Below are 44,880 nucleotides of genomic sequence, written 5' to 3' on the forward strand. Positions count from 1 at the left end.
CACCGAACGAAAGGGGCAAGAGCCCTTGGTTACTTGGGGCTCTTCCAAGTGACTCGCCGTAAGGGCGAAACCAATAGCCGCCGTCACCGCAGAAATGGATATGCACCCCCGATCCAATCCCGCCCAGCTACCACATTCACAACATCCGCTTCTTCTTGCGCCGAGCCCACTGCCGACTCACCCACCACCGCCAATACATCATCACCAAACAATACGCGAGGGCCCCCAACACCAGCCCCACCACAACCGACCCCAGCAAAAACGGCTGCCACAGCGTAGACAGCTCGCCGCTGATCCACTCCCAGGTCAACTCATCCGGCAGATGACGAGCCGGGACATCCATCAACCACGCCCCAGTCTGATACGTACAAAAAAACACCGCAGGCATGGTGATCGGATTGGTCAGCCAGACCAGGCTGACCGCAATCGGCATATTGCCGCGTACGACAATGGCCAGAACCGCCGCCACCAGCATCTGCAACGGAATCGGCAGGAACGCCGCAAACAAACCCACCGCCATAGCCCGTGCGACCGAGTGACGGTTGAGGTGCCAGAGGTTCGGGTCATGCAACAGCGTGCCGAGAAAGCGTAAGGATTTGTGTTCCCTGATGCTGATCGGGTCTGGCATGTAACGTTTGAATAAGCGCCGGGGCATAGGGCTTCTCGGTCGGTTAAGGCGGCAAGTATGTCTGGATTCTATGAGCCGCCTATTCAGACTTTGTGACAATTAATAACGATGCACGTGCCGCGAGCCGGCTATGCCTAGGAGGGGACCCTCAAGGACGGGCGTATGCGCACAGGGATGATGGCGCTGGCGTTGGGTCTGCTGGCCCTGCGTTTTTTGCCGGTATTACCGCCGGTCTGGTTATGGCTGGTGCTGCCCATAACGGGTTTGATGGCGCTGCCGTTTCGCACGTACCCATTGGCGTTTTTTCTGTTTGGCTTCAGCTGGGCCGGCGCAAATGCGCAGTGGGCGCTGGATGATCGTTTGCCTGCGAATCTCGATGGCGAAACCCGTTGGGTCGAAGGGCGGGTGACCGGTTTGCCGCAGAACAATGACGGGGTTGTGCGTTTCGAACTGACAGACGTCCGGTCGCGACAGGCCAAGGTGCCGCAACGGATGCGCCTGGCCTGGTATGACGGACCGCCGGTCAACAGTGGTGAACGCTGGCGGCTCGCGGTGAAGTTGAAGCGTCCTGCCGGGCTGCTCAATCCTCATTCCTTCGATTACGACGCCTGGCTGCTGGCACAACGCATCGGCGCTACCGGAACGATCAAGGACGGTGAGCGACTCAGGGAGGCCCGATGGGCCTGGCGCGACAGCATCCGCCAGCGTTTGCAAACCGTGGATGCCCAGGGGCGAACCGGGGCGTTGATTGCGCTGGTGCTGGGGGATGGTGCCGGGCTGAGTCGTGAGGATTGGCAGGTGTTGCAAGACACCGGCACCGTGCATTTGCTGGTGATTTCCGGACAGCACATCGGTTTGCTGGCGGGGGTGGTTTACCTGCTGATTGCCGGACTCGCTCGTTATGGGGTGTGGCCGAACCGCTTGCCGTGGCTGCCATGGGCCTGCGCACTGGCATTCGCCGCCGCCCTTGGTTACGGACTGCTGGCGGGGTTCGAAGTGCCAGTGCGGCGGGCCTGCGTGATGATCGGTCTGGTGCTGTTGTGGCGCCTGCGATTTCGTCACCTCGGCGCCTGGTGGCCGCTGTTGCTGGCGCTCAACGCTGTTTTGTTACTGGATCCGCTGGCGAGTCTGCAACCGGGTTTTTGGCTGTCTTTCGCCGCAGTGGCGGTGTTGATCTTCACCTTCGGCGGTCGCTTGGGGCCGTGGCGATGGTGGCAAACCTGGACCCGCGCTCAATGGCTGATCGCAATTGGCCTGGGCCCGTTGCTCTTGGTGTTGGGATTGCCGATCAGTCTCAGCGGGCCGGTCGCCAATCTGCTGGCGGTGCCCTGGATCAGTTTGCTGGTATTGCCACCGGCCTTGCTGGGAGCTCTGTTGTTGCCGCTGCCGTATGTGGGCGAGGGCTTGTTGTGGCTGGCAGGTGGGCTGATCGACTGGCTGTTCAAGGGCCTTGGGTTGATGGCCGGTCAATTGCCCGCGTGGGTGCCCGTGGCGATTCCATTGTGGATATGGGCACTGGGCATGCTCGGCGCGTTTCTGCTGTTAATGCCTCGCGGTGTACCGTTGCGCCTGTTGGGTTGGCCGTTGTTGCTGTTGCTGGTTTTTCCACCACGGCCACTTTTGCCCGAGGGCATCGCCGAAGTCTGGCAACTGGATGTCGGCCAGGGGTTGGCGATTCTGGTGCGAACTCGCCATCACACGCTGTTGTATGACACCGGACCACGCTTCGGCGACTTCGATCTAGGCGAGCGAGTGGTCCTGCCAGCGTTGCGCAAACTCGGCGTGAACGAACTCGACCTGATGTTGATCAGCCATGCCGACGCCGATCACGCTGGTGGTGCGCGAGCGGTTGCCAATGGTTTGCCGATAAAGCTGGTGCTCAGCGGTGATCCCTTGGCGCTGCCCGCCGAATTGCACGCCGATGCCTGCGAGAGTGGCCGGCAATGGTCCTGGGACGGCGTGAGGTTTCAGCTCTGGCAATGGCCTTCGGCCACGGACCGCAATCAAAAATCCTGCGTGCTGCAAATCGAAGCCAATGGCGAGCGATTATTGCTGACCGGAGACATCGACAGCGCCGCCGAGCGCGCCCTGCTCGACAGCCCGCTCGCAGTGCCCACCGATTGGTTGCAGGCGCCGCACCACGGTAGCCGCAGCTCGTCATCGATGGCATTGCTCACTGCGTTGCAACCCAAAGCCGTGTTGATCTCTCGCGGCAACGGCAATTCGTTCGGTCACCCGCACCCCACGGTCATGGCCCGTTATAAAAAACGCGGTATGGAAATCCATGACAGCGCCGAACAGGGCGCCATCCGTCTGCACCTCGGACGCTTCCATCCGCCGTGGACGATGCGTCAAGAACGGCGTTTCTGGCGTTCCACACAATAACCGCGAGTTATGAAAGCCCGACCGGATGCGACATCACGGTCTTCGGTGCATCGACCCCCTATGTTAGAGTGGCGCACTTTTTCGAGGGGACTGTCACTGTGTGGGAATTGGTCAAATCCGGCGGCTGGATGATGCTGCCGATCATTCTGAGTTCCATCGCGGCCATGGCGATCGTCGCCGAGCGTCTCTGGACCCTGCGCGCCAGTCGTGTGACCCCGGAGCACTTGCTCGGGCAGGTCTGGGTGTGGATCAAGGACAAGCAACTCAATAAAGAAAAACTCAAGGAATTGCGCGCCAATTCGCCATTGGGCGAGATTCTGGCGGCGGGCCTGGCCAACTCCAGACATGGTCGCGAGATCATGAAAGAGTGCATCGAAGAAGCCGCCGCGCGGGTGATTCACGAACTCGAACGCTACATCAATGCGCTGGGCACCATCGCTGCCATGGCGCCGTTGCTGGGTTTGCTCGGCACCGTGCTGGGCATGATCGATATTTTCAGTGCGTTCATGGGGACGGGCATGGGCACCAATGCCGCCGTGTTGGCCGGTGGTATTTCGAAGGCCTTGATCACCACGGCTGCTGGTCTGATGGTCGGTATCCCGGCGGTATTTTTCCACCGTTTCCTGCAACGCCGCATCGATGAGCTGGTGGTGGGTATGGAGCAGGAAGCGATCAAGCTGGTCGAGGTGGTGCAGGGTGATCGTGACGTGGACCTGACCGAGGGCAAAAAAGCGTGAAATTCCGCCGCAAACCGCGGGAAACGGTCGACATCAACCTCGCGTCGCTGATCGACGTGGTGTTTATCCTGCTGCTGTTTTTCGTCGTGACCACTACCTTCACCCGTGAAACCCAGTTGCGCGTCGATCTGCCCGAAGCGGTCAGCGGTTCGCCTGCCGAAGACCAGCAGGTCAAACACCTGGACGTGGCCATCAGCGCCGAAGGCGTGTTCTCGGTGAACAATCAGGTCTTGCAGAAGAACGATCTGACCGCGCTCATGGACGCGTTGCAAAAAGAATCCAACGGTGACACCAACCTGCCGCTGTCGATCAGTGCGGATGGCAAGACCCAGCATCAGTCGGTCATCACCGCCATGGACGCCGCCGGCAAACTCGGCTTCAGTCACCTGCGCATGACCACTGTCGAGGCGGCGCAGCCCGCGCCCTGATGGCCATGTCCGATCGCTTGCTCGCCGCGTGGTACCAAGGTCATCCGGCCCTGAAGCTGTTGCAGCCGCTGGAGTGGCTGTACCGACGCGTGGTCATGAACAAGCGCAAACGCTTTCTGGCGGGTGAGGGCGAGATTTATCAGCCACCGGTGCCGCTGATCGTCGTCGGCAACATCACGGTGGGCGGCACCGGCAAGACGCCGCTGATTCTGTGGATGATCCAGCATTGTCAGCGCAGCGGCTTGCGGGTCGGCGTGGTCAGCCGTGGTTATGGCGCCAAACCGCCGCAACTGCCATGGCGCGTCGAGGCCGATCAAAGCGCCGACATCGCTGGCGATGAACCGCTACTGATCGTCCAGCGTACCGGCGTTCCGTTGATGATCGATCCGGATCGCAGCAGTGCGGTCAAAGCGCTGCTGGCGAGCGAACCTCTGGACCTGATCCTCTCCGATGATGGCATGCAACATTACCGTTTGGCCCGCGACCTTGAACTGGTGCTGATTGACGCCGCCCGAGGCCTGGGCAACCAGCGCTGCCTGCCGGCGGGACCGTTGCGCGAACCGGTCGAACGACTGCAAAGCGTTGATGCGGTGCTGTACAACGGCGCCACCGATGATCGCGACAACGGTTTTGCCTTCCAGCTGCAACCCACGGAACTGGTCAACTTGCACAGCGGCGAACGCCGTCCCCTCGACCACTTTCCCGCAGGCCAGGCGCTGCACGCCGTGGCCGGGATCGGCAATCCGCAGCGTTTCTTCACGACCCTCGAAACGCTACACTGGCAGCCAGTCCCGCATGCATTTGCCGACCACGCCGAGTACAGCGTGCAGGCCTTGAATTTCACACCGTCATTGCCTTTGGTGATGACCGAAAAGGACGCGGTGAAGTGCCGTGCCTTCGCCGCCGCCGATTGGTGGTACCTGGCGGTCGATGCTGCGCCATCGCCGGCCTTCGTGGCCTGGTTCGATACGCAGTTGATGCGCCTGTTGCCGGCTCGACTTTTGCCTTAAACCGTTTATATCCAGGGAATGCTCATGGACACCAAATTGCTCGACATCCTCGCTTGCCCGGTCTGCAAAGGCCCGCTCAAGCTCAGCGCCGACAAAACCGAGCTGATCAGCAAGGGCGCCGGCCTGGCGTACCCGATTCGCGACGGCATCCCGGTGATGCTCGAAACCGAAGCTCGCACGCTGACCACCGACGAGCGTCTGGATAAATGACCACAGCCTTTACCGTTGTCATTCCATCGCGTTACGCCTCGACCCGCCTGCCGGGCAAACCGCTGCTGCTGATCGCCGGCAAGCCGATGATCCAGCACGTCTGGGAACAAGCGTGCAAAAGCAGCGCCGAGCGTGTGGTGGTTGCCACTGACGATGCGCGCATTGTCGAGGCGTGCATCGCGTTTGGTGCCGACGTGGTGCTGACCCGCGAAGACCACAATTCAGGCACGGACCGTTTGGCCGAAGTCGCCGCAAAACTCGGTCTGGCGTCCGACGCGATTGTGGTCAACGTGCAGGGTGACGAACCGCTGATCCCGCCAAGCGTGATCGATCAGGTCGCGGCCAACCTCGCAGCCCACACCGAAGCGCGCATGGCCACGCTGGCCGAGCCGATCGAAGATGTCGAAACCCTGTTCAACCCCAACGTGGTCAAGGTGGTCAGCGACCTCAATGGCCTGGCGCTGACGTTCAGTCGTGCGACGTTGCCTTGGGCCCGGGACGCGTTCGCGAAAACTCGCGACGTGTTGCCGGAAGGCGTGCCGTATCGCCGCCACATTGGCATCTATGCCTACCGCGCCGGTTTCCTGCATGACTTCGTCAGCTGGGGTCCGTGCTGGCTGGAAAACACCGAATCCCTGGAACAGCTGCGTGCGCTGTGGCACGGCGTGCGGATTCACGTCGCCGACGCGCTGATCGCACCGCCCACCGGCGTCGATACGGTTGAAGACCTCGAGCGCGTTCGTCGCCTGCTGGAGGCCTGATGCGGGTTTTGTTCGTTTGCCTGGGCAACATCTGCCGTTCACCCACGGCTGAAGGTGTGCTGCGGCACAAATTGCGCGAAGCGGGGCTGGCCGATCAAGTCGAAGTCGCCTCCGCCGGCACCGGCGACTGGCACGTCGGCAGGGCTCCGGACAAACGCAGCCAGGCCGCGGCCAAGCTGCGCGGTTACGACCTGTCGATGCAGCGCGCCCAGCAAGTGAGCCGCGCCGATTTCGCGACTTACGACCTGATCCTCGCGATGGACAACAGCAACCTGCGCAACCTCCAGGACCTGCAACCTGCCAGGTGCAAGGCCGAACTGGACCTGTTCCTGCGCCGCTACCAGTCGCCACTCGATGAAGTGCCGGACCCTTACTACGATGGCAATCAAGGCTTTGAGCAGGTGCTCGACTTGATCGAAAGTGCCTGTGATCGACTGGTGATCGAATTGAAGGGCCGGTTATGAGTTTGCAGGTTCAGCCTCAGGTTTCGCTCAAGCCTTACAACAGCTTTGGCGTGGACGTTCAGGCCCGATTGTTTGCCGAGGCTCACAGCGATGCCGACGTGCGCGAGGCGCTGGCCTATGCGGTGGAGCATGACGTGCCGCTGCTGGTGATCGGTGGTGGCAGCAACCTGCTGCTGACCGCCGACATCCAGTCGCTGGTGCTGCGCATGGCCACCCGCGGGATTCGCATTTTGAGCGACGACGGCAGCAAGGTCGTCATCGAAGCCGAGGCCGGCGAGCCTTGGCATCCGTTCGTGCAACACACCCTGGCGCAGGGGTTGTCGGGTCTGGAAAACCTCAGCCTGATCCCCGGCACCGTCGGCGCGGCACCGATGCAGAACATTGGCGCCTATGGCGTGGAGATCAAGGACGTGTTCGCCGGCCTGACCGCGCTGGACCGCCAGACTGGCGAGCTACGCGACTTCACGCTGGCCGAATGCAACTTCGCCTACCGCGACAGCCTGTTCAAACAGGAACCGGGGCGCTGGTTGATCCTGAGGGTTCGTTTCGCCCTGGACCGTGCCGAGCACTTGCATCTGGAGTACGGCCCGGTGCGTCAGCGTCTGACCGAGCAAGGCATCGATCACCCGACCGCCACCGACGTCAGCCAGGCGATTTGCAGCATCCGCAACGAAAAGCTTCCGGACCCGGCGGTGCTCGGTAACGCCGGCAGCTTCTTCAAAAATCCCTTGGTCCCGGCTGCACTGGTCGCTCGGCTCAAAGGCGAATACCCGGACCTGGTGGCTTACGCGCAACCCGACGGGCAGATGAAACTGGCCGCGGGCTGGCTGATCGAGCGGGCAGGGTGGAAAGGTTTTCGCGAGGCCGACGCGGGCGTGCATAAATTGCAGGCGCTGGTGCTGGTCAACTACGGGGCCGCGACCGGTCTGCAGTTGCTGAACCTGGCACAGCGCATCCAAAAAGACATTTCAGAACGCTTCCATGTCGATCTGGAAATGGAGCCCAATCAGTATTGAGGCTACGCTTTCAAGGCTGATCTCAAAGCCCTGCACATCTTCGATTGTGCAGGGCTTTTTTGTTAATGCTGGGTTAACTTAGCCCCCTAACGATGCAAGCATTTGCTCCACCAAGGGCCCGATGCAGACATCTCCGTCCGCATAAGAGAGCCTCATTAGCCTGAGTCGATCTGCGTGATGCCAACCGCTAATCCCCCAGCGGCAGATTGCTCGACCCCATAACCCATACCACTATGCGGGCGTGCCCATGATTACCCTGAAACTAAATGGTCAAGACCATCAACTCGATGTCACCGAGGACATGCCGCTGCTCTGGGCCATCCGCGACGTGGCCGGTTACAACGGCACCAAGTTCGGCTGCGGCATGGGCCTGTGCGGCGCCTGCACCATTCACATCGAAGGCGCCCCGGCGCGCAGTTGCATCACGCCGATCGGCTCGGTAGTCGGCCAGAACGTCAGCACCATCGACAACCTGCACGCCGACCCGGTCGGGCAAATCGTCCAGCAAGCCTGGCTCGACACCGCCGTCGCCCAGTGCGGTTACTGCCAGGGCGGGCAGATCATGTCCGCCACGGCATTGCTCAAGACCAACCCGAACCCGAGCGACGAACAGATCGAAGAGGCGATGGTCGGCAATATTTGCCGTTGCGGCACCTACAACCGCATCAAGACTGCCATCCGCCAGGCATCCACTCACCTGAAGGAAGCCAAGGCATGAGCCAGTTCCCGAATGATTTCGCCCTGAGTAACATCAGCCGTCGCGGCTTCCTCAAAGGCGTCGGTGCCACCAGTGCGCTGGTGGTCGCCGCGAGTTGGGGCTGGCAGGACGCGTTCGCAGCCGAGAAGGAAAAGAAATTCGGCGCCGACGGCATGCCCAACGGCTGGATCGATGATCCGAAGGTGTACGTCAGCATCGCTGCGGATGGCACCGTGACCGTGGTTTGCAACCGTTCGGAAATGGGGCAGGGCGTACGCACCAGCCTGACCATGGTCGTGGCCGATGAACTTGAAGCCGACTGGGCGCTGGTGAAAGTGCAACAGGCGCCGGGCGATGAAGTGCGCTTCGGCAACCAGGACACCGACGGTTCGCGCAGCATGCGCCACTGGTACGAGCCGATGCGCCGCTGCGGTGCCGCCGCACGGACCATGCTCGAACAGGCAGCCGCCGAACAGTGGAAAGTCCCGGTCGGCGAGTGCCACGCGCAATTGCACAAAGTCATCCATAAACCGAGCGGTCGTGAACTGGGTTACGGCGCGCTCGCCGTCGCTGCCGGTGCGCTGGCGGTGCCGGCACGTGACAGCCTGCGGCTCAAGGATCCGTCAGAATTCCGCTACATCGGCAAGGAAGGCACCAAGGCCATCGACGGTGCTGACATCGTCAACGGCCGCGCGATCTACGGTGCCGACGTGCATATCGACGGCATGCTTTACGCTGCAATTGCACGTCCGGCGGTGTACGGCGGCAAGGCCAAATCCGTGGATGACAGCGCTGCGCTGAAAGTCCCCGGGGTGGTCAAAGTCATCCAGATCGAAGGCCGTCCGCTGCCCTCGGAGTTTCAGCCGTTGGGCGGCGTGGCGGTGGTGGCCAGCAATACCTGGGCGGCGATCAAGGGCCGCGACGCGCTGAAAATCGAATGGGACGACGGCCCCAACGCCAGTTACGACTCGATCGCCTACCGCAAGGAAATTGAAGCGGCGTCGCTCAAACCCGGCAAAGTGGTGCGCAATACCGGCAACATCGACCAGGCCATGAGCGGCGCCGACAGCACCCTCGAAGCCTCTTACTATCTGCCGCACCTGACGCAAGCGCCGATGGAACCAATGGTCGCCATCGCCCGTTTCAAGGATGGCGTGTGCGAAGCCTGGGCGCCAAGCCAGGCGCCGCAGGTCACCCGTGAACGAATCGGCGAACGCCTGGGCATTCCGTTCGATAACGTTACCTTCCACGTCACCCTGCTCGGCGGCGGTTTCGGCCGCAAGTCCAAGCCGGACTTCATCATCGAAGCGGCGATCCTCGCCAAGGAATTCCCCGGTAAGGCGGTGCGGGTGCAATGGACTCGTGAAGACGACATCCACTGTTCGTATTTCCACACCGTCTCGGCTGAATACCTGAAGGCCAGCCTGAACAAGGACGGCCTGCCGTCGGGTTGGTTGCACCGCACGGTAGCGCCGAGTATCACCGCGCTGTTCGCGCCGGGCATGAACCATGAGGCCGCTTTCGAGCTGGGCATGGGCTTCACCAACATGGCTTACGCGATCCCCAACGTGCGCCTGGAGAACCCGGAAGCGGCGATTCATACGCGGGTCGGCTGGTATCGCTCGGTGTCGAACATTCCTCACGGCTTCGCGATCCAGTGCTTTGTCGATGAGTTGGCGCACAAGGCCAAACAGGATCCGCTCAAGTACCAGATCAAATTGCTCGGCCCGGACCGTCAGATCGATCCGCGTACGTTGAGTGAAGAGTGGAACTACGGCGAGTCGCCCGAACGCTATCCGATCGACACCGGGCGCATGCGCACCGTCCTTGAAACCGCCGCGAAAGCCGCGGGTTGGGGGCGAGAGTTGCCGAAGGGCCGAGGCCTGGGACTGGCGGTGCATTACAGCTTCGTCACTTACGTGGCGGCGGTGATCGAGGTCGAAGTCAAAGATGACGGCACGTTGATCGTGCACAAGGCCGATATTGCGGTGGATTGCGGTCCGCAGATCAACCCGGAGCGAATTCGTTCGCAGTTCGAAGGCGCTTGCGTGATGGGGCTGGGCAACGCGGTGTTGGGCGAGATCAGTTTCAAGGACGGCAAGGTCCAGCAAGACAACTTCCACATGTACGAAGTGGCGCGCATGTCCCTGGCGCCGAAGGAAGTCGCCGTGCATCTGGTCACGCCGCCGGGCGTGGTGCCGTTGGGTGGTGTCGGTGAACCTGGCGTGCCGCCGATTGCGCCGGCACTGTGCAATGCGATTTTCGCCGCCACCGGCAAACGCATCCGCAACTTGCCGGTTCGTTATCAATTGCAAGGTTGGCAGAAGGCCGAGGCTTGATGGACAGCGTCGATCTGAATGTCCTGCGCAGCGTGCTGGAATGGCGCCGCGCCGGTCAGCGAGTGGTGTTGTACAGCGTGGTCCAGACCTGGGGCACCGCGCCCCGGGCGCCGGGCGCGATGTTGGCCTTGCGCGAAGACGGGGTGGTGATCGGTTCGGTGTCCGGTGGTTGTGTCGAGGATGACTTGATCGCCCGGCTGCACGATGGCCGGATTCCGGCTGACGGGCCGCCGGTGCAGTTGATCACTTACGGCGTTACTCGCGAGGAGGCCGCACGGTTTGGTTTGCCGTGTGGCGGCACGTTGCGTCTGACCGAGGAGCGAGTCGGCGACCCGGCTTGGGTTGCCGGGTTGCTGGCGAGTTGCGAGGCCCATGAAATCACGGCGCGCTCGCTGGATATCGCGAGCGGTGAAGTGACGTTGCAGCCGGCGACCAAGAACGATGCGCTGAGTTTTGACGGCACCACGTTGCGCGCCATTTACGGTCCGCGTTGGCGGTTGTTGCTGATCGGCGCGGGGCAATTGTCCCGTTATGTTGCCGAGATGGCGCGGCTGCTGGATTTCGAAGTGCTGATCTGCGATCCACGCACCGAGTTCGTCTACGGCTGGGAAGAACAGCACGGGCGCTTCGTATCCGGTATGCCGGACGAAGCGGTGCTGAACATCCAGACCGACGAACGCACGGCCATCGTCGCGCTGACCCACGATCCGCGCCTGGATGACATGGCGTTGCTGACGGCGCTCGATTCCAGGGCGTTTTACGTCGGCGCGCTGGGTTCGCGGGTCAACAGCCTGAAGCGCCGGGAAAACCTCGCTCAGCTAGGCTTGTCCCAAGAGGCCATCGAGCGCTTGCACGGCCCGATCGGTCTGCACATCGGCAGTCATTCCCCGGCGGAAATCGCCTTGTCGCTGCTGGCGGAAATTGTCGCGATCAAGAACGGCGTCGAGCTGAAACAGAAGAAGCCGTTGCAGGAGGAGGCATGAGCGGGCCAATCGGCGTCATCGTGTTGGCGGCGGGGCAGGGCACTCGGTTTCGACAGGTGGCGGGGGCCGACAGGGACAAGTTGTTGGCTGACTGTACGGGGCGCGATGGCGCCGTTCGTTCGGTGATCGAGCAGGTGCTGGTGAGTTTGCCGGCCAGTCTTGAGAAGCGCGTTCTGGTGACGACTGCAGATCGCCCGCAAGTGGCTCGTATGGCTCAGGCGTATGGTTTCGAGATTGTGTTGGTGGAATCCTCCGGTATGGGCGACAGCATTGCGGCTGGGGTGGCTGCGTGTCCGCAACTCGGTGGCTGGTTGATTGTGTTGGGGGATATGCCGTTCATTCTGCCGTCGACGGTTGAGCAGGTGTTGGCGGGGATTTCTGATGATGGGATTAGCGTACCGGTGATGAATGGCGAGTACGGGCATCCGGTTGGTTTCGGGCGTATGTTTGGACCGGGTTTGATGGCGTTGTCGGGTGATCGTGGGGCCAAGCCGTTGTTTGCGTCGGCGCGGGTGGTTGAGGTGGGGGTGGAGGATGCCGGGGTGTTGTGGGATGTGGATGTGCCTGAATCACTGATCTTCAAACCTGCATAAATCCCCTGTAGGAGCGAGCCTGCTCGCGATGGCGGTGGATCAGCTTGCGCCATCGCGAGCAGGCTCGCTCCTACAGGGGACGGTGTATTCGGAGACATAAAAAAAGCCCCGCCTGGGTTACCAGGCGGGGCTTTTTAGTGGCCGATGGAATCAGACGAGAGGTTTAGGCTCGTGCTCTTTTTCCTGGGCTTGCTCGTGTTGCTCTACCGCTTCCTGAACGGAGCGTGGAGCTTCGTCGATCACGGAGTCAGCTGGCTCGGCAGCCACTTCAGCAGCCGGGGCAGGAGCAGCCTCGACGACCTCAGCAACAACCGGTGCCACTTCGACAGCGGCCGGAGCAGCAGCGGCAGCCAGTTCGGCTTCCTTCTGCAGGCGCTCTTCTTCACGCTTGCGACGACGCACTTCACGCGGGTCGTTAGGTGCGCGGCCACTTGGTGTCAGGGCACTGGCCGGGGCAGCTTCAACCACTGGTGCAGCCACTTCGGCGACAACAGGGGCTTCAACAACCGGAGCCACTTCTGGTTCGGCAGCCACAACAACAGGCTCGACAACCGCAACTTCAGCAACTGGCGCTGGCGTTTCGACCGCTACCGGCTCGGCAACCCAGTTGAAAGCGGTTTGCTCTTCGCGAACTTCACGAACGGTTTCGGTTACGGTTTCAGCGACGGTTTCAACAACCGGCTCTGCAACCACGGCAGGCGTTTCAGCAACGACGGCAGGCTCGGCGGCAGCTTCGACTTCAGGCTGTGCTTCACGAACCGGAGCCACTTCGACTTCCGGAGCAGCAGTTACTTCTACAGGCGTGGTCGCTTCAACGACTGGCGCTTCGACTGGAGCAGTTTCCAGTGTGGCGGCAGTGGCGCGTTCGGCTTGCTCGTTGGCCTGTGCTTCGGCCGGAGCGCTGATCACGGTGCTGGCAACGGCTGCGGTAACAGCCAGGCCTGCGGCCAGATCGGCAGCGCTTGGTGCTTCGGCGCCTTCGTTACCTTCGGCGGATTCGGATTCTTCCGAACCTTCGATCACGTTGCCGTTGGCATCGCGTTGACGCTCGCGACGGTTGCTGCGACGACGCTGGCCACGGGAGCGGCGGCGTGGACGATCGCCTTCGGCGCCTTCCTGACCGTCTTCCTGCAGTTGCTCTTCGTTGCCGGTCAGCTCTTCTTCAGCAACGGCGGCAGCGGCTTGCTCGGCGCGTGGTTGACGCTCTTCACGCGGTGGACGTGGCGCACGCTCTTCACGTGGCTGACGAGCTGGACGCTCTTCAGCAGCAGCGGTAGTAGCGGCAGCAGCCGGAGCGGCGGCGTCCAGCGGTTCACGCAGTTCACGAACGCGTTCTTCACGCTCGCCACGTGGCTTGCGATCTTCACGAGGCGCGCGCGGTGCACGTTCTTCGCGAGGGGCGCGTGGTGCGCGCTCTTCACGTGGAGCACGTTCTTCGCGAGCAACTGCCGGGGTTTCTTCACGGGCTTCACGTGGCTCACGTGGTGCGCGTTCTTCACGCGGTGCACGTTCCTCGCGAGGCTTACGCTCTTCATCGCGGCGACCGTTACGGTTGCGGCTCTGCTGACGACCGTTGCGACGCTCTTCGTTACGGGCCGGGCGCTCGGTGGTCGCTGGTTTTTCAACCACAACCGGAGCAGCAGGCTCTTCTTTGGTGGCGAACAGGCTGACCAGCGACTTCACCAGGCCTTTGAACAGGCTTGGCTCTGGCGCGGCGGCCGGTGCAGCAACCGGTGCGGCGACGACTTCGGTTGGTACCGGAGCGTTGGCGCGGGCCGGCGCAGTCTTGACCGCGGCTTCCTGGCGAACCAGGGTGCGGGTCGCAGCGGCTGGCTGGACTTCTTCGACTTCGGCAGCGGCAGCAGCGATTTCGTAGCTGGACTGGTTGATGCTGGCTTCCGGGCTGTCATCACGCAGGCGCTGAACTTCGAAGTGCGGCGTTTCGAGGTGATCGTTCGGCAGAATGACGATGCGGGCACGGGTGCGCAGTTCGATCTTGGTGATCGAGTTGCGTTTTTCGTTAAGCAGGAAGGCTGCGACCGGAATCGGCACTTGTGCGCGAACTTCGGCGGTGCGGTCTTTCAGGGCTTCTTCTTCGATCAGACGCAGGATTGCCAGCGACAGCGATTCAACATCACGGATGATGCCGGTGCCGTTGCAACGCGGGCAAACGATGCCGCTGCTTTCGCCGAGCGATGGACGCAGGCGCTGACGGGACATTTCCAGCAGGCCGAAGCGCGAGATACGGCCAACTTGCACGCGAGCGCGGTCGGCTTCCAGGCATTCGCGGACTTTCTCTTCCACGGCGCGCTGGTTCTTGGCAGGGGTCATGTCGATGAAGTCGATGACGATCAGGCCGCCGATGTCGCGCAAGCGCAACTGACGGGCGATTTCTTCGGCAGCTTCAAGGTTGGTCTGCAGGGCGGTTTCTTCGATGTCGCTGCCTTTGGTGGCGCGCGCCGAGTTGATGTCGATGGACACCAGGGCTTCGGTCGGATCGATAACGATGGAACCACCGGAAGGCAGCTCGACGACGCGCTGGAAAGCGGTCTCGATCTGGCTTTCGATCTGGAAACGGTTGAACAGCGGAACGCTGTCTTCGTACAGCTTGATCTTGCTGGCGTACTGCGGCATCACCTGGCGGATGAAGGTCAGGGCTTCGTCCTGGGCTTCAACGCTGTCGATCAGCACTTCGCCGATGTCCTGGCGCAGGTAATCGCGGATGGCGCGGATGATCACGTTGCTTTCCTGGTAGATCAGGAACGGCGCGGAGCGATCCAGCGAGGCTTCTTTGATGGCGGTCCAGAGTTGCAGCAGGTAATCGAGGTCCCACTGCATTTCTTCGCTGCTGCGGCCCAAGCCGGCAGTGCGCACGATCAGACCCATGTCGGCCGGTGCAACCAGACCGTTCAGGGCTTCACGCAGTTCGTTGCGCTCTTCACCTTCGATGCGACGGGAGATACCGCCGGCACGCGGGTTGTTCGGCATCAGAACCAGGTAACGACCGGCCAGGCTGATGAAGGTGGTCAGGGCTGCGCCCTTGTTGCCACGTTCTTCTTTTTCGACCTGAACGATGACTTCCTGGCCTTCGCTCAGGACGTCTTTGATGTTGACGCGGCCTTCAGGGGCTTTCTTGAAGTATTCGCGGGAGATTTCTTTGAGGGGCAGGAAGCCGTGGCGCTCGGAGCCGAAATCGACAAAGGCAGCCTCAAGGCTTGGTTCGATGCGAGTAATCCGGCCTTTATAGATGTTGGCCTTCTTCTGCTCGCGTGCACCGGATTCGATGTCCAGGTCGTAGAGGCGTTGGCCATCTACCAGTGCAACACGCAACTCTTCGGGTTGAGTTGCGTTAATCAGCATTCTTTTCATGTAGTACCGTCGGTTTCCGGGCTGCCGGAAACGGCGTTCGGCACACACGACTTCTCATGGTCGGTGTCAGGTGCGTCGGGAGTGGTTGGCCATTCCCGTGTCTAGCGAAGTCCGGCCAATGTGGGCCTTCGTCGCGACGTACGCGTCCTGCTTGCTGTGGCTACTTAAGCACTCAGTCAGGAGGAGGAATCAACCGGCGGCTGTGGACGAGATGAAGCGTCTTGATAAAGCCTATTGCTACACAGTCCAGCGGTTGTGCATCTCCACCCTACACGTATCCCTGATAATTCGGGTGCTGCCGCGCGCAGAATCCGCAGCGGGTTGGCATTTACCGTGAGCTCCGAAAGGGGAGGTCACGCATCATGGCTAATTTAGGCGTTGTTTCCGAAGCGTTCGCTCGGGGTCATTCGCAGCTGACTGCACTTTGTGAACTGGCCGTGAATATGGGCTCGCGTAGCGAGTGAAAACTCTGCTTTGCGGCGTGATTCAGGCCTCATGTCACCTGCGCTCGTTACACCTGCAAACTCCACCGTTACGTAGCGAAAGCGCCGTAGGACGGCCTCGCGTCCTGGTGAATTGCATTGGTCAGGGCCGGTTTTTGACCGTTTGTCCGCTGTCCAGGCCGCTTTTGGCGGCGTTCGCGACTATAGCAGTAATGATTAAGTGCTTCAATTCCATAAAAAATTGATATCATCCGCGCCATGACGACTACTGCCCCCTCGACCCCAGGCGTACAACTGCTTGAGGTCTCGCCGGAATATGCCGGCCAACGTATTGATAACTTCCTTCTCGCTCGGCTCAAAGGCGTGCCCAAGACCTTGATTTACCGCATTTTGCGTAAAGGCGAAGTGCGAGTGAACAAAGGCCGGATCAAGCCCGAATACAAGCTGCAGGCGGGCGATATCGTGCGCGTGCCGCCGGTTCGCGTGCCTGAACGCGACGAACCTGTGCCGCTGGCCCAGGGCTTGCTGCAGCGACTTGAAGCCTCGATTGTCTATGAAGACAAAGCGCTGATCGTGATCAACAAGCCTTGCGGCATTGCGGTTCACGGCGGCAGCGGCCTGACTTACGGCGTGATCGAAGCCTTTCGTCAGTTGCGTCCGGATTGCAAGGAGCTCGAGCTGGTTCACCGCCTTGACCGTGACACCTCCGGCCTGCTGATGATCGCCAAGAAACGCAGCATGCTGCGTCACTTGCACACGGCCTTGCGCGGTGATGGCGTGGACAAGCGCTACATGGCGCTGGTTCGCGGCAACTGGGCGGCATCGATCAAGCAGGTCCGTGCGTCGCTGGGCAAGAGCAATCTGCGTTCCGGCGAGCGGATGGTCGAGGTCGACGAGGAGGAGGGCAAGGAGTCGGTGACCGTGTTCAAGGTACTGCGTCGATTCGGCGACTTTGCCACTCTGATCGAGGCCAAGCCGATCACTGGCCGAACTCACCAGATTCGCGTTCACACTTTGCACGCCGGGCATTGCATTGCTGGCGACACCAAGTACGGCGATGACGATTTCAGCAAGGAAATTCGCGATCTGGGCGGCAAACGCCTGTTCCTGCATGCGTACATGCTGACCGTGCCGCTGCCGGATGGCGGCGAACTGAAGTTGCAGGCGCCTGTCGACGAGATGTGGGCCAAGACTGTGGAGCGCCTGAGTGCACCCCTCTGATTACAAACTGCTGATTTTCGATTGGGACGGCACGCTGGCTGATTCCATTGGTCGGATTGTCGAAGCAATGCACGTTGCGTCCGAGCGTTCCGGTTTTCAGTTGCGCGATGACTTTGCTGTCAAAGGCATCATCGGCCTGGGCCTGCCGGAAGCGATTCGCACGCTGTACCCCGAGATCAGCGATACCAAACTGGTGGCGTTTCGCGAGCATTATGCGGACCACTACATCGCGTCGGAAGCGGTGCCTTCGCCGTTGTTCGAAGGGGTCGTCGAGTCGATGGAGGCGTTCCGCGCCGAGGGCTATCATTTAGCGGTTGCCACCGGCAAGGCGCGTCGCGGACTGGATCGGGTGCTGAAGTCGCACGGCTGGGAAGATTATTTCGACATCACCCGTGCCGCCGACGAAACCGCCAGCAAACCCCATCCTCTGATGCTTGAGCAGATCCTCGCCCATTGCGAAGTTCGTCCGGAGCAAGCGTTGATGGTCGGTGATTCGTCATTCGACCTGCAGATGGCGCGCAACGCCGGCATGGATTCGGTGGCGGTCAGCTACGGCGCGCAATCGATTGAAGCGCTGAAATTGTTCGAGCCGGCGCTGGCTATTGATCGTTTTTCAGAATTGCATGCCTGGCTGAGTCAGCGGGCTTAATACGTTTTTGCCGGGGTAGATGGCCATGACCGACGAATGGAAAGCGCCCGCCAAGCCGAGCGCAGAGAGCGGTGACGAAAAAAGCTGGAAGCTGCTGGAAAAGACCCTGCTCGCCAGCGTGCAGGAGCAGCGCCGGTCGCGTCGCTGGGGGATTTTCTTCAAGTTGCTGACCTTTGTGTACCTGTTTGGCGCGTTGGTTCTGTTCACGCCGCTGATGGACATGGAGAAAGCCGCCACTCGCAGCGCCAATTACACCGCGCTGATCGAAGTGACGGGCATGATCGCCGACAAGGAGCCCGCCAGCGCTGACAACATCGTCGGCAGCCTGCGTGCCGCCTTCGAAGATAAGAAGGTCAAGGGTGTCATCCTGCGCATCAACAGTCCGGGCGGCAGTCCGGTGCAGTCCGGCTACGTGTATGACGAGATTCGCCGGTTGCGCGGCTTGAACCCGGACACCAAGGTTTACGCGGTAATCTCCGATCTGGGGGCTTCCGGTGCTTATTACATCGCCAGTGCGGCGGATCAGATTTACGCCGACAAGGCGAGCCTGGTGGGTTCCATTGGTGTGACGGCAGCGGGTTACGGGTTTGTCGGCACTATGGAGAAGCTGGGTGTCGAGCGTCGGACTTATACGTCGGGCGAGCACAAGTCGTTCCTCGATCCGTTCCAGCCGCAGAAGCCTGAGGAAACCCGGTTCTGGCAGGGCGTGCTCGATACGACGCACCAGCAGTTCATCAACAGCGTCAAGACGGGTCGTGGCGACCGACTCAAGGATAAAGAGCATCCGGAGTTGTTCTCCGGGTTGGTCTGGTCCGGTGAGCAGGCGCTGCCGCTGGGGCTGATCGATGGTCTGGGGAATGCCAGTTCGGTGGCGCGTGATGTGATTGGCGAGAAAGAGCTGGTGGACTTCACCGTTCAGGAATCGCCGTTCGATCGCTTCTCGAAGAAACTGGGTGCCAGCGTGGCTGAGCAGTTGGCGATGTGGATGGGCTTCCAGGGTCCGTCGCTGCGCTGATTCTTCCGGCTACATAAAAAAACCGGCCCAAGTGGCCGGTTTTTTGTTGGCGCCCACATCCTGTAGGAGCCGGCTTGCTGGCGATGGCAGCGTTCCTGATACACCGCGCCGTTCACATCGCCAGCAAGCTGGCTCCTACAGGATTTTGTTGCGGCGCAGATTGGGGCGTTCCCTTGTAGGAGCCGGCTTGCCGGCGATGGCGTCCTCAAGATCGGTGAAAGACTCGACAGCCGTCAGGGTATTTGCACGCCTTCAGCGAGCAACATGTCGATCAGGCGAATCAGCGGCAGGCCGATCAGGCTGGTGGCGTCAGGGCCTTCGGTGCGCTGAAACAGGCTCACCCCCAAACCTTCTGCCTTGAAGCTGCCAGCGCAATCGTAGGGCTGTTCGGCGCGCAGGTAGCGTTCGATGCGTGCGGTGTCGAGTGTGCGCATGTGCACGGTGAACGGCACGCAGTCGACCTGGCAGTGTCCCGTCTGGCTATTGAGCAGGGCCAGGCCGGTCAGAAAGGTTACGCTGGCGCCGCTTGAGGCCAGCAACTGCTCGCGAGCCTTTTCGAAGGTGTGGGGTTTGCCGATAATGCGCTCGCCGAGCGCCGCGACCTGATCGGAGCCGATAATCAGATGGGCGGGGTGGCTGCCGGCAAGAGCCCGGGCTTTTTCTTCGGCGAGGCGCTTTACCAGTTCGACGGCGGCCTCATTCGGCCGATGACTTTCGTCGATGTCCGGCGAGCTGCAGGTGAACGGCAGCTGCAAGCGGGCCAGCAATTCCCGGCGATACACTGAGCTTGAAGCGAGTAATAAAGGCAGCATGTGCATCTCCAGAAGACAGGCGCGAATTCTAGCGAGGCTTCCAGGTGACGGACAGGGCTGAATTTCCTTTGACATGGCTGGGTGCATCCCTATAATGCTGCGCCTATGTTGAATGACCCGATTCCACCTCACGTTGACCCGCGCAAATTGGCTGACCGTGGCACCACCCTTCAAGGTGAACTGCTGCTGGCCGATTTGGAGAGACTCTGCGACCCGCTTTCCGACAATGTCGGTACGGTGCAGGCTAAATTCGTTTTTGAACGAGATGAACGTAAGTCTGTGGTAATCCACAGCTTTATCGACACCGAAGTCAAAATGGTTTGCCAGCGTTGTCTTGAGCTGGTCACCCTGCCGATCCACAGCGAATGCAGTTATGCTGTGGTGAAGGAGGGTGCGAATACCCAGTCGTTGCCGAAAGGTTATGACGTGCTGGAACTGGGCGAAGATCCTTTGGATCTGCAGTCACTGATCGAGGAGGAGCTTCTGCTCGCCTTGCCCATTGTGCCTGCTCATCATCCGGAAGAATGCCAGCAGCCGGCGGGTCTCGATGAGCCCGAACCGAGCGAGGACGAGGTAACGCGGTCCAACCCGTTCAGTGTATTGGCGCAGTTAAAGCGTGACCCAAACGTTTAGGAGTTAATCAATTATGGCTGTTCAGCAGAACAAAAAATCCCGCTCCGCCCGTGACATGCGTCGTTCGCACGACGCTCTCGAGGCTAGCACCCTGTCTGTAGAAAAAACCACCGGTGAAGTTCACCTGCGTCACCACGTATCGCCAGAAGGCGTATACCGTGGCCGTAAAGTGATCGACAAGGGCGCTGACGAGTAATCACTTGTCCGCTCAAGTCATCGCGATTGACGCAATGGGCGGGGACTTCGGTCCCCGCAGCATTGTTCAGGCCAGCCTTGCTTGTCTGATTGCTACGCCCTCGCTGCACCTGACCCTTGTCGGTCAACCCTCCCTCCTTGAAGAATTGATCGCTGGCCAATCGGCTGTGGATCGCTCGCGCCTGTCGATTACCCCGGCATCCGAAGTGATCACCATGGACGAAAAGCCTGCCCAGGCCTTGCGCGGCAAGCCGGACTCGTCGATGCGTGTGGCGCTCGAGTTGTTGCGTGATGGCAAGGTTCAGGCCTGCGTCAGCGCCGGCAATACCGGCGCGCTGATGGCCTTGTCACGGTTCGTGCTCAAGACCTTGCCGGGTATTGACCGGCCGGCCATGGTCGCGGCGATTCCGACGCAGAAGGGCTATTGTCAGTTGCTCGACCTGGGCGCCAACGTCGATTGCAGCGCCGAGCATCTGCTGCAGTTTGCGGTGATGGGTTCGGTCGCGGCGCAAACCCTGGGCATCGTTCGTCCACGGGTTGCATTGCTGAACATCGGCACCGAAGACATCAAGGGCAATCAGCAGGTCAAGCTGGCGGCGACCTTGTTGCAGAGCGCTCGCGGCATCAACTACATCGGTTTTGTCGAAGGTGATGGTTTGTACCGTGGCGAGGCGGATGTGGTGGTGTGCGACGGTTTTGTCGGCAATATTTTGCTCAAGTCCAGTGAAGGTCTGGCGACCATGATTGCCGGGCGAATTGAAGCGCTTTTCAAAAAGAATCTCGCATCGAAAATGGTGGGCGCTCTGGCGCTGCCGCTGATGAAGCGTCTTCAGGCTGATCTGGCGCCTGCTCGGCATAACGGCGCAAGCTTCCTCGGGTTGCAGGGGATTGTGGTGAAAAGCCACGGTTCGGCAGGGGTTCAGGGCTTCCAGAGTGCGATTCAGCGAGCCTTGATCGAGATCCAGGAAAACCTGCCGGAGCGCATTCACGGTCGTCTGGAGGATTTGTTGCTTTAGGCGTTTTCGTCGGACAATGCTTAAATGTGACCGCTCAGTTCAATTTGCCATCCAACTGTCAGTTTCTTGCGTCCCCCAAGCGGGACGTCAATTCTCCGACGACAAGATCATTAGGGGCTTGTTACATGTCTGCTTCCCTCGCATTCGTCTTTCCAGGACAGGGTTCGCAGTCCCTCGGCATGCTGGCCGAGTTGGGCGCGCAACATCCGGTGGTCCTTGAAACATTCAAAGAAGCATCCGACGCGCTCGGTTACGACCTGTGGGCACTGACCCAGCAAGGGCCGGAAGAGCAACTCAATCAAACCGATAAAACCCAGCCGGCCATTCTGACCGCCTCGATCGCCTTGTGGCGTCTGTGGCTGGCGGAAGGCGGTGCGCGTCCGGCTTATGTTGCCGGTCACAGCCTGGGCGAGTACAGCGCCCTGGTCGCTGCGGGCAGCCTGAGTCTGGGCGACGCGGTGAAGCTGGTGGAGCGTCGCGGTCAGTTGATGCAAGAAGCCGTTCCGGCCGGGCAGGGCGGTATGGCTGCCATTCTCGGTCTGGACGATGCTGACGTACTGGCAGCCTGTGCCGAAGCGGCGCAAGGCGAAGTGGTCAGCGCAGTCAATTTCAACTCTCCGGGTCAAGTCGTGATCGCCGGTGCCAAGGCTGCGGTCGAACGCGCCATCGAAGGCTGCAGGGCCCGTGGTGCCAAGCGCGCCATGCCGTTGCCGGTCAGCGTGCCGTCCCATTGCGAGCTGATGCGTCCAGCCGCCGAGCGTTTCGCCGAGTCGATCGCTGCGATCAACTGGCAGGCACCACAGATTCCTGTGGTACAAAACGTCAGCGCAAACGTGCCGGCCGATCTTGAGACCCTCAAGCGCGATCTGCTTGAGCAGCTCTACAAGCCTGTGCGCTGGGTTGAATCGGTCCAGGCGCTGGCCGCCAAGGGCGCGACGCAGTTGGTCGAATGCGGCCCTGGCAAAGTGCTGGCAGGCTTGAACAAACGCTGCGCCGAAGGCGTATCGACATCCAACCTCAATACCCCAGACGCCTTCGCTGCCGCCCGTGCAGCGTTGGCCTGAATCAGGAGAAGCTTGCATGAGTCTGCAAGGTAAAGTTGCACTGGTCACCGGTGCGAGCCGCGGTATCGGCCAGGCCATCGCCCTGGAACTGGGTCGTCAGGGCGCCATTGTTGTGGGCACCGCGACATCCGCTTCGGGTGCCGAGCGCATCGCCGCTACCCTGAAAGAAAACGGTATTCAAGGCACTGGCCTGGAGCTGAATGTCACCAGCGACGAATCCGTTGCCGCTGTGCTGGCGAGCATCCAGGAGCAGTTCGGTGCGCCGGCGATCCTGGTCAACAATGCCGGCATCACCCGCGATAACCTGATGATGCGCATGAAAGACGACGAGTGGCATGACGTTGTCGATACCAACCTGAACAGTCTGTTCCGCCTCTCCAAGGGCGTTTTGCGCGGTATGACCAAAGCCCGTTGGGGACGAATTATCAGTATTGGCTCGGTTGTGGGTGCCATGGGCAACGCAGGCCAAGTAAACTACGCTGCCGCCAAGGCAGGTCTGGAAGGTTTCAGCCGTGCTCTGGCGCGTGAAGTCGGTTCGCGTTCGATTACGGTAAACTCGGTGGCCCCTGGGTTCATCGACACCGATATGACCCGCGAACTGCCCGAGGCACAGCGTGAAGCCTTGCAGACGCAAATTCCGCTGGGTCGTCTGGGGCAAGCTCAAGAGATCGCGTCTGTGGTCGCTTTTCTTGCATCCGACGGTGCGGCTTACGTTACTGGGGCTACAATCCCGGTGAACGGCGGGATGTACATGAGTTAAATGTGACGGATTGCTTCAAAAAAATGTCATACGAGCTGTCTAAAATCCGTTATAAAGCTGCAATCTATTTATAGGCAGAGGGTCACGGGGTTTGAGGAGTGAAGCTTTCAGTTGAAAAACTGAAAAGTCTTTCTATACACTTACCCACTGGCCAGCTGCCTGAATTTGTCCATTAGGAGTGAAAACAAGGTATGAGCACCATCGAAGAGCGCGTCAAGAAAATCGTTGCTGAGCAACTGGGCGTTAAAGAAGAAGAAGTGGTCAACACTGCTTCCTTCGTTGAAGACCTGGGTGCCGACTCCCTTGACACCGTTGAGCTGGTGATGGCTCTGGAAGAGGAATTCGAGACCGAAATCCCTGACGAAGAAGCTGAGAAGATCACTACTGTACAAGCTGCAATCGACTACGTTACTAGCCACCAGGCGTAATAGTTTGTAATCGTTGCTTGCTGTCATGGAAAAACCGCACTGCCATCATGGCGTGCGGTTTTTTCTTTAGGCCTGATGCAAAGTCGTCATTTGAAAAAGGAGAGTGCTGTGTCGCGTAGACGCGTCGTAGTCACCGGTATGGGTATGTTGTCGCCACTGGGCACGGATGTGCCGAGCAGTTGGCAGGGCATTCTGGCTGGCCGTAGTGGCATTGGTCTGATCGAACACACCGACCTTTCTGCCTATTCCACCCGTTTTGGCGGCTCGGTAAAGGGCTTCAATGTCGAGGAATACCTGTCGGTCAAGGAAGCTCGCAAGCTCGACCTGTTCATTCAGTACGGTCTGGCCGCAGGTTTTCAGGCGGTGCGTAACGCCGGTCTTGAAGTTACCGACGCCAACCGTGAGCGCATCGGCGTGGCCATGGGTTCGGGTATTGGCGGTCTGACCAATATCGAAGAAACCAGCCGCACGCTGCATGATTCCGGCCCACGACGGATCTCTCCGTTTTTCGTGCCTGGCTCGATCATCAATATGATTTCCGGTTTCCTGTCGATCCACCTGGGTGCACAGGGACCTAACTACGCCATCGCCACCGCGTGCACCACCGGTACGCACTGCATCGGCATGGCTGCTCGCAACATCATGTACGACGAAGCCGACGTGATGATTGCCGGCGGCGCCGAGATGGCGGCTTGCGGTCTGGGCATGGGCGGCTTCGGTGCCTCCCGCGCGCTGTCGACCCGCAACGACGAGCCGACCCGCGCCAGCCGTCCATGGGACAAGGGCCGTGACGGCTTCGTCCTGTCCGACGGTGCCGGTGCGCTGGTGCTTGAAGAGCTGGAACACGCCAAAGCTCGCGGCGCGACCATCTACGCAGAACTGATCGGCTTTGGCACCAGTGGCGATGCCTACCACATGACGTCGCCGCCGGCTGACGGTGCGGGTGCTGCTCGTTGCATTTCCAACGCCCTGCGCGATGCGAAGATCAATAGCGATCAAGTCCAGTACATCAACGCCCACGGTACGTCGACTTCGGCCGGCGACCTTGCCGAAGCCTGCGCGATCAAGTCGGTGTTCGGCGATCACGCCTACAAGCTGGCGGTCAGCTCGACCAAGTCCATGACCGGTCACCTGTTGGGTGCGGCGGGCGCAGTCGAGGCGATCTTCAGTGTGCTGGCGATCAATAGCCAGGTGGCACCGCCGACCATCAACCTCGACGAGCCGGACGAAGGCTGCGACCTGGACTTCGTGCCGCACACCGCGCGCAACATGGACATCGATGTGGTCCTGTCCAACTCCTTCGGGTTTGGCGGTACCAACGGCTCGCTGGTGTTCCGCCGGTTCGCTGACTGATGGACAGCTGGGTCGACGGTCAGCCGGCTGACGCTCTGTCGCTGAAGGATCGCGGCCTGGCTTACGGTGATGGTCTGTTCGAGACCATTGCCGTGCAGAACGGGCAGCCGCTGTTGCTGGACCGGCATCTGTCGCGTCTGGCGCAAGGCTGTTCACGCCTGGCGATCACGGCCGATCACGCGCTGATCCGCAGCGAGCTGCTGGCCTACGCCGCAGCACTGGGCGAGGGCGTGCTCAAACTCATCCTCACCCGCGGCGACAGCCTGCGCGGTTACGCGCCCGATCCTGCGGCCCAGGCCCGACGCATTCTTCAGGGCAACCCGCCTGCCGCTTACCCTGTCGCACATGCGGAGCAGGGCGTTCGCCTGTTTCCTTGCGCTACACGACTGTCCAGACAACCCTTGCTCGCCGGGCTCAAACACCTGAACCGTCTTGAGCAAGTCATCGCCCGTTCCGAATGGCAAGACACCGAGCATGCCGAAGGCTTGATGCTCGATCAGGGCGGGCGAGTGATTGAGGGTGTGTTCAGCAATCTGTTCCTGGTCCGCGATGGTGTGTTGATCACTGCCGATCTCAAGCGCTGCGGTGTGGCCGGCGTGATGCGCGCCGAATTATTGTTTCAAGCCGAGTCGCTGGGGATTCCCACGCAAATCACCGACATTACCCTCGAACAGCTGCAATGGGCTGATGAGGTCTTTATCTGCAACAGCGTGTATGGCGTTTGGCCGGTGCGCGCCTATGCAGCTCTGAGCTGGCCGGTTGGGCCGCTCACCCGTAAACTCCAAACCATTGCCCGCGCGCTACTGGATGCTTGATACGTGAGACGTAAATTCTTGCTGCTGCTGGAAACCGGACTGGTTCTGGCAGGGCTGTGTCTGGGCGCTTCGGCCTGGAAGATTCATTCGGCGCTGGAACAGCCGCTGAACATTACCCAGGAACAACTCCTGGAAGTGCCCAAAGGCACGACACCCACCCGCACTTTCTATCGACTCGAAGCCGATGGCGTCATCAAGGACGCTTTCTGGTTGCGTGTGTACTGGCGCTTCAACCTGGCCGGGCAACCGTTGCACAAAGGTGAGTACCGCATGCAGCCCGGCATGACGGTGGAAAACCTGATCGACCTGTGGAAACGCGGGGAAATGGTGCAGTACAGCCTGACGCTGGTCGAAGGCTGGAATTTCCATCAAGTGCGTGCCGCGCTGGCCAAGGATGAAAAACTTGAGCAGACGCTGAACGGCTTGAGCGATAGCGAAGTGATGGACAAGCTCGGTCACGCCGGGATCTTTCCGGAAGGTCGATTCTTCCCGGACACCTACCGTTTCGTGCGTGGCATGACGGACGTCGAGCTGCTGAAAAAAGCCTACGACCGCCTCGACGAAGTCCTTGCCAAGGAGTGGGGGCAGCGCGCGGCTGATGTGCCGTACACCGAACCCTACCAGGCGCTGATCATGGCTTCGCTGGTGGAAAAGGAAACCGGCGTACCGCAAGAGCGTGGCCAGATTGCCGGCGTGTTCGTGCGGCGCATGGAAATGGGCATGCTGTTGCAGACCGATCCAACCGTGATCTACGGCCTCGGTGATCGCTACAACGGCAAGTTGACCCGCGCCCACCTCAAGGAAGCGACCCCTTACAACACCTACGTGATTACCGGCCTGCCGCCGACACCGATCGCGATGGTCGGCCGCGAAGCGATCCATGCGGCACTCAACCCGGTGGCCGGCAACAGTCTGTATTTTGTCGCGCGCGGCGATGGCAGCCACGTGTTCTCCGATGATCTGGATGCTCACAACAGCGCGGTGCGTGAATTCCAGCTCAAGCGTCGCGCCGATTACCGCTCCAGCCCGGCGCCGGTCACCGCGCCAGAAGCGACGAATGAGCAGGCTCCGATCCCGGCGGCTTCGCCTGACCCGGCCCCGGAGGCGTTGGCGCCAGTGACGCCGCCAGAGCCGGCTCAAGAAACGACTCAAGAACCTGCTAAAGAGCCCGCTGCTGCACCCGCGCCCGAATCGGATGCAACCGCGCCGCAAAGCCCGCAATGATTCTGACTAAGGACTGCCTGTGACTGGCTTGTTTATTACCCTGGAAGGCCCCGAAGGCGCCGGCAAAAGCACCAATCGCGAATACCTCGCCGAGCGCCTGCGCGCCGCCGGTATCGAAGTGGTGCTGACCCGCGAGCCGGGCGGCACGCCTTTGGCCGAAAAGATCCGCGAGGTGCTGTTGGCGCCAGTCGATGAAACCATGGACCCCGACACCGAGTTGTTGCTGGTGTTTGCCGCGCGCGCCCAGCATCTGGCCGGCGTGATCCGCCCGGCGCTGGCCCGTGGCGCGGTGGTGTTGTGCGATCGCTTTACCGACTCGACCTACGCCTATCAGGGTGGCGGTCGCGGTTTGTCACTGGAACGCATCGCTACGCTGGAAAACTTCGTTCAGGGCGAGCTGCGCCCGGACCTGACGCTGATTTTCGATCTGCCGGTGGAAGTGGGTCTGGCCCGCGCCAGCGCTCGCGGTCGTCTGGATCGCTTCGAGCTCGAAGGCCGGACGTTTTTCGATGCGGTGCGCAGTGCGTTCCTCAAACGCGCTGAAGCCGACCCTGCGCGATATCTGCTGGTCGACGCCGCCCAGCCGCTGGCGCAGGTTCAACAGTCGCTGGACGCCTTGTTGCCGCGTCTGCTGGAGTTGACCCGTGGCTGAAGCCTATCCGTGGCAGGACAGCCTCTGGCAGCAGTTGGCAGGTCGCAAACAACATGCGCACGCCTATCTGCTGCACGGCCCGGCCGGGATCGGCAAGCGAGCGCTGGCCGAGCGCCTGATGGCCAGCCTGCTGTGCCAGCGTCCGACCGCGCAGGACGCTTGCGGCGAATGCAAATCCTGCCTGCTGCTCAAAGCCGGCAGCCACCCTGACAACTACATCCTCGAGCCGGAAGAAGCCGACAAGGCGATCAAGGTCGATCAGGTCCGCGAACTGGTCAGCTTCGTGGTCCAGACCGCGCAGATGGGCGGGCGCAAAGTGGTGTTGATCGAGCCAGTCGAGTCGATGAACATCAACGCCGCCAACGCCTTGCTCAAAAGCCTTGAAGAGCCGTCCGGCGATACGGTGCTGTTACTGGTCAGTCACCAGACCAGTCGGCTGTTGCCTACCATCAAAAGCCGCTGCGTGCAGCAAGCCTGTCCACTGCCAAGCGAGGCCATGAGCCTTGCGTGGCTGGCCAAGGCGTTGCCGGACAGCTCGGAAGAAGAGCGCGTCGAATTGCTGACCCTGGCCGCCGGCTCACCGCTGGCGGCGGTGAATTTGCAGGCCCAGGGCGTGCGCGAGCAGCGGGCGCTGGTGGTCGACGGTGTGAAGAAGTTGCTCAAGCAGCAGCAATCGCCGACGCAACTGGCCGAAGGCTGGAACGCGATTCCGCTGTTATTGCTGTTTGACTGGTTCTGCGACTGGTCGAGCCTGATCCTGCGGTATCAGCTGACTCAGGATGAAGACGGGCTGGGATTGGCCGATATGCGCAAGGTGATTCAATACCTGGCGCAGAAAAGCGCTCAGGACAAAGTCCTGAACATTCAGGACTGGATCCTCGCCCAGCGCCAGAAAGTCATGAGCAAGGCCAACCTCAATCGGGTGCTGTTGCTTGAAGCGCTACTGGTGCAATGGGCGTCGTTGCCTACCCAGAAGTGACCGACTGGGCCTATCCTCTGAACATCAGCAGTGGAGGTCAGCATGAATGAAGCCGTCAATCCGGGGCCGCGCAACGGCATTTTGTCCCTGACCATTAAGGACAACTCCGTGCTCTACGCGGCCTACATGCCCTTCATCAAGAACGGTGGCCTGTTTATCCCGACCAACAAGAGCTACAAGTTGGGCGATGAGGTATTCATGCTGCTGAACCTGATGGACGAGCCGGAGAAAATTCCGGTCGCCGGCAAGGTTGCCTGGATAACCCCCAAAGGCGCGCAAGGCAACCGGGCCGCTGGCGTCGGCGTGCAGTTCAACGACGGTGACGACACCGCGCGCAGTCGAATCGAAACCCACCTGGCCGGAGCCCTGAAGTCCGACCGTCCCACTCATACGATGTAAGTTGCAGCCCTTTTTATGCTCGTAGATTCCCATTGTCACCTTGATCGCCTTGACCTCGCCGCCCATGACGGCTCGCTGGATGCCGCTCTCGACGCGGCCCGCCAGCGCGGGGTAGGGCACTTTCTGTGTATCGGCGTCAGTATCGACAACGCCGCCGACGTCAAAGCCCTGGCCGAACGTTATGACGATGTCGACTGTTCGGTCGGCGTGCACCCGCTGGACGTGCAACCGGGCGCTGCACCAGCGCTGGATTGGCTGCTGCAGGAGCTCAATCACCCGCGCGTGGTCGCGATTGGTGAAACCGGCCTGGATTATCACTACGAGCCCGAAGCGGCGGAGTTGCAGCAGGAGTCGTTTCGCCTGCACCTGCAAGCCGCGCAGCAGACCGGCAAACCGGTGATCATTCACACACGTGGTGCCCGGGCGGACACGCTGAACCTGTTGCGCGAGGCCGCGTTGCCCCAGGCTGGCGTTTTGCATTGCTTTACCGAAGATTGGGACATGGCCAAAGCGGCGCTGGACATGGGTTATTACATTTCCCTGTCTGGCATCGTCACTTTCCGCAATGCCGATGCGCTGCGTGACGTGGCCAGTAAAGTGCCTGCCGACCGATTGCTGGTGGAAACCGACTCGCCGTACCTGGCGCCGATCCCTTATCGCGGCAAGCCGAACCTGCCGCAATATGTGCGGGAAGTGGCAGAGTTTCTGGCAATGCTACGCGGTGAATCCTACGAGCGATTTGCCGCGCAGACGACCGAGAACTTCAAGCGACTGTTCCCGCTGGCGCATGTGAAAGGTTAAATCGCAGGCAAAAAAAACCCGGGTTCTGGGGGGTGAATCCGGGTTAAGACCATTAGGAGTAAAACAATGGTACGCGGTCCGTTGGTACCAATATCGACGCGGCACTTGGGGGAGATGCCCCGCCGACAGTTGAAGTATTGATCAGTATTGCGCTGAGTCCAGTTTACCGGCCCAGGTTTTTAAACAATTTTGGAATACAGGCGCTTCGGAAGAGTTCTCATTAAAAGCTGGTGCTGACAGAATTCATCTAGAAACACAGATATGGAAGGATGATCCGTGCATTTTGCCGCAAGTTAGGCATAATACGCGGCTTCGAATTTTGACCCCGACAGACCTTTTCTTATGCATAAAGAACCTCGTAAGGTCCGTGAATTTCGTCGCCGCGAGCAAGAAATTCTCGATACCGCGCTCAAGCTGTTCCTCGACCAAGGTGAAGACAGTGTCACCGTCGAGATGATTGCTGATGCCGTCGGTATCGGCAAAGGCACAATCTACAAGCACTTCAAATCCAAGGCGGAGATCTACCTGCGCCTGATGCTCGATTACGAGCGCGATTTGAACGAGCTGTTGCATTCGGCCGATGTCGACAAGGACAAGGAAGCGCTGTCCCGGGCCTACTTCGAATTCCGCATGCGCGATCCGCAACGTTACCGCTTGTTCGATCGCCTGGAAGAAAAGGTGGTCAAGGGCAATCAGGTGCCGGAGATGATCGAGGAGCTGCACAAGATTCGCGCCTCGAACTTCGAACGCCTGACCCTGCTGATCAAGGGCCGGATCAGCGAAGGCAAGCTCGAAGACGTGCCGCCTTACTTCCATTACTGCGCATCCTGGGCGCTGGTGCACGGTGCCGTGGCGCTGTATCACTCGCCGTTCTGGAGCAATGTGCTGGAAGATCAGGAAGGCTTCTTCCAGTTCCTGATGGACATCGGCGTGCGCATGGGCAACAAACGCAAGCGCGACACCGACACGCCGAGTAGCTGAGTCATTCAGTTGCCTAATTGCGCCATGATTTCGCTATATGGCGCAGTACCTCAGTAATATACTCAGGCATGGGACTTGCTAAAACTTGATTTGTGAGTCAAGTTTTACGTCGTCCGAATTCCTTGTGCCGGAGTGACCATGATCGTTGACCGTCAAGGCAGGCGTTTTCGTAATCTGCGAATCAGCCTGACCTCCGCCTGCAATTACGCGTGTACCTATTGCGTGCCTAACGGCAAGCGGCTGGTCGCTGCGCAGGATGAACTGTCGGCCGAAGCCATGGCACGCGGCGTTGCCTACTTGATCGAGGCGGCGGGGATCGAACGACTGCGCATCACCGGCGGTGAGCCGTTGGTCAGCCCCAAACTCGAAGCCTTCATGACCGCTGTCGGGCAGATGGGCCTGCAAGACATCAGCCTGACCACCAATGGTCAATTGCTGGCGAAAAAACTGCCTCTGCTGGTCGATGCCGGCATTCGTCGCATCAACGTTTCCCTCGATACCCTGGATGCCGGCGCATTCCGCAGCATTGCTCGCGGCGGCGATCTGGCGACTGTGCTCGATGGCATGGACCAGGCCAGCGCCGCCGGCATGAAGATCAAGGTCAACATGGTGCCGCTGCGCGGGCAGAACCTCGATCAGGTGATGCCGCTGCTCGATTACTGCCTGGAACGCGGTTACGAGTTGCGCTTCATCGAACTGATGCGCATGGGCCACCTGGCCAACGACAACAACGCATTCCTGCAACAATTCGTCAGCCTGCAACAGCTGCTGAGTCTGATCGGTGATCGCTATGAGTATCTCCAGGCCGATGCGCCGGTTGACGCCACGGCGGTGCGCTATGAAATTCCGGGGCAGGGCTATTTCGGCGTAATCGCCAACGAAAGTGTTCCGTTCTGTCGGACCTGCTCGCGGCTGCGCCTGTCTTCAACCGGGTGGCTGCATGGCTGCCTGTCGTCGAGCAACCGTCACTATGTCGGCGATCTGCTGGATAAACCGCGTCATCAGGCATTGCCGGCTTTGCAGCGACTCTTGGTGAAGGCCTTGGGCGACAAGCAGGAGGTGGCGTTTTCCGGTGGTGCGACCGTCATGAAGATTATCGGTGGCTGATCTACCGTCTTCGCGGGCAAGCCTCGCTCCTACAGGGATCGTGTACAACCTGTAGGAGCGAGGCTTGCCCGCGAATGCGTTCGAACAGGCAACGACGTTCTGGAGCTGGCGCGGAAGCTGCATCCCATGGCCATTCGCCGGTTTTCCGTCACCGGCCTCTGGAGGGTAGGATGCGTAGCCTGGTTTTGCTGCTGGCCGTTTTGGCGCTTGGTGGCTGCATGAATGTCAGCGATCTTGCTGAAGGGACTCGCTACCACATGAGCGACGCGGGTCTGCTCGACCACAGCGACAGCCGCCGCGTGAACAACCTGCGCATTCAGCCGGATTCGTTCGTCTATATCGCCCAAGGCGCCTTTGTGCCGCCGGGCAGTGCGGTCTACCCGCGACCTAACGTGATCGCCGAAGTCGCCTTCGACGGCTTTATCGAATACTTCCCGATGGTCCGCCGCGCACACACGCCGGAAGGCCTCGAACAGGCCATGGGCGAAGCCCGTGCGGTCGGTGCGCATTACCTGCTCTACACCCGTTTCGCCAAGTCTGACGACCGTATCGGCAACACGGACGAATGGCTCGACCAGGAAGCCGTGGATCGTCTCGGTATCGACTCCGGCGTGATTCAGATCATGTTGATCGAGACCAGCACCCAGTATTTGATTGATACTGCACGTATCAAGAGTCGTGGCGGTTTACTGACGTTCTACGACAAAAAGCCAGAAGACCTGATGGGCCCGCCGCTGCGGCAATACGCGCGCAGCCTGCTGGGGCTCAGCGACCAGTAATTCCAAGGAGAACGCCATGAGTGGTCCGCAAAAAGCCAACGACCTGTTGGGGCAAATCCCCAAGACCCAAGGCTTGCCACCGGTCCACTTGTGGAACCCCGACTTCTGCGGCGACATCGACATGCACATCGCCCGCGACGGCACCTGGTATTACCTGGGCACGCCGATCGGACGCAAACCGATGGTCAAACTGTTCTCCACCATCATTCGCCGCGACGGCGATGATTATTTCCTCATCACCCCGGTCGAGAAAGTCGGCATCAAGGTTGACGATGCTCCGTTCGTGGCGATTGCCGTGGATGTTGAAGGCGAGGGTGAAACCCAGGTCTTGCGCTTCACCACCCATGTGGATGAAACCGCCGAGGCCGGTGCCGACCATGCGATCCGCGTGGTGATCGATCCGGTGACACAAGAGCCTGCGCCTTACGTGCATGTGCGCACCAATCTCGAAGCGCTGATTCATCGCAATGTGTTTTACCAATTGGTGGAGCTGGCGGTGACTCGTGAAATCGATGGGCAGCGTTGGCTCGGTGTATGGAGCGGCGGCATCTTCTTTCCCATCGGCCTCGAGCCGTAACACATACCCCTGTAGGAGCGGGCTTGCTCGCGAAAGCGGTGTGTCATTCAGCAGAGATGTTGACTGAGATACCGCATTCGCGAGCAAGCCCGCTCCCACATTGGGTTTATGTGCTTTTCAAAAAATCAAATTGACACCCAATCGTATGATGATTAGCGTGGGCAACCATCGCGAACGGCATTGTGCCGTCCCTGCATCGAGGTGCCCATGTCCAGCAGTTTTCACGCATCGACGGTCGATTGGCTGGGTTGCTGGATTGCGGCGGGCCAGGTAAAACCCGGCGAAACCCTCAAGGTTGAGGCCGACCTGGGCGAGCAGCTCGGCGTCAGTCGCACCGTCATCCGCGAAGCCATCAAAACCCTGGTCGCCAAAGGCATGCTCGAAGTCGGGCCGAAGGTTGGCACTCGGGTATTGCCGGTGCGGCGCTGGAACCTCTTCGACCCGCAAGTCGTCGGCTGGCTGTCCCGCAGCGGCCTGCCGGAAAACTTCGTCGACGACCTCCTCGATTTACGCCGCACCATCGAACCGATGGCCGTGCGCTGGGCCTGTGAGCGGGCGACCGTCGAGCAGGTGCAAGCGGTGCTTCAGGCCTATAACGCGCTGGAGCGAGCGGTGCACAGCGGCATCGATTACAACCGTGCCGACCAGTTCTTCCACGAGTGCATCCTCGCGGCCAGCCACAATCAATTCATCGAACAAATGGTCCCGGCCCTCGGCGCGTTGCTGGCGGTGTCTTTTGAAGTCTCCGCCGCCGATCCGGACGAACTGCGCCGCACGCTGCCGATTCACAAAGACATGGCCGACGCCATCGCCGCCCGCGACGCGGCACGCGGTGTGTGGGCCTGCATGACCCTGATCGACAACGCCGACCTGGCCATTAAACGCTTCTACCCAAAGGTCATGGCCGACAAAAAAGCCGGCTAAAAACATAGAACCCTGTAGGAGCGAGCCTGCTCGCGAAAAACTTCAAGGCCGCGCGTTTATGCAGCGGACACGCGTTACCGTTGACGTCCATCGCGAGCAAGCTCGCTCCTACAAACAAGAACAACGCAGGAGGTTTCATGGAATGGACCGCAGTCACCGGACACCGGGCACGCCTCGGCGAAGGCCCGTTCTGGGATGCGCCGACGCAGGCCCTCTATTGGGTGGATATCGCCGGCAAACAGGTACTGCGCCTGATCGGTGCCAACGTGCAGATCTGGCAGATGCCCGAGCACGTGTCGGCTTTCATTCCCTGCGAAAGCGGTGATGCGCTGGTGACGTTGAGCAGTGGCGTGTATCGGCTCGATCTGGATTCACCGGGCCTTGAGCCACGGCTGACCTTGTTCTGCGTCGCCGACCCGCAGCCGGGCAATCGCGGCAACGAAGCCCGTTGCGATGCCCGGGGGCGACTCTGGCTCGGCACCATGCAAAACAACATCGGCGAAAATGGCCAAGACCTGCCCATTGTGCGGCGTTCAGGCGGCTTGTTTCGTATCGACCGCGATGCCCGGGTCACGCCACTGCTGCGCGGTTTGGGCATTCCCAACACGTTGTTGTGGAGCGATGACGCCACCACGCTTTATTTCGCCGACAGTCTGGATGGCACGCTCTACCAGCATTTCATCCGCACCGACGGCGGCCTCGATCCCGCGCTGGTCTGGTTCGGCCCGCATCAACGTGGCGGCCCCGACGGCTCGGCGATGGATGCCAGAGGTTATATCTGGAACGCGCGCTGGGACGGCAGCTGCCTGATCCGGCTGACACCGGATGGGTATGTTGATCGCATCATCGAATTGCCAGTCAGTCGCCCGACCAGTTGTGTCTTCGGTGGCGCCGACCTGAAAACCCTCTACATCACCAGCGCTGCGAGCCCGCTCAACCATCCGCTGGACGGCGCGGTGTTGTCGATCCGGGTCGATATACCAGGAAAGCCCTGTACGAGATTTGCTGATTAAATCCCAAAATATGGGATGTAAAATTATATATTGAGATTATTTGGCGGTCGGGTTTATAGTCGGCTCCAATCAGTTACACGCACTCACACTTAAAAAAACAAAACAGGTGAAGTGATGAAGCGATTTTCCAACACGTTTTTTGGCCGGACATCGACAGATGCCCGGTTTTTGTCGTGCCCGCGAAAGGGAGCGCTGATCCATGGCTGAAGCGCTCTCCCTGCCTCCAGTGCCCGAGCCGCCGAAGGGCGAGCGCCTGAAAAACAAGGTCGTGCTGCTGACCGGCGCCGCTCAGGGCATCGGCGAGGCGATTGTTGCGGCCTTCGCCTGCCAGCAAGCCAGGCTGATCATCAGCGACATCCAGGGCGAGAAAGTCGAAAGCGTCGCGGCGCATTGGCGCGCCCAAGGCTTCGATGTTCAGGCGATCAAGGTTGACGTATCCAATCAACAAGACCTGCACGCGATGGCAAAAAGGGCCGTCGAGTTGCACGGTCGCATCGACGTGCTGGTCAACTGCGCCGGCGTCAACGTGTTCCGCGATCCGCTGGAAATGACCGAAGAAGACTGGCGCCGCTGCTTTGCCATCGACCTCGATGGCGCCTGGTTCGGCTGCAAGGCGGTGTTGCCGCAAATGATCGAGCAGGGCATCGGCAGCATCATCAACATCGCCTCGACCCATTCCACGCACATCATTCCCGGCTGCTTCCCGTACCCGGTGGCCAAGCACGGTTTGCTCGGTCTGACCCGCGCACTGGGCATCGAATACGCGCCGAAAGGCATTCGTGTTAACGCCATTGCACCGGGCTACATCGAAACCCAACTGAACGTCGATTACTGGAACGGTTTTGCCGACCCGCAGGCCGAGCGTCAGCGCGCTTTCGATCTGCATCCGCCGCGGCGCATTGGCCAACCGATTGAAGTGGCAATGACGGCAGTCTTCCTGGCCAGCGATGAAGCGCCGTTCATCAACGCTTCGTGCATCACCATCGATGGTGGGCGCTCGGTGATGTACCACGACTGAATAACCGGGGTTTCAGGCGCGGAATTACGCCTGAAATCCAATCATCATACGATATGACTATTTGCTACAACGTTTGCACCGGCTTTGAAAAATAACGCTCAAAAAAAATAACAAGGAGTCAGCTTATGAATCGTCGTCGTGGGATCCGTTCCCTGTGCTGTGCCGCTTTGGCGGTCACCGCGGTCAGCCTCAGCAGCAGCTTGCTGGCGGCCGAGGAAGTGAAGATCGGTTTTCTGGTCAAGCAGGCGGAAGAGCCCTGGTTCCAGACCGAATGGGCCTTCGCCGAAAAGGCCGGCAAAGAGAAAGGCTTCAAGGTCATCAAGATCGCCGTGCCGGACGGCGAGAAAACCCTGTCCGCCATCGACAGCCTGGCTGCCAACGGCGCCAAGGGCTTCGTGATTTGCCCGCCGGACGTGTCCCTCGGCCCGGCGATCATGGCCAAAGCCAAACTCAACGGTTTGAAAGTGATTGCCGTGGATGACCGCTTTGTCGATGCCAGCGGCAAGTTCATGGAAGACGTTCCCTACCTCGGCATGGCGGCGTTCGAAGTCGGCCAGAAGCAGGGCGCGGCGATGGCCGCCGAAGCGAAAAAACGCAACTGGGACTGGAAAGACACCTACGCGGTCATCAACACCTACAACGAACTCGACACCGGCAAGAAGCGCACTGACGGTTCAGTCAAAGCGCTGGAAGACGCCGGTATGCCAAAAGACCACATCCTGTTCTCGGCCCTGAAAACCCTCGACGTGCCGGGCAGCATGGACGCCACCAACTCGGCGCTGGTGAAACTGCCGGGCGCGGCGAAAAACCTGATCATCGGCGGCATGAACGACAACACCGTACTGGGCGGCGTACGCGCCACCGAGAGCGCCGGTTTTGCTGCGGCTAACGTGATCGGCATCGGCATCAACGGCACCGACGCCATCGGCGAACTGAAAAAGCCCAACAGCGGCTTCTTCGGCTCGATGCTACCAAGCCCGCACATCGAGGGTTACAACACCGCCAGCATGATGTTCGAGTGGGTCACCACCGGCAAAGAGCCGGCGAAGTACACCGCCATGGACGACGTGACCCTGATCACGCGCGACAACTTCAAGCAGGAACTGGAAAAGATCGGCCTCTGGAACTGAGGCGCGGTTGATTTCATCGGCGGCCCTGGCGACGGGGCTGCCTGATCTGTGTAATGAGGTGTTTTATGCACGCGCAAGTACAGACACAACACGACAGCGTTGGCGGCAGCCTGCGCTTCAACGGGATCGGCAAGACCTTTCCCGGGGTAAAGGCGCTGGACGGCATCAGCTTCGTCGCCCATCCGGGACAGGTTCATGCCTTGATGGGCGAGAACGGCGCCGGCAAATCGACCCTGCTGAAAATCCTCGGTGGCGCCTACACGCCGAACAGCGGCGACCTGCAGATCGGCGAGCGAACGATGGTCTTCAAATCCACCGCCGACAGCATCGGCAACAAGGTGGCGGTGATCCATCAGGAATTGCACCTGGTGCCGGAAATGACCGTGGCGGAAAACCTGTTCCTCGGTCATTTGCCTGCCAGTTTCGGCCTGATCAATCGCAACGCACTGCGACAACAAGCGCTGGCCTGCCTCAAGGGCCTGGCCGATGAAATCGATCCGCAGGAGAAGGTCGGGCGCCTGTCCCTCGGGCAGCGGCAACTGGTGGAAATCGCCAAGGCGTTGTCCCGTGGCGCGCATGTGATCGCGTTCGACGAACCGACCAGTAGCCTCTCGGCGCGGGAGATCGATCGCTTGATGGCGATCATCGGGCGCCTGCGCGACGAAGGCAAAGTGGTGCTTTACGTCTCCCATCGCATGGAAGAAGTGTTCCGCATCTGCGACGCGGTGACGGTGTTCAAGGACGGCCGCTACGTGCGCACCTTCGAGGACATGAGCGAGCTGACCCACGATCAATTGGTCACGTGCATGGTCGGGCGCGACATTCAGGACATCTACGATTACCGCCCGCGCAAGCGTGGCGCGGTGGCGTTGAGGGTCGACGGTCTGCTCGGGCCGGGCTTGCGTGAGCCGGTGAGTTTCGATGCGCACAAAGGCGAAATTCTCGGGCTGTTCGGGCTGGTGGGGGCAGGGCGAACCGAGCTGTTTCGCATGCTCAGCGGCCTTGAGCGCAACACCGCCGGGCGCCTGGAATTGCGCGGGCATGAACTGAAACTGCGTTCACCCCGCGATGCGATTGCCGCCGGCATTCTGCTGTGCCCCGAGGACCGCAAGAAGGAGGGCATCATGCCGCTCTCCAGCGTTGCCGAGAACATCAACATCAGCGCGCGCGGCGCCCATTCCACCTTCGGTTGCCTGTTGCGCGGCCTGTGGGAGAAGGGCAACGCCGACAAGCAGATCAAGGCGCTGAAAGTGAAGACGCCCAGCGCGGAGCAGAAAATCATGTACCTGTCCGGCGGCAATCAGCAGAAGGCGATTCTCGGCCGCTGGCTGTCGATGCCGATGAAAGTGCTGCTTCTGGATGAACCGACTCGCGGCATCGACATCGGCGCCAAGGCCGAGATTTACCAGATCATCCATAACCTGGCTGAAAGCGGCATCGCGGTGATCGTGGTGTCCAGCGACCTGATGGAGGTGATGGGTATTTCCGACCGCATCCTGGTGCTCTGCGAAGGGGCGATGCGCGGCGAACTGTCCCGTGACGAGGCCAATGAATCCAACCTGCTGCAACTGGCTTTGCCGCGCCACCGCGCTGACGGCGTGGCGAACTGAGAGGTGACTATGATGACAACCCAAAACAACGCTCTGCCCACCCAGCGCAAACCTCTGGACCTGCGGCGCTTTCTCGATGACTGGGTGATGCTGCTCGCGGCCGTCGGGATCTTTGTGCTCTGCACCTTGCTGATCGACAACTTCCTTTCGCCGCTGAACATGCGCGGCCTGGGCCTGGCGATTTCCACCACTGGGATTGCCGCATGCACCATGTTGTATTGCCTGGCGTCGGGGCATTTCGACTTGTCGGTGGGCTCGGTGATTGCCTGTGCCGGCGTGGTCGCGGCGGTGGTGATGCGTGACACCGACAGCGTGTTTCTCGGTGTGGTGGCGGCGCTGTTCATGGGCTTGATCGTCGGGCTGATCAACGGGATCGTGATCGCCAAGCTGCGGGTCAATGCATTGATCACTACGTTGGCGACCATGCAGATCGTTCGCGGTCTGGCCTACATTTTTGCCAATGGCAAAGCGGTGGGCGTGTCGCAGGAGTCGTTCTTCGTCTTCGGTAACGGCCAGTTGTTTGGCGTGCCGGTGCCGATCCTGATCACCATTGCCTGTTTCCTGTTTTTCGGCTGGCTGCTGAATTACACCACCTACGGGCGCAACACCATGGCCATCGGCGGCAACCAGGAAGCGGCGCTGCTGGCCGGGGTCAACGTTGACCGGACCAAGATCATCATCTTCGCCGTGCACGGTGTGATCGGGGCGTTGGCCGGGGTGATTCTGGCGTCGCGGATGACTTCCGGCCAGCCGATGATCGGCCAGGGTTTCGAGCTGACGGTGATCTCGGCGTGTGTGCTCGGCGGGGTTTCGCTCAGTGGCGGGATCGGCATGATCCGGCATGTGATCGCCGGGGTGTTGATTCTGGCGATCATCGAGAATGCGATGAACCTGAAGAACATCGATACGTTTTATCAGTACGTGATTCGTGGTTCGATTTTGCTGCTGGCTGTGGTTATCGACCGTCTGAAACAACGCTGAGATTTTTGTTGTCTGTGCTGGCCCCTTCGCGGGCAAGCCTCGCTCCTACAGGTTATGTGTCGTGCATGGATTACGCGACTGACATTAACCTGTAGGAGCGAGGCTTGCCCGCGAAGGCGATGTACCTGATTCACCTCGCGACCGCATCCTTCCGTCACTCCCCCTAAATATGTCTTGCCTGTTACAAGTCGTTTCGGGTATCAATTTGTACATGATTAGACAGGTACGATTTGACAAGAAACAACGGGTGGTCGACGAACTCATCCGGCGCATTGAAAGCGGCCTCATGGAGGACGGCTTTCAGTTGCCGGGTGAGCATCAGTTGGCTCAAGAATTCAAAGTCAGCCGAGGTACGCTGCGTGAAGCCCTGGCCGAATTGAAACGGCGCAACTACATCGCGACGCAAAGCGGTGTCGGTTCCATCGTCACGTTCGACGGGGTGGTGCTCGATCAGCGCAGCGGTTGGGCGCAGGCGCTGGCCGACAGCGGGGCGCTGATCAATACTGAAGTGCTGCGGCTCGAGGCGGTGACTCGCCCCGACCTGCTGCCGCGTTTCGGCACCGATCAATTCATCACACTCGACCGCCGCCGTCGTTCCACCGATGGCAAGCTGGTTTCCCTCGAACGCTCATTGATGCCCGCCACTGGAGGCCTGGAAAGCCTGCCGCGTGTCGGCCTGATCGACAATTCCCTGACCATCACCCTGGCCGCGTACGGCTACATCGGCGAGCGCGGCGATCAATGGATCGGCGCCGAACCCTTGAATGCCGAAGATGCCGAGCTGCTCGGTCGTCCGGTCGGCACGGTGTTCCTCAAAGCCTTGCGCACCACCTACGACCGGCAGAACCGCTTCATGGAACAGGTCGAAAGCCTGCTCGATCCCGTGCACTTTCGCCTGCACCTGCAATTTGGAAACCCACAATGACCGCGCTCAATCGTGCACTGGGCGCGTTTTACGGACTGGCCCTGGGCGATGCGCTGGGCATGCCGACGCAATCGCTGAGCCGCGCCGTCATCAAGGCGCGTTTCGGTGAAATCACCGATCTGCAAGACGCCGGCCCCCATCAGCCGATTGCGGCCAACATGCCTAAAGGCTCGATCACCGACGATACCGAACAGGCCATTCTGGTCGGTCAGTTGTTGATCGACGGCAAGGGCAGGATCGAACCGTCGGTATTGGCGCAACGGCTGATCGAATGGGAAGCCGCGATGCAGGCCAAGGGCTCGCAGGACTTGCTCGGGCCGTCGACCAAACGGGCGATCGAGATGATCCTCGCCGGTCATTCGCCGGAAGAAGCGGGGCGCTACGGCACCACCAACGGCGCGGCGATGCGCATCACACCCGTCGGCATTTCGGCGGATGTCGCCGATCCCGAGCGGTTCATCAACGCTGTGGTGCAGGCCTGTCAGGTCACCCACAACACCACACTGGGCATTTCCAGCGCGGCGGCGGTGGCGGCGGTGGTCTCGGCCGGTATCAACGGCATGGACCTTGGCGAGGCGTTGAACCTCGGCCAGCAAATCGCCCAGCAAGCGGAAAGCCACGGTCACTGGGTCGCAGGCGGACGCATTGCCTCGCGTATCAGTTGGGCGCGGACGATCAGCGTCGATAGCGACAAGGCGATGCTGGCGGATTTGATGTACGACGTAATCGGCACGTCGGTGGCTTCGCAGGAGTCGGTGGTGGTTTCGTTTGCCCTGGCGCAGCAAGTGGCCATCGGTGAAATAAATGCCTTCGACGCGCTGTGCATGGCCGCAGGTCTGGGGGGCGACACCGACACCATCGCGGCGATTCTGGGGGCCATGCTTGGGGCTTGCCTGGGGCTTGAGAGTTGGCCGGTGGCTATGATCGATAAGGTCAAAGCCGTTAACTCGTTGGAGTTGGAACCGTTGGTGCAGGGTCTGTTGGCTTTGCGTTGACTGGGCTGACGCCATCGCGAGCAGGCTCACTCCCACAGGTACGGCGTGTACCGCGAGGTTTGCACTATCCCTGTGGGAGCGAGCCTGCTCGCGATAGGCGCGCCGCTTATTTGAATTGATAACCCCGCAATGGATCGCACTGACTTGGCCAGGACAGCCGGGATGTTGTTTTCGTCTTCCGTCATTGCCCATAACCACAACAAAGGCAACAGGAGCATTTCACATGAGTTCATCGAACGCCGGGCAAAGCGCCGGGCAACTGGAAACCCGGGGCATCGAGCCGGTGCCGGAAGCCGAATGCAACGGGCATCCGCTGCAGCTGTTCTGGGTCTGGTTCGCCGCTAACATTTCCATCCTCGGCCTGCCGCTCGGCGCTACGCTGGTGGCGTTTCGCGGGTTGGCGATCTGGCAGGCGATCATCGTCGCGATCCTCGGCGCTGCCGGTTCCTTTGCCGTCGTCGGGATCATTTCCATCGCCGGTCGCCGTGGCCGCGCACCGAGCCTGACGCTGTCGCGGGCGATCTTCGGCGTACGTGGCAACATCGGCCCGACCCTGGTTTCGCTGATGTCGCGGCTGGGTTGGGAAACCGTCAACACCACCACCGCCGCGTTCGTGTTGCTGTCGCTGTGCTCGATCCTGTTTGGCTCGCCGGTGGAGGCCAAAAGCGCGCCGGTGCTGACCCTGATCTTCATCGCGATTTTCGTGCTGCTGACCTTGTCGGTGTCCGGCCTCGGTCACGCGACGTTGCTGGTGATTCAGAAGTGGGCGACTTATGTGTTCGGCGCGCTGAACATTCTGGTCGGCGGTTTCCTCTGTGCCACCATCGACTGGAGCGCCGTGTTCAACGCCACGCCTGCACCGCTTAGCGCAATGATCATCGGCGTCGGCACCATGGCCGCCGGCACCGGGATCGGTTGGGCCAACGCCGGCGCGGACATGTCGCGTTATCAGCATCGCAGCGTCAAGGCGGCACGTCTGGTGGCTTCCGCCGCGTTTGGTGCCGGGATCCCGCTGGTGTTGCTGATCACCCTCGGCGGCCTGCTGTCGGTGGGCAACAACGACCTGGCGTCGGCCACTGACCCGATCATCGCGATCCGCGACATGCTGCCGACCTGGATGGCCGTGCCGTACCTGATCACCGCGTTCGGCGGCTTGCTGCTGTCCAACAACCTGTCGGTGTATTCCGCCGGCTTGACCACGCTGACCCTCGGCCTGAAGGTCAAGCGCGTCTACGCCGTGGTGGTCGACATCGTCGCGATTTTCGCCGGTTCGATTTACTTCATGCTGATCGCCGACAGTTTCTACGGCCCGTTCATCACCTTCATTTCGCTGCTGGCCGTGCCGATCACGGCGTGGGTCGGGATCTTCGTCGTTGACCTGATTCATCGCCATTACTACAGCCCCAAAGACCTGCTGGACGTCAGCCCGAGCAGCGCCTACTGGTATCGCGGCGGCGTTGAGTGGCGTGCTTTCGGTGCGTGGGCTCTGGCGATTGTGCTGGGTTTCAGCTTCACCACCATTGGCACCACCGAACAAACCGTCTGGTTCCGCGGGTTCCTCTCCGACTCGTGGCTGGGCCATAACGGCCTCGGCTGGATCGTGACGTTCCTGGTCGCCGGCGGGATTTATTTTGTACTCGGCGGGGCCAGGGATCGCCGCGCCGCGTCGCTCGAGAATGCTCATGCCTAAAATGTTGCACACCGGCCAGGTCATCATCGACCTGGTCATGGCCGTGGATAAACTGCCTCAGCCCGGCGGCGACGTATTGGCGCAATCCGCCAGTTTCGAAGCCGGCGGCGGGTTCAATGTGATGGCCGCCGCTCAGCGTAATGGCTTGTCGGTGGTTTACTTGGGGCGTCATGGCACGGGTCGTTTCGGCGATCTGGCGCGTGAGGCGATGAAGGCTGAAGGCATTCGCATCGGCATTGCTCACAGTGCTGAACGAGACACGGGGTTGTGCGTGGCGATCACGGACGCCTCGGCTGAACGTAGCTTCGTTTCCTACATCGGCGCCGAAGGTGAAGTGTCCGCAGAGGATTTGAACAGCGTAGCGGCGCAGGCGGGCGACTATGTCTACGTCAGCGGCTACAGCCTGCTGCATGTGGGCAAGGCTCAGGCGCTGGTGGATTGGGTGCTGGATTTACCCGCCGGGATCAATGTCGTATTTGACCCGGGCCCGCTGGTGGAATCACCCGATGCGCCGTTGATGCAGGCGTTGTTGCCGCGCATCGATGTATGGACCAGCAACAGCGTCGAGGCGCTGCGGTTTACCGGGGCGTCGGACATAGCCGAGGCGCTGGATCGACTGGCCGATCATCTGCCGTCGAAGGTGTTGATGGTGGTTCGCGACGGTCCGCAAGGGTGCTGGATTCATCAGCATGGCGAGCGTCAGCACGTGCCGGGTTTCAAGGTTGAGGCGGTGGACAGCAACGGCGCCGGGGATGCCCATGCCGGGGTGTTTGTGGCCGGATTGGCGCGCGGGTTGTCGGCGGGTGAAGCGGCGCGGCGGGCGAATGCGGCTGCGGCGTTGGCGGTGACTCGGTGGGGGCCGGCGACTTCGCCTGGAGCTGCCGAGGTGGATGCGTTGATCAGTAAAACGTTCGGCGCCTGACGGGACGCCATCGCTGGCAAGCCAGCTCCTACAAGGGATCGCGTAGTTCCTGTAGGAGCTGGCTTGCCGGCGATGGTGGTCAACGATAACGCGTGCTGCCTGGATAGACGCGGCGCACTTGAATCCATCGTCAGTAGGCTGGCTCCTAC

At 60.6% G+C, this 44,880-nt stretch carries 45 protein-coding genes; 42 read left to right on the forward strand and 3 right to left on the reverse strand.

Annotated elements, in window-relative coordinates:
• Positions 1-136 precede the first annotated feature (136 nt).
• Entirely contained in the window at positions 137-655 is a 519-nt protein-coding gene (locus PMI32_RS09585) for a DUF2062 domain-containing protein (protein ID WP_008031552.1), read from the reverse strand.
• 135 nt (positions 656-790) lie between these two features.
• Here PMI32_RS09585 and PMI32_RS09580 point away from each other — a divergent pair, with 135 nt between their 5' ends.
• The 12 genes from PMI32_RS09580 (at position 791) to PMI32_RS09525 (ending at position 12,251) form a co-directional block, all read left to right on the forward strand.
• Positions 791-3,013 (forward strand): DNA internalization-related competence protein ComEC/Rec2, encoded by a 2,223-nt coding sequence (locus PMI32_RS09580; RefSeq protein ID WP_008031554.1) that lies wholly within the window; start codon positions 791-793, stop codon positions 3,011-3,013.
• A gap of 98 nt (positions 3,014-3,111) precedes the next feature.
• Positions 3,112-3,750 carry a flagellar polar localization protein PocA gene (gene pocA, locus PMI32_RS09575; RefSeq protein ID WP_008045105.1) on the forward strand — a complete coding sequence of 213 codons (639 nt, stop codon included), beginning with the start codon at positions 3,112-3,114 and terminating at the stop codon, positions 3,748-3,750.
• Positions 3,747-4,178: a flagellar polar localization protein PocB gene (pocB, locus tag PMI32_RS09570; RefSeq protein WP_008031559.1), complete on the forward strand. Its 432-nt coding sequence runs from the start codon at positions 3,747-3,749 to the stop codon at positions 4,176-4,178. Before pocA ends, pocB begins: the two co-directional genes overlap by 4 nt.
• Positions 4,178-5,188, forward strand: coding sequence for a tetraacyldisaccharide 4'-kinase (lpxK, locus tag PMI32_RS09565; RefSeq protein WP_008031560.1), 1,011 nt, complete (start codon positions 4,178-4,180; stop codon positions 5,186-5,188). The genes pocB and lpxK overlap by 1 nt, the downstream gene beginning before the upstream one ends.
• 24 nt (positions 5,189-5,212) lie before the next feature.
• Positions 5,213-5,398 carry a Trm112 family protein gene (locus PMI32_RS09560; RefSeq protein WP_007945752.1) on the forward strand — a complete coding sequence of 62 codons (186 nt, stop codon included), beginning with the start codon at positions 5,213-5,215 and terminating at the stop codon, positions 5,396-5,398.
• A complete protein-coding gene (gene kdsB / locus PMI32_RS09555; protein WP_008031563.1) occupies positions 5,395-6,159 on the forward strand; it encodes a 3-deoxy-manno-octulosonate cytidylyltransferase in 765 nt (254 codons plus the stop codon). Before PMI32_RS09560 ends, kdsB begins: the two co-directional genes overlap by 4 nt.
• A complete protein-coding gene (locus PMI32_RS09550) occupies positions 6,159-6,623 on the forward strand; it encodes a low molecular weight protein-tyrosine-phosphatase (protein WP_008031564.1) in 465 nt (154 codons plus the stop codon). The genes kdsB and PMI32_RS09550 overlap by 1 nt, the downstream gene beginning before the upstream one ends.
• The gene (gene murB / locus PMI32_RS09545) at positions 6,620-7,639 is read left to right on the forward strand and encodes a UDP-N-acetylmuramate dehydrogenase (RefSeq protein WP_008031565.1); all 1,020 of its coding nucleotides are present in this window, start codon (positions 6,620-6,622) and stop codon (positions 7,637-7,639) included. Before PMI32_RS09550 ends, murB begins: the two co-directional genes overlap by 4 nt.
• 247 nt (positions 7,640-7,886) lie before the next feature.
• A complete protein-coding gene (locus tag PMI32_RS09540; protein ID WP_008031566.1) occupies positions 7,887-8,357 on the forward strand; it encodes a (2Fe-2S)-binding protein in 471 nt (156 codons plus the stop codon).
• Positions 8,354-10,675 carry a xanthine dehydrogenase family protein molybdopterin-binding subunit gene (locus PMI32_RS09535; protein WP_008031567.1) on the forward strand — a complete coding sequence of 774 codons (2,322 nt, stop codon included), beginning with the start codon at positions 8,354-8,356 and terminating at the stop codon, positions 10,673-10,675. The genes PMI32_RS09540 and PMI32_RS09535 overlap by 4 nt, the downstream gene beginning before the upstream one ends.
• A complete protein-coding gene (locus PMI32_RS09530) occupies positions 10,675-11,658 on the forward strand; it encodes an XdhC family protein (protein WP_008031568.1) in 984 nt (327 codons plus the stop codon). Before PMI32_RS09535 ends, PMI32_RS09530 begins: the two co-directional genes overlap by 1 nt.
• Complete coding sequence (locus PMI32_RS09525; RefSeq protein WP_008031569.1) at positions 11,655-12,251, forward strand: nucleotidyltransferase family protein; 597 nt, start codon at positions 11,655-11,657, stop codon at positions 12,249-12,251. The genes PMI32_RS09530 and PMI32_RS09525 overlap by 4 nt, the downstream gene beginning before the upstream one ends.
• Before the next feature lie 150 nt (positions 12,252-12,401).
• On the opposite strand, the gene rne is transcribed toward PMI32_RS09525, so the two are convergent.
• Positions 12,402-15,620, reverse strand: coding sequence for a ribonuclease E (rne, locus tag PMI32_RS09520; protein ID WP_008031571.1), 3,219 nt, complete (start codon positions 15,618-15,620; stop codon positions 12,402-12,404).
• Positions 15,621-16,321: 701 nt separating this feature from the next.
• Here rne and rluC point away from each other — a divergent pair.
• The 3 genes from rluC to sppA are packed head-to-tail and all read left to right on the forward strand — an operon-like array spanning position 16,322 to position 18,948.
• Complete coding sequence (gene rluC / locus PMI32_RS09515) at positions 16,322-17,284, forward strand: 23S rRNA pseudouridine(955/2504/2580) synthase RluC (protein WP_008031576.1); 963 nt, start codon at positions 16,322-16,324, stop codon at positions 17,282-17,284.
• On the forward strand, positions 17,271-17,933 hold the full coding sequence (locus PMI32_RS09510; RefSeq protein ID WP_008031580.1) for an HAD-IA family hydrolase: 663 nt from the start codon (positions 17,271-17,273) through the stop codon (positions 17,931-17,933). Before rluC ends, PMI32_RS09510 begins: the two co-directional genes overlap by 14 nt.
• 25 nt (positions 17,934-17,958) lie before the next feature.
• Positions 17,959-18,948 (forward strand): signal peptide peptidase SppA, encoded by a 990-nt coding sequence (gene sppA, locus PMI32_RS09505; RefSeq protein WP_008031583.1) that lies wholly within the window; start codon positions 17,959-17,961, stop codon positions 18,946-18,948.
• A gap of 233 nt (positions 18,949-19,181) precedes the next feature.
• Here the strand turns inward: sppA and PMI32_RS09500 are convergent, their stop codons facing one another.
• Positions 19,182-19,760 carry a Maf family protein gene (locus PMI32_RS09500; RefSeq protein WP_008031586.1) on the reverse strand — a complete coding sequence of 193 codons (579 nt, stop codon included), beginning with the start codon at positions 19,758-19,760 and terminating at the stop codon, positions 19,182-19,184.
• A 105-nt stretch (positions 19,761-19,865) separates the two neighbouring features.
• Between PMI32_RS09500 and PMI32_RS09495 the strand changes: the two genes are divergently transcribed.
• The 27 genes from PMI32_RS09495 (at position 19,866) to PMI32_RS09365 (ending at position 44,731) form a co-directional block, all read left to right on the forward strand.
• Positions 19,866-20,393 carry a YceD family protein gene (locus PMI32_RS09495; RefSeq protein WP_008031588.1) on the forward strand — a complete coding sequence of 176 codons (528 nt, stop codon included), beginning with the start codon at positions 19,866-19,868 and terminating at the stop codon, positions 20,391-20,393.
• 13 nt (positions 20,394-20,406) lie between these two features.
• Positions 20,407-20,589: a 50S ribosomal protein L32 gene (gene rpmF, locus PMI32_RS09490; protein ID WP_003179396.1), complete on the forward strand. Its 183-nt coding sequence runs from the start codon at positions 20,407-20,409 to the stop codon at positions 20,587-20,589.
• Positions 20,590-20,593: 4 nt separating this feature from the next.
• Positions 20,594-21,604, forward strand: coding sequence for a phosphate acyltransferase PlsX (gene plsX / locus PMI32_RS09485; RefSeq protein WP_081500214.1), 1,011 nt, complete (start codon positions 20,594-20,596; stop codon positions 21,602-21,604).
• 125 nt (positions 21,605-21,729) lie between these two features.
• Complete coding sequence (gene fabD / locus PMI32_RS09480) at positions 21,730-22,668, forward strand: ACP S-malonyltransferase (protein ID WP_008031593.1); 939 nt, start codon at positions 21,730-21,732, stop codon at positions 22,666-22,668.
• Between the two features lie 16 nt (positions 22,669-22,684).
• Complete coding sequence (fabG, locus tag PMI32_RS09475) at positions 22,685-23,428, forward strand: 3-oxoacyl-ACP reductase FabG (RefSeq protein WP_007942004.1); 744 nt, start codon at positions 22,685-22,687, stop codon at positions 23,426-23,428.
• A 191-nt stretch (positions 23,429-23,619) separates the two neighbouring features.
• Positions 23,620-23,856 carry an acyl carrier protein gene (gene acpP / locus PMI32_RS09470; RefSeq protein WP_003175607.1) on the forward strand — a complete coding sequence of 79 codons (237 nt, stop codon included), beginning with the start codon at positions 23,620-23,622 and terminating at the stop codon, positions 23,854-23,856.
• 108 nt (positions 23,857-23,964) lie between these two features.
• Positions 23,965-25,209: a beta-ketoacyl-ACP synthase II gene (fabF, locus tag PMI32_RS09465; RefSeq protein ID WP_008031595.1), complete on the forward strand. Its 1,245-nt coding sequence runs from the start codon at positions 23,965-23,967 to the stop codon at positions 25,207-25,209.
• On the forward strand, positions 25,209-26,024 hold the full coding sequence (gene pabC, locus PMI32_RS09460) for an aminodeoxychorismate lyase (protein WP_008031597.1): 816 nt from the start codon (positions 25,209-25,211) through the stop codon (positions 26,022-26,024). Before fabF ends, pabC begins: the two co-directional genes overlap by 1 nt.
• Before the next feature lie 3 nt (positions 26,025-26,027).
• Positions 26,028-27,248: an endolytic transglycosylase MltG gene (gene mltG / locus PMI32_RS09455; RefSeq protein WP_008031601.1), complete on the forward strand. Its 1,221-nt coding sequence runs from the start codon at positions 26,028-26,030 to the stop codon at positions 27,246-27,248.
• A 19-nt stretch (positions 27,249-27,267) separates the two neighbouring features.
• Positions 27,268-27,900, forward strand: a complete 633-nt coding sequence (gene tmk / locus PMI32_RS09450; RefSeq protein ID WP_008031603.1) for a dTMP kinase — start codon at positions 27,268-27,270, stop codon at positions 27,898-27,900.
• On the forward strand, positions 27,893-28,879 hold the full coding sequence (locus PMI32_RS09445; protein WP_008031605.1) for a DNA polymerase III subunit delta': 987 nt from the start codon (positions 27,893-27,895) through the stop codon (positions 28,877-28,879). Before tmk ends, PMI32_RS09445 begins: the two co-directional genes overlap by 8 nt.
• 42 nt (positions 28,880-28,921) lie before the next feature.
• Positions 28,922-29,278 carry a PilZ domain-containing protein gene (locus PMI32_RS09440; RefSeq protein WP_008031608.1) on the forward strand — a complete coding sequence of 119 codons (357 nt, stop codon included), beginning with the start codon at positions 28,922-28,924 and terminating at the stop codon, positions 29,276-29,278.
• A gap of 15 nt (positions 29,279-29,293) precedes the next feature.
• Positions 29,294-30,079, forward strand: coding sequence for a TatD family hydrolase (locus PMI32_RS09435; protein WP_008031610.1), 786 nt, complete (start codon positions 29,294-29,296; stop codon positions 30,077-30,079).
• A gap of 342 nt (positions 30,080-30,421) precedes the next feature.
• The gene (locus tag PMI32_RS09430; protein ID WP_008031613.1) at positions 30,422-31,060 is read left to right on the forward strand and encodes a TetR/AcrR family transcriptional regulator; all 639 of its coding nucleotides are present in this window, start codon (positions 30,422-30,424) and stop codon (positions 31,058-31,060) included.
• 138 nt (positions 31,061-31,198) lie between these two features.
• Positions 31,199-32,167: a GTP 3',8-cyclase MoaA gene (locus PMI32_RS09425; RefSeq protein ID WP_008031614.1), complete on the forward strand. Its 969-nt coding sequence runs from the start codon at positions 31,199-31,201 to the stop codon at positions 32,165-32,167.
• Between the two features lie 170 nt (positions 32,168-32,337).
• Positions 32,338-32,946, forward strand: coding sequence for a DUF4823 domain-containing protein (locus PMI32_RS09420; RefSeq protein WP_008031616.1), 609 nt, complete (start codon positions 32,338-32,340; stop codon positions 32,944-32,946).
• A 16-nt stretch (positions 32,947-32,962) separates the two neighbouring features.
• A complete protein-coding gene (locus PMI32_RS09415; RefSeq protein ID WP_008031618.1) occupies positions 32,963-33,523 on the forward strand; it encodes a DUF1285 domain-containing protein in 561 nt (186 codons plus the stop codon).
• A gap of 207 nt (positions 33,524-33,730) precedes the next feature.
• Positions 33,731-34,447, forward strand: coding sequence for a FadR/GntR family transcriptional regulator (locus PMI32_RS09410; RefSeq protein ID WP_008031621.1), 717 nt, complete (start codon positions 33,731-33,733; stop codon positions 34,445-34,447).
• 137 nt (positions 34,448-34,584) lie between these two features.
• Positions 34,585-35,460: an SMP-30/gluconolactonase/LRE family protein gene (locus PMI32_RS09405; RefSeq protein ID WP_008031623.1), complete on the forward strand. Its 876-nt coding sequence runs from the start codon at positions 34,585-34,587 to the stop codon at positions 35,458-35,460.
• A 199-nt stretch (positions 35,461-35,659) separates the two neighbouring features.
• Positions 35,660-36,478 carry an SDR family oxidoreductase gene (locus PMI32_RS09400; RefSeq protein ID WP_008031626.1) on the forward strand — a complete coding sequence of 273 codons (819 nt, stop codon included), beginning with the start codon at positions 35,660-35,662 and terminating at the stop codon, positions 36,476-36,478.
• A gap of 125 nt (positions 36,479-36,603) precedes the next feature.
• On the forward strand, positions 36,604-37,608 hold the full coding sequence (locus PMI32_RS09395) for a substrate-binding domain-containing protein (protein WP_008031628.1): 1,005 nt from the start codon (positions 36,604-36,606) through the stop codon (positions 37,606-37,608).
• A gap of 65 nt (positions 37,609-37,673) precedes the next feature.
• Positions 37,674-39,218, forward strand: coding sequence for an L-arabinose ABC transporter ATP-binding protein AraG (gene araG / locus PMI32_RS09390; protein ID WP_008031631.1), 1,545 nt, complete (start codon positions 37,674-37,676; stop codon positions 39,216-39,218).
• Positions 39,219-39,230: 12 nt separating this feature from the next.
• A complete protein-coding gene (gene araH / locus PMI32_RS09385) occupies positions 39,231-40,199 on the forward strand; it encodes an L-arabinose ABC transporter permease AraH (protein ID WP_032828927.1) in 969 nt (322 codons plus the stop codon).
• A gap of 211 nt (positions 40,200-40,410) precedes the next feature.
• Positions 40,411-41,124: a GntR family transcriptional regulator gene (locus PMI32_RS09380; RefSeq protein WP_032828923.1), complete on the forward strand. Its 714-nt coding sequence runs from the start codon at positions 40,411-40,413 to the stop codon at positions 41,122-41,124.
• On the forward strand, positions 41,121-42,119 hold the full coding sequence (locus tag PMI32_RS09375; RefSeq protein ID WP_008031638.1) for an ADP-ribosylglycohydrolase family protein: 999 nt from the start codon (positions 41,121-41,123) through the stop codon (positions 42,117-42,119). Before PMI32_RS09380 ends, PMI32_RS09375 begins: the two co-directional genes overlap by 4 nt.
• A gap of 223 nt (positions 42,120-42,342) precedes the next feature.
• The gene (locus PMI32_RS09370; protein ID WP_008031640.1) at positions 42,343-43,809 is read left to right on the forward strand and encodes a purine-cytosine permease family protein; all 1,467 of its coding nucleotides are present in this window, start codon (positions 42,343-42,345) and stop codon (positions 43,807-43,809) included.
• Positions 43,802-44,731: a PfkB family carbohydrate kinase gene (locus tag PMI32_RS09365; protein ID WP_008031642.1), complete on the forward strand. Its 930-nt coding sequence runs from the start codon at positions 43,802-43,804 to the stop codon at positions 44,729-44,731. Before PMI32_RS09370 ends, PMI32_RS09365 begins: the two co-directional genes overlap by 8 nt.
• The last annotated feature ends 149 nt before the right edge of the window (positions 44,732-44,880 follow it).

This window comes from Pseudomonas sp. GM60 (assembly GCF_000282415.1).
Taxonomy (GTDB): Bacteria; Pseudomonadota; Gammaproteobacteria; order Pseudomonadales; family Pseudomonadaceae; genus Aquipseudomonas; species Aquipseudomonas migulae.

Bases quoted from the DNA above. Each gene is read 5' to 3' on its own strand.
- PMI32_RS09585 (WP_008031552.1), bottom strand. From the start codon at position 655: ATGCCCCGGCGCTTATTCAAACGTTACATGCCAGACCCGATCAGCATC.
- PMI32_RS09580 (WP_008031554.1), top strand. From the start codon at position 791: ATGCGCACAGGGATGATGGCGCTGGCGTTGGGTCTGCTGGCCCTGCGT.
- lpxK (WP_008031560.1), top strand. From the start codon at position 4,178: ATGGCCATGTCCGATCGCTTGCTCGCCGCGTGGTACCAAGGTCATCCG.
- PMI32_RS09560 (WP_007945752.1), top strand. From the start codon at position 5,213: ATGGACACCAAATTGCTCGACATCCTCGCTTGCCCGGTCTGCAAAGGC.
- kdsB (WP_008031563.1), top strand. From the start codon at position 5,395: ATGACCACAGCCTTTACCGTTGTCATTCCATCGCGTTACGCCTCGACC.
- PMI32_RS09550 (WP_008031564.1), top strand. From the start codon at position 6,159: ATGCGGGTTTTGTTCGTTTGCCTGGGCAACATCTGCCGTTCACCCACG.
- murB (WP_008031565.1), top strand. From the start codon at position 6,620: ATGAGTTTGCAGGTTCAGCCTCAGGTTTCGCTCAAGCCTTACAACAGC.
- PMI32_RS09540 (WP_008031566.1), top strand. From the start codon at position 7,887: ATGATTACCCTGAAACTAAATGGTCAAGACCATCAACTCGATGTCACC.
- PMI32_RS09535 (WP_008031567.1), top strand. From the start codon at position 8,354: ATGAGCCAGTTCCCGAATGATTTCGCCCTGAGTAACATCAGCCGTCGC.
- PMI32_RS09530 (WP_008031568.1), top strand. From the start codon at position 10,675: ATGGACAGCGTCGATCTGAATGTCCTGCGCAGCGTGCTGGAATGGCGC.
- PMI32_RS09525 (WP_008031569.1), top strand. From the start codon at position 11,655: ATGAGCGGGCCAATCGGCGTCATCGTGTTGGCGGCGGGGCAGGGCACT.
- rne (WP_008031571.1), bottom strand. From the start codon at position 15,620: ATGAAAAGAATGCTGATTAACGCAACTCAACCCGAAGAGTTGCGTGTT.
- rluC (WP_008031576.1), top strand. From the start codon at position 16,322: ATGACGACTACTGCCCCCTCGACCCCAGGCGTACAACTGCTTGAGGTC.
- sppA (WP_008031583.1), top strand. From the start codon at position 17,959: ATGACCGACGAATGGAAAGCGCCCGCCAAGCCGAGCGCAGAGAGCGGT.
- PMI32_RS09500 (WP_008031586.1), bottom strand. From the start codon at position 19,760: ATGCTGCCTTTATTACTCGCTTCAAGCTCAGTGTATCGCCGGGAATTG.
- PMI32_RS09495 (WP_008031588.1), top strand. From the start codon at position 19,866: ATGTTGAATGACCCGATTCCACCTCACGTTGACCCGCGCAAATTGGCT.
- rpmF (WP_003179396.1), top strand. From the start codon at position 20,407: ATGGCTGTTCAGCAGAACAAAAAATCCCGCTCCGCCCGTGACATGCGT.
- fabD (WP_008031593.1), top strand. From the start codon at position 21,730: ATGTCTGCTTCCCTCGCATTCGTCTTTCCAGGACAGGGTTCGCAGTCC.
- fabG (WP_007942004.1), top strand. From the start codon at position 22,685: ATGAGTCTGCAAGGTAAAGTTGCACTGGTCACCGGTGCGAGCCGCGGT.
- acpP (WP_003175607.1), top strand. From the start codon at position 23,620: ATGAGCACCATCGAAGAGCGCGTCAAGAAAATCGTTGCTGAGCAACTG.
- pabC (WP_008031597.1), top strand. From the start codon at position 25,209: ATGGACAGCTGGGTCGACGGTCAGCCGGCTGACGCTCTGTCGCTGAAG.
- PMI32_RS09440 (WP_008031608.1), top strand. From the start codon at position 28,922: ATGAATGAAGCCGTCAATCCGGGGCCGCGCAACGGCATTTTGTCCCTG.
- PMI32_RS09435 (WP_008031610.1), top strand. From the start codon at position 29,294: ATGCTCGTAGATTCCCATTGTCACCTTGATCGCCTTGACCTCGCCGCC.
- PMI32_RS09430 (WP_008031613.1), top strand. From the start codon at position 30,422: ATGCATAAAGAACCTCGTAAGGTCCGTGAATTTCGTCGCCGCGAGCAA.
- PMI32_RS09425 (WP_008031614.1), top strand. From the start codon at position 31,199: ATGATCGTTGACCGTCAAGGCAGGCGTTTTCGTAATCTGCGAATCAGC.
- PMI32_RS09420 (WP_008031616.1), top strand. From the start codon at position 32,338: ATGCGTAGCCTGGTTTTGCTGCTGGCCGTTTTGGCGCTTGGTGGCTGC.
- PMI32_RS09415 (WP_008031618.1), top strand. From the start codon at position 32,963: ATGAGTGGTCCGCAAAAAGCCAACGACCTGTTGGGGCAAATCCCCAAG.
- PMI32_RS09410 (WP_008031621.1), top strand. From the start codon at position 33,731: ATGTCCAGCAGTTTTCACGCATCGACGGTCGATTGGCTGGGTTGCTGG.
- PMI32_RS09405 (WP_008031623.1), top strand. From the start codon at position 34,585: ATGGAATGGACCGCAGTCACCGGACACCGGGCACGCCTCGGCGAAGGC.
- PMI32_RS09400 (WP_008031626.1), top strand. From the start codon at position 35,660: ATGGCTGAAGCGCTCTCCCTGCCTCCAGTGCCCGAGCCGCCGAAGGGC.
- PMI32_RS09395 (WP_008031628.1), top strand. From the start codon at position 36,604: ATGAATCGTCGTCGTGGGATCCGTTCCCTGTGCTGTGCCGCTTTGGCG.
- araG (WP_008031631.1), top strand. From the start codon at position 37,674: ATGCACGCGCAAGTACAGACACAACACGACAGCGTTGGCGGCAGCCTG.
- araH (WP_032828927.1), top strand. From the start codon at position 39,231: ATGACAACCCAAAACAACGCTCTGCCCACCCAGCGCAAACCTCTGGAC.
- PMI32_RS09380 (WP_032828923.1), top strand. From the start codon at position 40,411: ATGATTAGACAGGTACGATTTGACAAGAAACAACGGGTGGTCGACGAA.
- PMI32_RS09375 (WP_008031638.1), top strand. From the start codon at position 41,121: ATGACCGCGCTCAATCGTGCACTGGGCGCGTTTTACGGACTGGCCCTG.
- PMI32_RS09370 (WP_008031640.1), top strand. From the start codon at position 42,343: ATGAGTTCATCGAACGCCGGGCAAAGCGCCGGGCAACTGGAAACCCGG.
- PMI32_RS09365 (WP_008031642.1), top strand. From the start codon at position 43,802: ATGCCTAAAATGTTGCACACCGGCCAGGTCATCATCGACCTGGTCATG.